Annotated in this window: 51 protein-coding genes, 2 tRNA genes and 3 pseudogenes (2 of these 56 only partly in view); 30 read left to right on the top strand and 26 right to left on the bottom strand. The window is 69.9% G+C overall.

The annotated features are described in order from the left end of the window. On the bottom strand, positions 1-1,006 hold the 5' portion of the coding sequence (locus tag ICW72_RS10215) for an MFS transporter (protein WP_191082609.1). The gene continues 167 nt to the left of window position 1, outside the view; 1,006 of the gene's 1,173 nt are visible here — the first part of the coding sequence; its start codon is at positions 1,004-1,006; the stop codon falls past the left edge of the window. Positions 1,007-1,073: 67 nt separating this feature from the next. Then, positions 1,074-1,217, bottom strand: a complete 144-nt coding sequence (locus ICW72_RS10210) for a hypothetical protein (protein WP_191082608.1) — start codon at positions 1,215-1,217, stop codon at positions 1,074-1,076. Positions 1,218-1,300: 83 nt separating this feature from the next. Here ICW72_RS10210 and ICW72_RS10205 point away from each other — a divergent pair, with 83 nt between their 5' ends. Further along, the gene (locus ICW72_RS10205; protein WP_191082607.1) at positions 1,301-2,122 is read left to right on the top strand and encodes a universal stress protein; all 822 of its coding nucleotides are present in this window, start codon (positions 1,301-1,303) and stop codon (positions 2,120-2,122) included. A gap of 17 nt (positions 2,123-2,139) precedes the next feature. On the opposite strand, the gene ICW72_RS10200 is transcribed toward ICW72_RS10205, so the two are convergent. Continuing rightward, positions 2,140-2,895 (bottom strand): class I SAM-dependent methyltransferase, encoded by a 756-nt coding sequence (locus tag ICW72_RS10200; protein ID WP_191082606.1) that lies wholly within the window; start codon positions 2,893-2,895, stop codon positions 2,140-2,142. Between the two features lie 94 nt (positions 2,896-2,989). On the opposite strand from ICW72_RS10200, the gene ICW72_RS10195 reads away from it, so the two are divergent. The 3 genes from ICW72_RS10195 to trmB all read left to right on the top strand — a co-directional run bounded on the left by ICW72_RS10195 (position 2,990) and on the right by trmB (position 6,481). After that, positions 2,990-4,252: a D-amino acid dehydrogenase gene (locus ICW72_RS10195; protein WP_191082605.1), complete on the top strand. Its 1,263-nt coding sequence runs from the start codon at positions 2,990-2,992 to the stop codon at positions 4,250-4,252. Between the two features lie 131 nt (positions 4,253-4,383). Beyond that, positions 4,384-5,571: a methionine adenosyltransferase gene (gene metK / locus ICW72_RS10190; RefSeq protein ID WP_191082604.1), complete on the top strand. Its 1,188-nt coding sequence runs from the start codon at positions 4,384-4,386 to the stop codon at positions 5,569-5,571. A 223-nt stretch (positions 5,572-5,794) separates the two neighbouring features. Then, positions 5,795-6,481, top strand: a complete 687-nt coding sequence (gene trmB / locus ICW72_RS10185; protein WP_191082603.1) for a tRNA (guanine(46)-N(7))-methyltransferase TrmB — start codon at positions 5,795-5,797, stop codon at positions 6,479-6,481. Positions 6,482-6,488: 7 nt separating this feature from the next. Here the strand turns inward: trmB and ICW72_RS10180 are convergent, their stop codons facing one another. From ICW72_RS10180 to ICW72_RS10170, 3 genes and pseudogenes are all read right to left on the bottom strand, one after another. Then, entirely contained in the window at positions 6,489-6,788 is a 300-nt protein-coding gene (locus ICW72_RS10180) for a hypothetical protein (protein WP_191082602.1), read from the bottom strand. After that, positions 6,785-9,921 (bottom strand): annotated as a pseudogene (locus ICW72_RS10175) (efflux RND transporter permease subunit). Before ICW72_RS10175 ends, ICW72_RS10180 begins: the two are co-directional and overlap by 4 nt. Before the next feature lie 6 nt (positions 9,922-9,927). Beyond that, positions 9,928-11,055, bottom strand: a complete 1,128-nt coding sequence (locus tag ICW72_RS10170) for an efflux RND transporter periplasmic adaptor subunit (protein ID WP_191082601.1) — start codon at positions 11,053-11,055, stop codon at positions 9,928-9,930. A gap of 300 nt (positions 11,056-11,355) precedes the next feature. Between ICW72_RS10170 and ICW72_RS10165 the strand changes: the two genes are divergently transcribed. Together ICW72_RS10165 and ICW72_RS10160 are read left to right on the top strand one after the other, a co-directional pair. Continuing rightward, entirely contained in the window at positions 11,356-13,674 is a 2,319-nt protein-coding gene (locus ICW72_RS10165; protein ID WP_191082600.1) for a xanthine dehydrogenase family protein molybdopterin-binding subunit, read from the top strand. Positions 13,675-13,728: 54 nt separating this feature from the next. Then, positions 13,729-14,154, top strand: a complete 426-nt coding sequence (locus tag ICW72_RS10160) for a DUF6524 family protein (protein ID WP_191086054.1) — start codon at positions 13,729-13,731, stop codon at positions 14,152-14,154. Here the strand turns inward: ICW72_RS10160 and ICW72_RS10155 are convergent. The 3 genes from ICW72_RS10155 to ICW72_RS10145 are packed head-to-tail and all read right to left on the bottom strand — an operon-like array spanning position 14,151 to position 17,802. Continuing rightward, positions 14,151-14,633, bottom strand: coding sequence for a (2Fe-2S)-binding protein (locus ICW72_RS10155; protein ID WP_191086053.1), 483 nt, complete (start codon positions 14,631-14,633; stop codon positions 14,151-14,153). The genes ICW72_RS10160 and ICW72_RS10155 overlap by 4 nt on opposite strands. Then, the gene (locus ICW72_RS10150) at positions 14,630-16,948 is read right to left on the bottom strand and encodes a xanthine dehydrogenase family protein molybdopterin-binding subunit (RefSeq protein ID WP_191086052.1); all 2,319 of its coding nucleotides are present in this window, start codon (positions 16,946-16,948) and stop codon (positions 14,630-14,632) included. The genes ICW72_RS10155 and ICW72_RS10150 overlap by 4 nt, the downstream gene beginning before the upstream one ends. Next, entirely contained in the window at positions 16,945-17,802 is an 858-nt protein-coding gene (locus ICW72_RS10145; protein ID WP_191086051.1) for an FAD binding domain-containing protein, read from the bottom strand. Before ICW72_RS10145 ends, ICW72_RS10150 begins: the two co-directional genes overlap by 4 nt. Before the next feature lie 221 nt (positions 17,803-18,023). Here ICW72_RS10145 and ICW72_RS20670 point away from each other — a divergent pair, with 221 nt between their 5' ends. Genes ICW72_RS20670 through ICW72_RS10135 form a run of 3 tightly spaced genes read left to right on the top strand, consistent with a single transcriptional unit; the run spans position 18,024 to position 20,846 of the window. Beyond that, positions 18,024-18,488: an OmpA family protein gene (locus ICW72_RS20670; RefSeq protein ID WP_223880955.1), complete on the top strand. Its 465-nt coding sequence runs from the start codon at positions 18,024-18,026 to the stop codon at positions 18,486-18,488. Further along, positions 18,470-18,670 carry an OmpA family protein gene (locus tag ICW72_RS20665; protein WP_232370774.1) on the top strand — a complete coding sequence of 67 codons (201 nt, stop codon included), beginning with the start codon at positions 18,470-18,472 and terminating at the stop codon, positions 18,668-18,670. Before ICW72_RS20670 ends, ICW72_RS20665 begins: the two co-directional genes overlap by 19 nt. A 13-nt stretch (positions 18,671-18,683) precedes the next feature. Beyond that, positions 18,684-20,846: a serine/threonine-protein kinase gene (locus ICW72_RS10135; protein WP_191086050.1), complete on the top strand. Its 2,163-nt coding sequence runs from the start codon at positions 18,684-18,686 to the stop codon at positions 20,844-20,846. A 54-nt stretch (positions 20,847-20,900) separates the two neighbouring features. Here ICW72_RS10135 and ICW72_RS10130 read toward each other — a convergent pair whose 3' ends face one another. The 8 genes from ICW72_RS10130 to ICW72_RS10095 form a co-directional block, all read right to left on the bottom strand. Continuing rightward, positions 20,901-22,136 (bottom strand): argininosuccinate synthase, encoded by a 1,236-nt coding sequence (locus tag ICW72_RS10130; RefSeq protein ID WP_191086049.1) that lies wholly within the window; start codon positions 22,134-22,136, stop codon positions 20,901-20,903. Positions 22,137-22,223: 87 nt separating this feature from the next. Beyond that, on the bottom strand, positions 22,224-22,805 hold the full coding sequence (locus ICW72_RS10125) for a Swt1 family HEPN domain-containing protein (protein WP_191086048.1): 582 nt from the start codon (positions 22,803-22,805) through the stop codon (positions 22,224-22,226). Next, the gene (locus ICW72_RS10120) at positions 22,802-23,401 is read right to left on the bottom strand and encodes a DUF5343 domain-containing protein (protein ID WP_232370773.1); all 600 of its coding nucleotides are present in this window, start codon (positions 23,399-23,401) and stop codon (positions 22,802-22,804) included. Before ICW72_RS10120 ends, ICW72_RS10125 begins: the two co-directional genes overlap by 4 nt. Then, entirely contained in the window at positions 23,302-24,702 is a 1,401-nt protein-coding gene (locus ICW72_RS10115; RefSeq protein WP_191086047.1) for an MFS transporter, read from the bottom strand. Before ICW72_RS10115 ends, ICW72_RS10120 begins: the two co-directional genes overlap by 100 nt. Further along, the gene (locus ICW72_RS10110; protein ID WP_223880954.1) at positions 24,699-24,995 is read right to left on the bottom strand and encodes a hypothetical protein; all 297 of its coding nucleotides are present in this window, start codon (positions 24,993-24,995) and stop codon (positions 24,699-24,701) included. The genes ICW72_RS10115 and ICW72_RS10110 overlap by 4 nt, the downstream gene beginning before the upstream one ends. Continuing rightward, positions 24,992-26,191, bottom strand: coding sequence for a 23S rRNA (adenine(2503)-C(2))-methyltransferase RlmN (gene rlmN, locus ICW72_RS10105; RefSeq protein ID WP_191086046.1), 1,200 nt, complete (start codon positions 26,189-26,191; stop codon positions 24,992-24,994). The genes ICW72_RS10110 and rlmN overlap by 4 nt, the downstream gene beginning before the upstream one ends. After that, positions 26,188-26,703: an invasion associated locus B family protein gene (locus tag ICW72_RS10100; protein WP_191086217.1), complete on the bottom strand. Its 516-nt coding sequence runs from the start codon at positions 26,701-26,703 to the stop codon at positions 26,188-26,190. Before ICW72_RS10100 ends, rlmN begins: the two co-directional genes overlap by 4 nt. A gap of 40 nt (positions 26,704-26,743) precedes the next feature. Then, positions 26,744-27,067, bottom strand: a complete 324-nt coding sequence (locus tag ICW72_RS10095; protein WP_191086045.1) for a TIGR02300 family protein — start codon at positions 27,065-27,067, stop codon at positions 26,744-26,746. Between the two features lie 81 nt (positions 27,068-27,148). Between ICW72_RS10095 and aroA the strand changes: the two genes are divergently transcribed. The 12 genes from aroA to ICW72_RS10035 all read left to right on the top strand — a co-directional run bounded on the left by aroA (position 27,149) and on the right by ICW72_RS10035 (position 39,596). Then, positions 27,149-28,498, top strand: a complete 1,350-nt coding sequence (gene aroA, locus ICW72_RS10090) for a 3-phosphoshikimate 1-carboxyvinyltransferase (RefSeq protein ID WP_191086044.1) — start codon at positions 27,149-27,151, stop codon at positions 28,496-28,498. After that, positions 28,495-29,133 carry a (d)CMP kinase gene (locus tag ICW72_RS10085; RefSeq protein WP_191086043.1) on the top strand — a complete coding sequence of 213 codons (639 nt, stop codon included), beginning with the start codon at positions 28,495-28,497 and terminating at the stop codon, positions 29,131-29,133. The genes aroA and ICW72_RS10085 overlap by 4 nt, the downstream gene beginning before the upstream one ends. Positions 29,134-29,375: 242 nt before the next feature. Further along, the gene (gene rpsA / locus ICW72_RS10080) at positions 29,376-31,094 is read left to right on the top strand and encodes a 30S ribosomal protein S1 (protein ID WP_184381575.1); all 1,719 of its coding nucleotides are present in this window, start codon (positions 29,376-29,378) and stop codon (positions 31,092-31,094) included. Between the two features lie 344 nt (positions 31,095-31,438). Beyond that, positions 31,439-32,173, top strand: coding sequence for a response regulator transcription factor (locus ICW72_RS10075; protein WP_184381574.1), 735 nt, complete (start codon positions 31,439-31,441; stop codon positions 32,171-32,173). A 202-nt stretch (positions 32,174-32,375) separates the two neighbouring features. Further along, positions 32,376-32,810 (top strand): CBS domain-containing protein, encoded by a 435-nt coding sequence (locus tag ICW72_RS10070; protein WP_184381573.1) that lies wholly within the window; start codon positions 32,376-32,378, stop codon positions 32,808-32,810. A 76-nt stretch (positions 32,811-32,886) separates the two neighbouring features. After that, entirely contained in the window at positions 32,887-33,153 is a 267-nt protein-coding gene (locus ICW72_RS10065; RefSeq protein WP_191086042.1) for a hypothetical protein, read from the top strand. Positions 33,154-33,323: 170 nt separating this feature from the next. Further along, entirely contained in the window at positions 33,324-34,313 is a 990-nt protein-coding gene (locus tag ICW72_RS10060) for a TRAP transporter substrate-binding protein (protein ID WP_191086041.1), read from the top strand. A 6-nt stretch (positions 34,314-34,319) separates the two neighbouring features. Then, positions 34,320-34,847 (top strand): TRAP transporter small permease, encoded by a 528-nt coding sequence (locus ICW72_RS10055; protein ID WP_191086040.1) that lies wholly within the window; start codon positions 34,320-34,322, stop codon positions 34,845-34,847. A 5-nt stretch (positions 34,848-34,852) separates the two neighbouring features. Further along, positions 34,853-36,154 (top strand): TRAP transporter large permease, encoded by a 1,302-nt coding sequence (locus ICW72_RS10050; RefSeq protein WP_191086039.1) that lies wholly within the window; start codon positions 34,853-34,855, stop codon positions 36,152-36,154. A 42-nt stretch (positions 36,155-36,196) separates the two neighbouring features. Beyond that, the gene (locus tag ICW72_RS10045) at positions 36,197-37,123 is read left to right on the top strand and encodes a hydroxymethylglutaryl-CoA lyase (RefSeq protein ID WP_191086038.1); all 927 of its coding nucleotides are present in this window, start codon (positions 36,197-36,199) and stop codon (positions 37,121-37,123) included. Further along, positions 37,120-38,298 carry a CaiB/BaiF CoA transferase family protein gene (locus ICW72_RS10040; RefSeq protein WP_191086037.1) on the top strand — a complete coding sequence of 393 codons (1,179 nt, stop codon included), beginning with the start codon at positions 37,120-37,122 and terminating at the stop codon, positions 38,296-38,298. Before ICW72_RS10045 ends, ICW72_RS10040 begins: the two co-directional genes overlap by 4 nt. An 89-nt stretch (positions 38,299-38,387) precedes the next feature. Beyond that, positions 38,388-39,596, top strand: a complete 1,209-nt coding sequence (locus ICW72_RS10035; RefSeq protein ID WP_191086036.1) for an MFS transporter — start codon at positions 38,388-38,390, stop codon at positions 39,594-39,596. Between the two features lie 46 nt (positions 39,597-39,642). On the opposite strand, the gene ICW72_RS10030 is transcribed toward ICW72_RS10035, so the two are convergent. Both ICW72_RS10030 and ICW72_RS10025 read right to left on the bottom strand, forming a co-directional pair. Beyond that, positions 39,643-40,062 (bottom strand): tellurite resistance TerB family protein, encoded by a 420-nt coding sequence (locus ICW72_RS10030; protein ID WP_191086035.1) that lies wholly within the window; start codon positions 40,060-40,062, stop codon positions 39,643-39,645. A 4-nt stretch (positions 40,063-40,066) separates the two neighbouring features. Further along, positions 40,067-42,830 (bottom strand): annotated as a pseudogene (locus tag ICW72_RS10025) (ATP-dependent DNA helicase). An 87-nt stretch (positions 42,831-42,917) separates the two neighbouring features. Here ICW72_RS10025 and ICW72_RS10020 point away from each other — a divergent pair. Then, positions 42,918-42,991 (top strand) — tRNA-Arg (locus tag ICW72_RS10020). Between the two features lie 82 nt (positions 42,992-43,073). Here the strand turns inward: ICW72_RS10020 and ICW72_RS10015 are convergent. Further along, positions 43,074-43,149, bottom strand: a tRNA-Ala gene (locus ICW72_RS10015). A gap of 115 nt (positions 43,150-43,264) precedes the next feature. On the opposite strand from ICW72_RS10015, the gene ICW72_RS10010 reads away from it, so the two are divergent. Together ICW72_RS10010 and ICW72_RS10005 are read left to right on the top strand one after the other, a co-directional pair. Then, positions 43,265-43,975 (top strand): CoA transferase subunit A, encoded by a 711-nt coding sequence (locus ICW72_RS10010; protein ID WP_191086034.1) that lies wholly within the window; start codon positions 43,265-43,267, stop codon positions 43,973-43,975. 15 nt (positions 43,976-43,990) lie between these two features. Further along, entirely contained in the window at positions 43,991-44,641 is a 651-nt protein-coding gene (locus ICW72_RS10005; protein ID WP_191086033.1) for a CoA transferase subunit B, read from the top strand. A 42-nt stretch (positions 44,642-44,683) separates the two neighbouring features. On the opposite strand, the gene phbB is transcribed toward ICW72_RS10005, so the two are convergent. The 4 genes from phbB to metX all read right to left on the bottom strand — a co-directional run bounded on the left by phbB (position 44,684) and on the right by metX (position 47,890). Then, on the bottom strand, positions 44,684-45,406 hold the full coding sequence (gene phbB, locus ICW72_RS10000; RefSeq protein ID WP_191086032.1) for an acetoacetyl-CoA reductase: 723 nt from the start codon (positions 45,404-45,406) through the stop codon (positions 44,684-44,686). 137 nt (positions 45,407-45,543) lie between these two features. After that, the gene (metW, locus tag ICW72_RS09995; RefSeq protein ID WP_191086216.1) at positions 45,544-46,143 is read right to left on the bottom strand and encodes a methionine biosynthesis protein MetW; all 600 of its coding nucleotides are present in this window, start codon (positions 46,141-46,143) and stop codon (positions 45,544-45,546) included. A gap of 38 nt (positions 46,144-46,181) precedes the next feature. Next, complete coding sequence (locus ICW72_RS09990) at positions 46,182-46,745, bottom strand: DinB family protein (RefSeq protein ID WP_223880953.1); 564 nt, start codon at positions 46,743-46,745, stop codon at positions 46,182-46,184. Further along, complete coding sequence (gene metX, locus ICW72_RS09985; RefSeq protein WP_191086031.1) at positions 46,742-47,890, bottom strand: homoserine O-acetyltransferase MetX; 1,149 nt, start codon at positions 47,888-47,890, stop codon at positions 46,742-46,744. Before metX ends, ICW72_RS09990 begins: the two co-directional genes overlap by 4 nt. Before the next feature lie 19 nt (positions 47,891-47,909). Here metX and ICW72_RS09980 point away from each other — a divergent pair, with 19 nt between their 5' ends. The 5 genes and pseudogenes from ICW72_RS09980 (at position 47,910) to ICW72_RS09960 (ending at position 52,102) form a co-directional block, all read left to right on the top strand. Further along, positions 47,910-48,782 (top strand): chorismate mutase, encoded by an 873-nt coding sequence (locus ICW72_RS09980; RefSeq protein ID WP_332308996.1) that lies wholly within the window; start codon positions 47,910-47,912, stop codon positions 48,780-48,782. Further along, positions 48,779-49,869 (top strand): annotated as a pseudogene (gene hisC / locus ICW72_RS09975) (histidinol-phosphate transaminase). The gene ICW72_RS09980 and the pseudogene hisC overlap by 4 nt, the downstream one beginning before the upstream one ends. Beyond that, on the top strand, positions 49,859-50,749 hold the full coding sequence (locus tag ICW72_RS09970; RefSeq protein WP_191086030.1) for a prephenate/arogenate dehydrogenase family protein: 891 nt from the start codon (positions 49,859-49,861) through the stop codon (positions 50,747-50,749). Before hisC ends, ICW72_RS09970 begins: the two are co-directional and overlap by 11 nt. Before the next feature lies 1 nt (position 50,750). Next, the gene (locus ICW72_RS09965) at positions 50,751-51,539 is read left to right on the top strand and encodes a 3'-5' exonuclease (protein WP_191086213.1); all 789 of its coding nucleotides are present in this window, start codon (positions 50,751-50,753) and stop codon (positions 51,537-51,539) included. Between the two features lie 68 nt (positions 51,540-51,607). Then, the gene (locus ICW72_RS09960; protein WP_191086029.1) at positions 51,608-52,102 is read left to right on the top strand and encodes a DUF1003 domain-containing protein; all 495 of its coding nucleotides are present in this window, start codon (positions 51,608-51,610) and stop codon (positions 52,100-52,102) included. 10 nt (positions 52,103-52,112) lie between these two features. On the opposite strand, the gene ICW72_RS09955 is transcribed toward ICW72_RS09960, so the two are convergent. Both ICW72_RS09955 and ICW72_RS09950 read right to left on the bottom strand, forming a co-directional pair. After that, positions 52,113-52,733 (bottom strand): DUF1194 domain-containing protein, encoded by a 621-nt coding sequence (locus ICW72_RS09955; protein WP_191086028.1) that lies wholly within the window; start codon positions 52,731-52,733, stop codon positions 52,113-52,115. After that, positions 52,658-53,524: an MOSC domain-containing protein gene (locus tag ICW72_RS09950; RefSeq protein ID WP_223880952.1), complete on the bottom strand. Its 867-nt coding sequence runs from the start codon at positions 53,522-53,524 to the stop codon at positions 52,658-52,660. The genes ICW72_RS09955 and ICW72_RS09950 overlap by 76 nt, the downstream gene beginning before the upstream one ends. Positions 53,525-53,636: 112 nt before the next feature. On the opposite strand from ICW72_RS09950, the gene clpB reads away from it, so the two are divergent. Next, positions 53,637-55,364, top strand: partial view of an ATP-dependent chaperone ClpB gene (gene clpB, locus ICW72_RS09945; RefSeq protein ID WP_191086027.1) — the 5' portion only. Its footprint extends 858 nt past the window's final position; 1,728 of the gene's 2,586 nt are visible here — the first part of the coding sequence; it begins with the start codon at positions 53,637-53,639; the stop codon falls past the right edge of the window.

The raw sequence follows: 55,364 nt of genomic DNA, 5'->3' as shown, positions 1-55,364 counted from the left end.
TGCCCAGCGCCCGCGTCGGGCCCGCGAAGCGCTGCACGGCGCGCACCATGCCCAGCGTGTAGATGGCGCCGGCCGCACCGCCCCAGATGGCCAGCACCGGCCAGATGCCCCAGCCCGGCGCCAGCAGCGGCCAGAGCAGCGAGGCCAGCGCCACCGCCACGCCGCAGCCCAGCAGCGCGCGGTGCGGCCCCAGCCGGTCTGACACCCAGCCCACCGGGTATTGCGCCAGCACATTGCCGAAGCCGGACGCGATGACGATCGCCGCCGCCGCCCCCGCCGTCAGGCCCAGCGCCAGGCCCTGCACCGGGAACACCGCGCCCGCCGCCGCCTCCAGCGCGCCGCAGAGTGCCGCGGCACCCGCGGGCGCCGCCAGCACCCACAGCACCGGCCGCAGCCGGTCGAAGGTCAAGCGCATGCGGCGCGGCATGGTGCCCGGCGGGTCCCGCAGGGCCGCGCCCAGCGCGAGGCCCAGGGCCAGGATGCCGGCAGAGACGAAAAAGGCCCAGGAGGTGACGCCCGTCACCAGCAGCACCGCCGGCCCGCCGCCGATCGCGGCCGAGACGAAGGTCTGGTAGAGGCCGAGCGAGCGCCCCTCCTGCCCCTCCGGCGCCAGCGCCGCCGCGATGGCGTCGGCCGTCGTCCAGGTCAGGCAGGAGCCCACGCCCAGCATCGCGCCGAAGACGAACCACAGCCAGAGCGGCGGGTTGAAGCCCAGGCCGATCAGCCCAAGGATGGCCAGGCCGCCCGCGATGCGGTGCAGCGCGAAGGCGCCGCCCACCAGCCCCGCGATCCAGGGCGTGGCCGGCGCCGTGGCCAGGGCCGAGCCCCAGACCATGGCGGCATAGAGGCCGACCAGCGCGGGCGAGACTCCGGCCTCGGTCAGCAGGATGGCGGCGAGCGGCGTGCTCATCCACACGCCGGCGAAGGCGCAGGTGGCCGCGCCCACGAACAGGGCGAAGGGGTTGCGCGGCGCGTGCGGCGCCGCATTCAGGGTGGTGGCGGACATGATGTATCGGGCGCGCAAGGGCGCCCCCTCGGGATCCAGTGGTGGCGGTTCGGGAATGGGCGCGGGTTCAGCCGCGTTTGCCGCCCTGTGGATCAGGCATCAGCAGCACCGGCAGCAGGCCGAGCAGCGCCGGGCGCTTCAGACGGCCGGAGCCGTGACGCGCGCAGGGGCCATTGAAGGCGCGGCCACTGAATGTGCCGAGGTGAGCCATGCCGCCAAGCTGACGGCGGCATTCATGAAAGTCAAACCAAGCCTGTATTGCGTGCCGCGCATGGCAGGCGCAATTTGCGGGGCATGATCGCCTCCATCCTGCTCGTCCTCGACGACACCCCGGGCGCCGCCGCGGCGCGCGACCTGGCCTTCGCCCTTGCCCGGCGGACGGGCGCCGCCATCACCGGCGTCTTCGTCATGGACCGCCCGCACACCAGCGACGTGCACGAGCCCGTGCCGGTGGGCGGCGGGGCCTTCGCGGCCCAGCGCAACAAGCGCCTGGCCGAGGCCCTGCGCGAGGAGGCGCGGGAGGTCGTCGCCGCGGCCCGCGCCGCCGCCGGAGACCTGCCCTTCGAGGTGCATCTGCGCGAGGAGGCGCCCGAGCCCGCCATCCTGGCCGAAGGCGCCCAGCATGACCTCATCGTCATCGGCCGCGACTGCACCTTGGGGCGCGAGGCCTGCGAGGACGGGCTCTCCCCCACCGTCGAGGCGCTGATCCGCGACGGGGTGCGTCCGCTGTTGGTGGTGCCGCCCGGCGCGCCCGCCGAGGCGGAAGGCCCGGCGCTCATCGGCTATCACGGGTCGCTCGCCGGGATGCGCTCGGTGCAGCTCTTCGCTTTGCTCGGGCTGGGCCGCGAGGGCGAGGTGCGGCTGCTGGGTTTCAGCCCCGGCGGCGCCGGGCTGGCGGGCATGGAGGCCTATCTGCGCCATCATGGCTGCAAGGTGTCCGCCACGGCCGTAACCGGCGACGAGCACGACACCCTGCTGGCCGAGGCGCGGCGCCTGCCCGCGCGCATGCTGGTGCTGGGCGCGGATGAGGAGGGCGGGCTGTCCCGCCTCGTCTTCGGCAGTGCCACGGCGCGGCTGCTGCGCGCCGCGCCGTGCCCCGTCTTCATCCACGGCTGATCCGCGGGCGGCCCATCTCAGCGTGGGTGGGTCATGCCAATCCAGGGCGCGTCGAAAGGGCCGCCAAGGCGCTCATAGGCTCCGGGCAGGAAAGCGGCGTAGATTCCGCGGCTCGGCCCCATCACTGGGTGGTTGCGGTATTCGATGCGCTCGAAGCCCAATTCCAATAATAGGTACAGCATCAGTGGCGGATTGGGGCCCCACCAATTGGTCGGGTCGCGCTCCAGGGTAGAACCGGGGTAGAATACCATCATAGGCCGGGGCTGTTCGAGGGCGTCCTGGTGAGTTTCGATCAACAGGACCCCGCTCGTGATGGCGCGCATGCGCTTCATCACGTCAATCGGGTCGAAAAGATGGTAGAATACGCCAAGGAACATCACGACGTCGAAGCGGCCGAGCTTGGCCGTCATGGCCGTAGGGTCCACATCCAGCAAGGAGATGTCGGCACCGAGTACCTGGCGGGCAAGTTCGATGGTCTCCCGGCCCCTGTAGTCTGGGTGCTTCCAGATGAAATGATCCGTGGCGAGTACACTTGCCGCCCCGCGACGTTTTGCGGCGAAGCTGAAATATCCGTTCCACGCTCCGACATCCACGACCGAGGCTCCCTTGATCCGCACAGCGGAGAACAAGGCATCCTCCTCAGCGGCCAGAGTCTCGACCGTCTTTTTCCCGGGCGTTACGATGCCGGGGCGGAGAGTCATACTGTGGAACCAAGTGTAGGATGCGATCCGCGCCCGGAGTTCGTCATCGGAGAAAGAGGCCGCATCACTCATTGCTCCGAGATAACATGCCAATCCAGGCGCATCCACCGGCCTATCCGTCCTGTCCCCGTTGACCGCGGCGCGGCCTGGCCGCAGTGAAGCAGTCATGCATGTCCTGATCCTGGGGGCGGGGGTGGTCGGCCTCAGCACCGCCTACACCCTGGCGCGCGAGGGCCATGAGGTCACGCTGCTGGACGCCGAGCCGGCGGTGGCGCGCGGCGCGAGTGCCGCCAATGGCGGGCAGCTTTCCTACTCCTACGTGGCGCCCTTCGCGGGGCCGGGCGTGCCGCTGAAGGTGCCCGGCTGGCTGATGGACCCCGACGGGCCTTTGCGCTTCCGCCCGGAGCTGGACCCCCACCAATGGGGCTGGATCTGGCGCTTCCTGCGCGCCTGCAACGCCACCACGGCGGCCGAGACCACGGCGCGGCTGCTGCGCCTCGCCTACCTCTCGCGCGACCTGACGCAGGAGGTCGCGGCGCGGGGCGTGGCGGAGTTCGGCTTCGCCCATGCCGGCAAGCTGGTGCTGCAGCCCGACGCCGCCGCCATGGAGGGGGCGAAGCGCCAGATGGAGCTGCAGGCGAAGCTCGGCTCGGTGCAGGTGGCGCTGGACCGCGACGCCTGCGTGGCGCTGGAACCCTCGCTGGCGCGCATCGCGCACCGGATCGTGGGCGGCATCCACACGCCCGGTGAGGATGCGGGCGATTGCGCCCTGTTCTGCGAGGGGCTGGCCGCCTGGCTCGCGCGCTCGAACCACAAGGTCGCCATCCGGCTGGGGCTGCGGGCGCGGCAGATCATCCGCGCCGAGGGACGCATCCGCGGCGTGCGCACCGATGCGGGCGTGATCGAGGCCGATGCGGTGGTGGTGTGCCTGGGCCTGGGCGCCCGCGAATTGCTGCGGCCGCTGGGCCAGAAGGTGCCGATCTACCCGCTGAAGGGCTATTCCTTGACCCTGCCCGTGACGCGCGATGACGCCGCGCCGCATGTCAGCGTGACCGACAGCGCCTCCAAGGTGGTCTATGCGCGCCTCGGCGGCGACCTCCGCGTGGCGGGCATGGCGGACCTGGTGGGCGTGGACCCCCGCCTGCACGAAAAGCGCCTCTCCACCCTGATCCGCCAGGCACGCGAGGCCTTTCCGGAGGCGGGCGACTGGGACGGGCCACTCCGGCCCTGGACGGGCATGCGCCCCTACACCCCCACCGGCCTGCCGCTGATCGGCCGCAGCCCGGCGGCGCCCAACCTCTACCTCAACACGGGCCACGGGGGCCTGGGCTGGACGCTGGCCATGGGCAGCGCCGCCGTGCTTGCCGCGCAGCTTGGCGGGCGCCCGCCGCCCATCGCAACCGATGGTTTCGACCCCGCGCTGGCTTGACCGCGCCCCGCCACCCTGCCACAGACCGCGCGCCCGCGCGACGCGGGCCAGCCTGACCGGGGTGTCCGGTCGCCCGAGGCTGATCTCAACCCGAGAATCACATCCTCAGCGACAAGAGGCCGAACCAAGCCATGCGCGACAAGGGCGAGTACCTTTTCACCTCGGAGAGCGTCTCCGAAGGCCACCCGGACAAGGTCGCGGATCGCATCAGCGACACCGTGCTGGACACCTTCCTGGAACAGGACCCCTACGCGCGCGTGGCGTGCGAGACCCTGGTCACCACCAACCGCATCGTCATCGCGGGCGAGACCCGCGGGCCCTCCTCGATCACGCCCGAGCTGCTGATCCACAAGGCGCGCATGGCGGTGCATGACATCGGCTATGAGCAGGACGGCTTCCACTGGCAGAACGCCCATGTGGAATGCCACCTGCACGCGCAGTCCGCGCATATCGCGCAGGGCGTGGACGCCGCCGGCAACAAGGACGAGGGCGCCGGCGACCAGGGCATCATGTTCGGCTATGCCTGCACCGAGACGCCCGAGCTCATGCCCGCGCCGCTCTACTACGCGCACCTGATCCTGCGCCGCATCAGCGAGATGCGCCGCAATGGCGACGTGGCCGTGAAGGGCCTGCTGCCGGACGCGAAGAGCCAGGTCACGCTGCGCTATGTGGACGGCAAGCCCGTCGGCGCCACCTCCATCGTGCTGTCCACCCAGCACGAGGAAGGCATGGACCAGGCGCAGATCAAGGCGATGGTGAAGCCCATCATCGAGAGCAGCCTGCCCAAGGGCTGGATGTGCCCCGAGGGCGAGCTTTACGTGAACCCGACCGGCACCTTCGTCATCGGCGGGCCGGACGGCGATTGCGGCCTGACGGGCCGCAAGATCATCGTGGACACCTATGGCGGTGCCGCGCCCCATGGCGGCGGCGCCTTCTCGGGCAAGGACCCCACGAAGGTGGACCGTTCGGCCGCCTATGCCGCGCGCTATGTGGCGAAGAACGTGGTGGCCGCGGGCCTCGCCGAGAAGTGCACCATCCAGGTCTCCTACGCCATCGGCGTGGCCAAGCCGCTGTCGGTCTATTTCGACCTGCACGGCACGGGCAAGGATGTGGACGAGGAGAAGCTGGCGAAGGTGGTCCAGGACCTGGTGAACCTCTCGCCCCGCGGCATCCGGGAGCACCTGCACCTGAACCGCGCCATCTACGTCCCCACCAGCGCCTATGGCCATTTCGGCCGCACGCCGGATGAGGAGAAGGGCACCTTCACCTGGGAGCGCACGGACCTGGTTCCCGCGCTGAAGTCGGCCTTCTCCCGCTGACGCGCTCCCCACGAAATCGCCTTTGGCGCTTTCGTGGGGGCCCTGCTTCTCCCCACAACGTCGCTTCGCGCCGTTGCGGGGGCCCCGGATTGGTGCTGGTCCTGTGCGGGTGGGCCGCGTTGCCGTGGCGAAGCCACGGCGCCGCCCGACAGGGGCCAGCTCGACTGTTGCATTGATTTCCCCCGCGTGGTCTGCCGCGCGGGGTTTTTTGTGAGGCGTGGCGATGACCACCGAAGATGACTGGCCTGAGGGCATTCCCCACCGCCTCTATGGCCGCCGGCGCGGCAAGAAGCTGCGGCCCCGGCAGGAGCGGCTGCTGGAACAGGCCCTGCCGCGCATCCGCTTCGAAGGCCTGGACTTCGCGGCCGGCGCCGAGGCGCTGTGGCTCGAAGTCGGCTTCGGCGGCGGTGAACACACGCTGGCGCAGATGCGCGCCAACCCCCGCACCGCCATCATCGCGAGCGAGGTCTATGAGCAGGGAATCTGCTCCCTGCTGACCGAGATCATCCCCGAGGGCCAGGAAGCCACCGCGCCCCCGCCGCCTTTGCTGCGCCTCTGGCCGGCCGATGCGCGGGAATTGCTGCTGGCGCTGCCGGAGGCCAGCCTCGACCGCCTCTTCCTGATGTTCCCCGACCCCTGGCCCAAATCGCGCCACGCCAAGCGCCGCTTCGTCCATCCGGAGATGCTGCCCATCGTCGCCCGCGCGCTGAAGCCCGGCGGCATCTGGCGCGTGGCATCCGATGACCCGACCTATCAGGACTGGGTGCGGGAGGTTTTCGCGGAACAATCCCTCTTCGCACCCCACGCCTTCCACGAGGCGCGGCCCGAGGGCTGGCCGCCCACGCGCTATGAGGCCAAGGCGCTGGAAGCGGGCCGCCAGCCCCTCTACTGGGAGTGGCGGCGGGCCTGAACCGGCGCTACCCGCAGTCGGGCGTGCCGGCCACCGCCTCGAAGGCGGGCAGGGGCAGCGCGCCGGGGCGCGCTGGGCGGTCGGATCCCACCCGGATCTGCACCATCACGGTGCAGCCGCCGCCGCGCACGCGGTAGAGGCCGGGTTCCACATGCTCGACCAGGGTGATGGGGCGCATGCCCAGCGCGTCCGCGGCCGCCCGCACCACCTGCACGATCTCGGCCGCGCGGCGCCGCTGCGGCGGTTCGCTGGGGGAAGCGGGTGCCGCCGCCAGAAGGGCTGCCAGCAGGGCCGCCGCGCGGATCAATGCGCGGCCGCCTTCGCCCCGCCCACGAAGCGCGCCTTCACCCGCTCGCGCAGGGTCTGGAACACGACGTAGAGCATCGGGATCATGAAGATGCCGAGCAGCGAGGCCGCCAGCATGCCCCCGAAGACGGGCAGGCCGACCGCTTGGCGCGACAGGGCCGCGGCGCCGCTGGCCGTCACCAGCGGCACCAGGCCCAGGATGAAGGCGAAGCTCGTCATCATCACGGCGCGGAAGCGCATGCGCGCGCCCACCACCGCGGCCTCGCGGATGGGCAGGCCGCGTTCGCGCTGCTCCTTCGCGAATTCGACGATGAGGATGCCATTCTTCGCCGCCAGCGCGATCAGCACCACCAGGCCGATCTGCGCGTAGACCGTGAGTGGCAGCTGCGCGATGAACAGCGCGGCGAAGGACCCCAGCCCCCCACCGCCACCGAGAGCAGCACCGGCATCGGGATGGTCCAGCTCTCATACAGCGCCACGAGGAAGAGGTAGGCGAAGAGCAGCGCCAGCGCCACCAGCACCCCCGTCTGCCCCGCGGCGCGTTTCTCCTGGAAGGCGGTGCCGGTCCATTCGAAGCCATAGCCCGACGGCAGCACCCGCGCCGAGATCTGCTCCATGGCCAGCAGCGCGTCACCGGAGGAGACGCCCGGCCGCCCCTGGCCGTTGAGCGTGACGGAACGCAGGTTGTTGTAGCGCTGGATGGTCTGCGGCCCCAGCACCACCCGCACATCGGCGAAGGCGCGCAGCGGCACCATCTCGCCCCGGCTGTTGCGGACCTGTAGGCGCCAGATGTCGGGGATGTCGTCCCGGTCCTCGGCCACGGCCTGGATGTTCACCTGCCAGGTGCGGCCGAACAGGTTGAAGTCATTCACGTAGAACCCGCCCAGCGAGGCCTGGAGCGTGGTGAACACGTCCGAGATGCGCACGCCCAGCGCCTGCGCGCGGTCACGGTCCACGTCGAGGAAGAGCGAGGGCGTGGTGGGCGAGAAGGTGGAGAAGACGCCCACCAGCCGCGGGTCCTGGTTCGCCGCCACCATCATGCCGAGCATGGCGGAGGCGAGTTCGGCGGGCTCCCGCCCCTCGAAGTCCTGCAGCTGGTACTCGAAGCCGCCACCGGTGCCGAGGCCGATGATGGGCGGGATGTTGAAGGCGAAGACATCGGCCGCGCGGATGGCCTGCGCCTCGCCGAAGACGCGGCCGATGCCGGCGAAGACGCTGTCCTGCGCGGCCTTCCGGTCCTCGAAGGGCCGCATCCGCGCCACCAGGAAGGCGGCGTTGGACTGCGCGCCGCCATCAATGAGCGAGAAGCCCACGATGGCCAGCCGGTCCTGGATGGCGGGGTTGCGGGCGAGGATCGCCTCCACCTGTTCCACCACCTCGCGCGTGCGGGCGACGGAGGAACCCTGGGGCAGCTGGAGCTGGATGAAGAAGGCGCCCTGGTCCTCGCTCGGCAGGAAGCCCGAGGGGGTGCGCTTGCCGACCTCGAAGATGCCCCAGCCGATGGCGGCCGTGAGCAGCAGCGAGACGACCGCCACCCGCACCAGCCGCGTCACGATGGCGGCGTAGCCGTCGCGCAGCTTGTCGATGGCACGCAGCACGTACTTTATGGGCCCGCGCTTCGGCCCCGTGTGCCGCAGCATGATGGCGCAGAGGGCGGGTGAGAGCGTCAGCGCGTTGATGGCCGAGATCACCATGGCCACGCTGATGGTCACCGCGAATTGCTGGAACAGCACACCCGCCACGCCGCCGATGAGGCCTATGGGCACGAAGACCGACAGCAGCACCAGCGTGATGGCGATGATGGGCCCCGTGATCTCGCCCATGGCGACGCGCGTGGCCTCGGCGGGCGTGAATTCGGGGTTCTCCTCCATCACGCGCTCGACATTCTCGACCACCACGATCGCGTCATCCACCACGATGCCGATGGCCAGCACCATGGCCAGCAGCGAGATGGTGTTGGCCGAGAAGCCGATGGCCAGCATCACCGCGAAGGTGCCGATCAGGCTGACCGGCACGGCGATGATGGGAATGACCGTGGCGCGGAAGGAGCCCAGGAAGAGATAGACCACCACCACCACCAGCACGAAGGCTTCCAGCAAGGTGATGATGACCTCGCGCATCGTCTCCAGCACGAAGGAGGAGGTGTCGTAGACCACCACCGTCTCCATCCCCTCGGGGAAGCGCTGCTGCAGCCGCGCCAGCTCCGCCCGCACGGCCGAGGCCACCGCCACCGCATTGGCGCCGGGCGAGAGATAGACGCCCATGGTGATGGTGGGCCGGCCGTTCAGCCGCGCCTCCACATCCATGTTGGCCGCGCCCAGGGCCACATTCGCCACGTCGCGCACGCGCAGCGTGGAGCCGTCGGGGTTGGCGCGGATGACGATCTCGCCGAACTGCTCGGGCGTGGTCAGGCGGCCGGAGGTCTGGATGTTGAACTGGAATTGCTGGTCGTCGCCGATCGGCCGCGCGCCGATGCGCCCCGCCGCCGCCTGCACGTTCTGCGCCTGGATGGCGGAGATGATCTCGGTGGGCGTGACGTTGAGGTTGTTCAGCCGGTCCGTCTCGAACCAGACGCGCATGGAATAGTCCTGCGCGCCGAACATCTGCACATCGCCCACGCCTGGCAGGCGGCGCAGCGTGTCCAGCATGTTGATGGTGGCGAAGTTGGACAGGAACAGCGTGTCATGCGCCGGGTTCGTGGAGGTGACGCCGATGAACTGCAGCACCGCCGAGGATTGCTTGCGGACGGTGACGCCGCTGCGCTGCACTTCCTGCGGCAGCCGCGCCAGGATGCCCTGCACGCGGTTGTTCACGTTCACCGTGTTGATGTCGGGGTTGGTGCCCAGCGCGAAGGTGACGCTGAGCGTATAGGTCCCGTCATTGGCGCTGTTGGACCGCATGTAGAGCATGCCGTCCGCGCCGTTCACGGCGCCCTCGATGGGCTGCGCCACCGTGGCCTCCACCACCGCGGCGGACGCACCCGGGTAGCGCGCCGTCACCTGCACCACGGGGGGCACGATGTTGGGGAACTGCGCCACGGGGATCTGCGTCATGGACAGCAGGCCCGCGAGGGTGATGACGATGGAGATGACGATCGCGAAGCGCGGCCGCCGGATGAACAGGTTGGAGATCATGGCGCGTCAGCCGCCCTGGCCGGGCGCCAAGGCGGGCCGGGGCGGGGCGCCGGCGGGGGCGGCATTGACCGGCTGTCCGGGGCGGACGCGTTGCACGCCCTCGCTGATGACGCGGTCGCCCTCCTGCAGCCCGTCCTCGACCACCGCGGTCTCGGCCGTGCTGCGGCCCAGGCGCAGGTTGCGGCGCTGCGCGCGGCCCTCGGCGTCCACCACGAAGACGAAGAAGCCCATCTGATCCTGCGCCACGGCGGCGCGCGGGATGGTGATGGCGTTCACCGGCTGGGCGCCTTCCAGCAGCACGGTCACGAACTGGCCGTCCAGCAGCTCGCGCGCGCCGGGCTCACCCGCGGTCGCGCCCTGGCGGACGGGGTTGGGGATGGAGGCGCGCACCAACAGCGAATCCGTATCGCGGTTCACCGCGGCGTCAATGAAGTCCACCCGTCCCACCTGCTCATAGGTGGTGCCGCCGGCGAAGCGGATGCGGACCACGACGGCCGAGGTGCCGCCGCGCCCCTCATAGCGGTTGCGCAGCTCGGTCGCGGTGCGGGAGGGGATGGTGAAGGCCACCCGCATCGGGTCCTGGCTGTAGATGGTGGCCAGCGCCTCGCTTTGCGGCGTGACCACGTTGCCTGGCGTGAAGGTGGCCCGGCCGATGGCGCCCGCGATGGGCGCGCGGATCTCGGTGTAGGCCAGGTTGATCTCGGCCACGCGCACCTGCGCCTGGGCGCCCAGCACGCCCGCGGCCGCGGTGCGTTCCTGCGCCTGGGCATTGTCCAGCGCGGCCTGGGTGCCGGCGCCGGTGGAGCGCAGTTCCCGCGCGCGGTTCAGCGCCACGCGGGCATTGAGCTGCGTGGCCTCGGCCGAGGCCAGGCTGGCGCGGGCCTCCTCCAGCTGCGCCTCGAAGGGCGCGCGCTCGATGCGGAAGAGGGGCGCGCCCTGCTCCACCTCGCTGCCCTCCTGGAAGAGACGCTCCTCCAGGAATCCGGTGACGCGGGCGCGGATGTCCACCCGCGCGATGGCCTCCACGCGCCCGATGAACTCGGACAATTCCGTGACGGGCGTGCGCCGGGCCTCGACAAAACCCACCGAGGGTGGGCCGGCGGGGCCGAATTGCGCCTGGGCCGCAGGGGCCACGGCAAGGAGGGAAATCAGGACAGGAAGCCATCGCAGCATGATAAATGCACCTCTGGCTGTACCCTTGGCATGGAAGCTTTCCATTCGGTCAAGTTGAATCCCGGAAAGGCGGACCCGAGGTTGCGGGGCGGCACGGGCAGCCATGCGATGGGGGCGGGACATGGCCGGGCGCTCTTTCATCTCCTGATTGAGGGCCTGCCGCCCGCGCAAGCGGCCGAATCCTGGCTTGCGGCACCGGACCCCTTCCCCTTTCCCCTCCCATCGTCAGATGATGCTGGGGAAGAGATCGGGAGAGACACCATGCCCAAATTTGGTCTGAGCCAATCCGTCCGCCGCGTGGAGGACCCCCGGCTGCTGCTGGGGCAGGGGCGCTATACCGACGACATCTCCCTGCCGGGCGAGGTGGCGGGCCATGTGCTCCGCAGCCCGCACGCCCATGCCGAGATCAAGGGCGTGGACGTCTCGGCCGCCCAGGCCATGCCGGGCGTGCTGGCCGTGATCACGGGCGCGGACCTGGCCGCCGCCGGCATCGGCGAGGTGCCCTGCGCCATTCCGCTGAAGAACAAGGACGGCACGGACCGCGCCAATACGCCGCGCCTGCCGCTGGCCACCGACCGGGTGCGCCATGTGGGTGACCCGGTGGCCTTCATCGTGGCCGAGACGCCGCAGCAGGCGCGCGACGCGGCCGAGCATGTGATGGTGGACTACGAGATCCTGCCCTCCGCCACCGACCTCGCCACCGCCCATCTCGCGGACCAGCCGCAGATCTGGGAGGGCGCGTCGAACAACATCTGCTTCGACTGGGAAACCGGCGAGAAGGACATCGTCGAGGAGATCATGGGCCAGGCCGCCCATGTCACGCGGCTGACGGTGGTGAACAACCGCGTGGTCGTGGCCTCCATGGAGGCGCGGGCCTGCGCGGCGGAATATGACGCCACCACCGGCCGCTACACGCTGCACACGGGCACCCAGGGCTCCTGGCTGGTGAAGAACCTGCTGGCGAGCGCCGTGCTCAAGACCGACCCCGAGAACATCCGCGTGCTGACGCCCGATGTGGGCGGCGGCTTCGGCATGAAGCTCTATCTCTATGCCGAATACGCGCTCTGCGCGATCGCGGCGAAGCAGGTGGGGCGACCGGTGAAATGGGCGGCGGACCGTTCGGAGGCCTTCCAGTCCGACACGCATGGGCGCGACAACATCACGCTGGGCGAGCTGGCGCTGGACAAGGACGGCAAGTTCCTGGCCCTGCGCACGAAGAACTACGCGAATATGGGCGCCTATCTCTCCACCTTCGCGCCCTTCATCCCGACCGGCGCGGGCACCAAGGTGCTGGCCAGCGTCTATGACTTCCAGGCCATCCACGCGAACGTCATCGGCGTGCTGACCAACACCGTGCCGGTGGACGCCTATCGCGGCGCCGGCCGGCCGGAGAGCAACTACCTGGTCGAGCGCCTCATTGATCAGGCGGCGCGCGACCTGGGCATGGACCGGGTGGAGCTGCGCCGGCGCAACATGGTGGGCCAGGCCTCCATGCCCTACACCACCGCCATGAAGCAGCGCTATGACAGCGGTGATTTCTCGCGCGTCATGGACGCCGCGCTGGAGAAGATCGACTGGGCCGGCTTCCCCGCCCGCCGCGCGGAGGCCGCGAAGCGCGGGCAGAAGCGCGGCATCGGCCTCGCCTACTACCTGGAGGCCACGGGCGGCAGCCCGACCGAGAACGCCAAGGTCGTCTTCGCCGAGGATGGCATGGTGGATGTCTATGTGGGCACGCAAAGCTCCGGCCAGGGCCATGAGACCGCCTACACCATGATGACCAGCCATGAGCTGGGCATTCCCATGGACAAGATCCGCATCAAGCAGGGCGATTCGGACAGCCTGCCCTCGGGCGGCGGCACGGGCGGCGCGCGCAGCCTCTATTCCGAAGGTCAGGCCATCCTCGTCACCACCGCGAGCGTGATCGAGAAGGGCAAGCAGGCAGCCTCCGAAATGCTGGAGGCGGCCGTGGTGGATATCGAGTTCACCAAGGGCGACTTCGCCGTGGCCGGCACGGACCGTTCGGTGAATATCCTGGACCTGGCCGCCCGCCAGCGGCAGCGCGTGGCGGCGGGCGAGGACACCATCCTGCTCGACACGCTCGAGACCGCGAACATCGACGCCCACACCTTCCCCAATGGCTGCCACGTGGCGGAGGTGGAGGTGGACCCGGACACCGGCCACATCACCGTCGCGCGCTACATCGTGGTGGATGATGTGGGGCATGCGCTGAACCCGCTGATCGTGCGCGGGCAGGTGCATGGCGGCGTGGCGCAGGGCATCGGCCAGGCCTTCCTGGAGCGCACGGCCTATGACAACCACAGCGGCCAGCTGCTCTCGGCCAGCTTCATGGATTACTGCCTGCCGCGCGCCGAGGATTTGCCGGACATCGAGGTGGATTTGATCGAGGTGCCCTGCGAGAGCAACCCGCTCGGCGTGAAGGGCGCGGGTGAGGCCGGCGCGGTGGGCTCGCCGCCCGCCGTGGTCAATGCGCTGATTGACGCCCTGCGCGAGGATGGCGTCTCGGCCATCGACATGCCGGCCACGCCGGAAGTGGTGTGGAAGGCGCTGCATGCGGCGTGATGCCGGGCGCGTCGGCCTCTGCTATGCAGGGGCCGACGCGTCTGGAGACCCCGCATGACACGATTTCTGCGGAACATCCCCATCTGGGGCTGGTTCCTGCTGATCCTGCTGAACGTCTATGTGCTGTACAACCCGGCCGGGCTTTCGATCTTCCACCTTTGGGCCGCGCCCAACGAGGTGGCGCTGCCCGTCAAGCTGCTGCTGACGGCCTTCGCGCTGCTGGGCTTCGGACTTTACGTCTATGGGGCGTGGCGTGCGCTGGGGCCGATCGGGCTTGGCATCATCACGCTCATCATCGTGCTCTGCATCTGGGCCGCGGATTTCTACGGGCTGATGGATGCGCGCGATGCCAGCGTCTGGTCATGGCTGATCCAGCCGCTGCTGGCCATCGTGCTGACGCTGGGCTTCCAATGGCCCAAGCTGTGGAAGGCGGCCACGGGGCGTGTGGAGGTCGAGGACCCGGATACGCCGGCGGCCTAACCCTCGCGCCAGACCCCCATCTCCTGCGCCGCCACCCGCACGGCGGCCAGGATGTTCTGGTAGCCCGTGCAGCGGCAGAGGTTGGAGGCCAGCACCTCCCGCAGCCGCGCCTCGTCCACGCCCTCCTTCTGTTCCAGCAGCCAGGTGGCGAGCATGAGGAAGCCCGGCGTGCAGAACCCGCATTGCAGCCCGTGCTGCGCCTGGAAGGCGTGCTGCAACACGTTCAGCGTGCCATCCGCCGCCGCCAGCCCTTCCACGGTGCGGATGTCGGCACCCTCAGCCTGCACGCCGAAGACGAGGCAGGCGCGCACCGGCAGCCCATCCATCAGCACGGTGCAGGCGCCGCAGACGCCGTGCTCGCAGCCCAGATGCGTGCCGGTCAGGCCGCATTCCTCGCGCAGCATGTCGGCCAGCGTCAGGCGCGGCTCCACCGCCACGCATTGCGCCGTGCCGTTCACGGTGAAGCGCACCTCCGTCATGCGCGCGGCGCCCGCCCGCGGATCAGCGCGCGGATGCGGGGCGGTGTGGCCGGGAATTCCGCCACATCCACGCCGAAGGGCGAAAGCGCATCGCTGATGGCGTTCACGATGGCCGCCGGCGCGCCGATGGAGCCGCCTTCGCCCAGCCCCTTGGCGCCGGTGATGGTGGCCTCGCTGATGGTCTCCAGGTGGTGGATTTCGATCTCGGGAATCTCCGCGCAGGTGGGGGGCGTGTAGTCGGCCAGCGTGCCGGTGAGCGGCGTGCCGTCGGGGGCGTAGATCACCTCCTCGAACAGCGCATTGGCGATGCCCTGGGCCACGCCGCCCTGCACCTGCCCGTCGGCGATCATGGGGTTGATGATGCGCCCGGCATCCTCCACCACGAGGTAGCGTTCGACGCGGACATGCCCCGTCTCGGCCTCCACCTCCACGATGGCGGCGTGGCAGGCGTTGGAGAAGGTGCCGCCGGGGTCGTATTGGCCGGTCTCGGCCAGGTTGAAGCCGATGGCGTCGGAGAGCAGCTCGCTGCGCTGGTGCGCGAGGCGGGCCAGTTCCGCGATGGGCATCGAGGCGGCGCCGGCCACGGCCTGCCAATCGCGCAGCGTCACCTCGGCCGGGTCGCATTGCAGCAGCCGCGCCGCCCCGCGCCTGAGCTTGTCCGCCAGCCTGTCCGCCGCGACCTGGCATGCGCCGCCACCGATCACCAGTGAACGGCTGGCGAAGCTGCCCCAGCCATAGGGCGTGCGGTCCGTGTCGCCATGGATGATGCGGATGGCGCCAGGGTCCAGCCCCAACCGATCCGCGATGATCTGGGAGAGGGTGGTCCGCAGCCCCTGGCCATGCGGGGAGGAGCCGATGCGCGCCTCCACCTCGCCCGAGGGCAGCATGGCGATGTCCACCACCTCATAGCCCGGCACCACATCCATGGAGCGCGCGGCGAAGGCGGGCGTGCCATAGCCCGTGCGTTCGTTGAAGACGGAAAGGCCGAGGCCGAGGTAGCGCCCCTCCGCCCGCGCCGCGCGCTGGCGTTCGCGGAAGGCGGGGATGTCCAGGATGTGGACGGCCTCGTCCAGCGCCTGGATGTAGCTGGCCTCATCCAGCACCATCCCCGTGGCGCTGCGGGCGGGGAAGCTGTCATGTAGGTTGCGGCGCCGGACTTCGTCGGGCGCGAGGCCGAGCGCCGCCGCCGCCCGGTCCATCAGCCGCTCGATGCCGAAGGTGATGACGGGGCGCGACACGCCGCGATAGGGCGCCATGGGGCAGGTGTGGGTCAGCACCCCGCGCGCCCGCACCGCATAGGCCGGCACCTTGTAGGGGCCGGGATATTCGGCCAGCGCCATCAAAGGCTCCACCGCGCAGGTGGTGGGGAAGACGGAGAAGGCGCCGACATCGGCCAGGATGTCCGCCTCCAGCGCCAGCAGCCGCCCCTCCGGGTCGAAGCCCGCGCGCAGCACATGCCGCTGGTCCCGCGAATGGGCCGAGGCGATGAGGTTCTCGTTGCGGTCCTCCACCCAGGCGAAGCGGCCGCGATGCTTCCGCGCCAGCCAGACCAGCACCGGATACTCCGGGAACAGCGCCATCTTCTGCCCGAAGCCGCCGCCCACATCGGGGGCGATGACCTGGAGGTCCGCCTCCGGCATCCCCAGCAATTGCGCGATGCCGGTGCGGAGTTGGTGCGGCATCTGTGCCGAGGCCGAAAGCCGGATGCGCCCCGTCGCCCGGTCATATTCCGCGACGCCGCCGCGGCCCTCCAGCGGCATGGCGCTCTGCCGTCCGGAGCGGAAGGCGAATTCCACCACATGCGCGGCGGCGGAGAGGGTTTCGGCGAAGCCCTCGGGGCGGATTTCGCCCTCCACCGCCACATTGCCGGGCGCGATGGGGTGGACCAGGGCCGCGCCGGGGGCCAGCGCCGCCTCGAAGCCGATCACGGGATCGTCCACGGCGATGTCGAGTTCGCACTCCTCCAGCAGATCCTCCGCCAGGGCCGCGCTGGGGGCCACGATGGCGGCGATGGCCTGGCCCACGAAATGCACGCGCTCAACGGGCAGCACGGGCTGTTCCACCGCGCGGTAGTTGAAGCGGCGCAGCCCGGGCTTGATGGCGCCGACACCGGCCAAATCCGCCCCGGTCACGAAGAGGCAGCCGGGCGGCATCGCGGGCGGCGGGCGCAGTGCCACGATGCGGCCCGAGGCCACCGGGCTGCGCAGGAAACGCACCGCCCGCGCGCCGATGGCGATGTCGGGCACATAGCGGCCCTCGCCACGCAGCAGCGGCGGGTCCTCGCTGCGGGGCAGGCGGCGGCCGACCCAGTTCATGCCACCACCGCCTGGCGCAGCGCGCGTTTCACCATGACGGCGACCAGTTCGCGGCGGTATTCGGCGGGGGCGTGCATATCGTCCTGCGGCTCGCAGTGGCGGGCGGCGGTGGCCGCGGTTTCCTCCACCAGGGCGGAGGAGGGCGCCTGGCCTTCCAGCAGGGCCATGGCCTCGCGCGCCAGCACGGGCTGTCCGCCGATGCCGCCGAGGGCGATGCGCGCCCCGCGCACCACGCCGCCTTCCAGTCGCAGCCCGACAACCGCCATGGCCAGCGCGAAATCCCCCGCGCGGCGGGCAAATTCCGCAAAGCCGCCGCGCCAGGAGGGGGCGGGGATGGGCAGCACCACCTCGCGCAGCATCTCGCCGGGTGCGATGGCGGTGGAGAAGACGCCCTGGAACCAGTCCTCGGCCGCCACCTCGCGCAGGCCATCGGCGCGGGCCAGGACCATGCGCGCCTGCAGCGCCAGCGCCGTGGCGCACCATTCGGAAGCCGGGTCGGCATGGGCCAGGCTTCCGCAGAAGGTGCCGCGCAGCCGCAGCGGCGGGTGGGCGATGTGGTGCGCCACCTGCGCCAGCAGGGCGCCCAGCGGGCCCGCCACCACCGGTGTCTCGAAGCGGGCATGGCGGGCCAGGGCGCCGATCCGCAACACGGACCCTTCGACGGTGGCGTGATCGAGGGCGGCGATGCGGTTGATGTCCACCAGCACGGCGGGCCTTGCCATGCGGAAGGCCATGGTGGGAACGAGGCTCTGGCCTCCGGCCAGGACCCGCGCCTCCTCCCCATGTTCGGCCAGCAACGCCAGCGCTTCCTCAAGGGCGAGGGGGGCGTGGTGCGCGAAGCGGGCAGGTTTCATGCGGGGCGTGCGGCCTCGTGGGGTTGGAAGCGATCAAATCAGCGAGGGGCGCGCGTCGCAAGCCGGTTCTCCAGGGCGGTGATGGGTGCGGCCTCGGGTTTCTCTCTGGTCGTTGGCGGTCCGTCTCCTATAATGATGGCCAAACATCCGGCCACGATCGGCGGGACAGTATTTGTGTCCCACCGTCACTTGTGCGCCGTGCAGCGTCTAGGGGGCGTTCCATGCGAACCATTCATCTCCTGCCTGTGTCCCTTCTGGCCTTCGGCCTTCTGCTCCCTGCCGCTCCCGTCCAGGCGCAGATGGACCCCGCCACCCAGCGGCTGATCGAACAGCTTCGTCCGCAGAGCCAGGATGCGCTGAACGCCACCCGCGGCCTGCGCCGCCCGCCCTCCACGCCGAGCGAGGCCCCGGCTACCCCGGCCGTGACACTGACGCCCGCCGCCCCGGCGCCCCAGCCGCCATCGCGCCCCGCGCCGGCGGCCCAGGCCGCGCGCCCGAGCACGACCGCGCCCGCCGGCATGCCCGCCGCCAGCCTGACGGTGAACTTCGCCACCGGCTCGGACGAGCTGACGCCCTCGGCCATGCGCGAACTCGACCGGCTGGGCCGGGCGCTGACCTCGGCCGACCTGGCCCCTATCGCTTCCGCATCGAGGGCCACACCGACACGGTGGGGGCCGCCAGCCTGAACCAGGCGCTGTCGGAGCGCCGGGCCGCCGCGGTGGGCCGCTACCTCACCCAGCGCTTCGGCGTGGATGCCGGGCGGCTCGAGACCATCGGCCTGGGGCAGACTCAGCTCCTGGTGCCCACCCCGGACAACACCCCCAGCGCCGAGAACCGAAGGGTGCAGGTGATCAACCTCGGGCGCTGAGGGAAGCCGCGGCATGAGCGAGTCCGAACCGCTCCCGAGCGGCCTGCCCAAGCGCTACCAGTGGCAGGAATTGCTCGGCCGGGGCGGCATGGGCCGCGTCTTCGCCGCCTTCGACACCACCATCCGCCGCCGCGTCGCCATCAAGCTGGCCGACCCGCCCATCCCCGGCGACCCCGAGAGCATGGCCGCTTTCCAGCGCTTCCGGCGCGAGGCGCAGGTGGCGGGCGGGCTGAAGCACGAGCACATCGTCGGCGTCTATGATTTCGGCGAGGAGCAAGGCACCGGCTGGATGGTGATGGAGCTGGTGGAAGGCGGCTCCCTGCGCGACCTGATCCGTGGCGGCACCCGCCTGACCCTGCCCGAAATCGTCCGCCTGGTGGTGCAGGTGCTCGATGCGCTGGCGCATTGCCACGATCAGGGCGTGATCCATTGCGACATCAAGCCCGCCAACATCATGCTGACGGTCGCCACCTCCTCCGGCGAGGTGAAGCTGACCGATTTCGGCATCGCCCGCTCCCGCCCCGAATTCGCCGATGACGTGACGGTGGTGGCCGGCGCCCGGCCTGCGGCCGAGAGCTTCATCGGCACGCCGGCCTATATGGCGCCCGAACAGGCCAAGAGCCTGCCCTTCGACCACCGCGTGGACATCTGGGCCGCCGGCGTCCTTCTCTACGAGCTGCTGACGGAGAAGAAGCCCTTCACCGGCGACCACCCCGACGCCGTCACCCAGGCCATCCTGACCACCGAGCCGGAGCCGCCCTCGCGCATCTCCTTCCTGGCGACGCCCGCCTTCGACGCGGTGCTGGCGCGGGCGCTCGCGAAAGACCCGGCGAAGCGCTACCCCGACGCCCGCGCCTTCGCGGCCGGGCTGCTGGAGGCCGCGCGCGCCCGGCGGGGAGATGAGACCCGGGCGACCGCCATGGCGCCTCCGCCCGCCGCGCCGCCGCCGCCCGCGAAGAAGGGTGGGGTGTCGCCGGCCCTCCTGGCCGGGGCGGGATTGGCCGTCGCGGCGGTGGTGGGCGCCGTGGTCTTCCTGCTGCCGCGTGGCGAGGCGCCGCCCGCGCCGACGCCGCAGCAGCAACAGGCGCTGGTTTTGACGCCGCCCTCGCCCCAGCCGGAGGCACCGGCCGCCTTGCAGGCGCCGCCTGTGGCCGAGCCACGCCCTGAGCCTGCCTCTCCGCCCGCGCCGCCGGTGGCGCAGCCCCAGCCGCCATCCGAACCTCCCCCGGCCCCGCCGGTCGCGCAGCCACGGCCCGAGCCGCCGCCTGCGCCGCCCGTGACGCCGCCGCCTGTGGCCCAGCCGCGTCCGGAGCCGCCCGCGCCGCCGGTGGTGCAGCCCCGGCCTGAGCCGGAGCCACCCGTGGCGCAACCGCGTCCAGAGCCGCCCGCGCCCCCGGTTGCGCAACCCCGGCCGGAGCCGCCCGCGCCACCGGTGGCACAGCCACGCCCCGAACCGCCAGCGCCGCCCGTGGCGCAACCCCGTCCGGAGCCAACGCCACCGGTGGCGCAGCCGCGCCCCGAACCGCCGCCGCCCGTGCTGGTGCAGCCGCAGGCGCCTGTTCTCGTGCCGGCCCCGGCACCCGCCGCCATCCTGGCCGACATCCTGGGCCGCGTGCGCTGCGGCGTGGTGTCACAGGCGCCGGAGGGTTCGGGCTTCGTCGTCAACGGCTTCCTGCACCAGGAGGACGCCGCGGCCCTCCGCCGCGCCGCCGCCGAGGCGAACCTGACCCTGCGCCTCGCCGCCGATGTCTTCGACGCCCCCTATTGCGAGGTGCTGGCCGCCATCCGCCCCATCACCGCGGCACCCGGCACGGGGCTGGAGGTGGAGCCGCGTGCCCGCCTGTTGCGCCGCAACGACCAGATGGAACTGGCCCTGCAGATGCCGCAATGGGCCGCGCACCTGAACATCTGGTTCGTGATGCATGACGGGAACGCGCTGCAGCTGATCCGCGAACGCCCCATGGCGCCCGGCGCCCGCGTGAACATGCGCGAGACCAGCCCGGACTTCCCCTGGATCATTGACGAGCCCTTCGGGCTGGAACTCGTGCTGGTGGTGGCGTCGGAGCGGCCGCTCTTCGCCACCCCCGCCCCGACGAGGAAACGGTCCCCGCCCTGGCCGCAGCACTCGACCAGGCGCGCCGCGGCGCGGGCGGGCAGGTCGCGGCCCGCGCCGTGATGGTGGAGACGCGGGCCCGGTAGAACTTGCTTGGCGATCGGACGCCGGCGGGGCCTACAGCGCCCCGCCGCGCCGCCCCGCCATGGCGCCCAGCCGCAGCCGCAGCGCGTTCAGCTTGATGAAGCCCTGGGCGTCGAACTGGTCATAGGCGCCCTGGTCTTCCTCGAAGGTCACGTGCTTCATCGAGTACAGGCTGTGCGGCGAGCGGCGGCCCGTCACGATGGTGTTGCCCTTGTAGAGCTTGAGGCGAACCTCGCCCTCCACGCTGGCCTGGCTGGCATCGATCAGCGCCTGGAGCATCCGGCGCTCCGGCGCGAACCAGAAGCCGTTGTAGATGATCTCCGCATAGCGCGGCATCAGGCTGTCCTTGAGGTGCGCGGCCTCACGGTCCAGCGTGATGCTCTCCATGGCGCGGTGCGCGACGGAGAGGATGGTGCCGCCCGGCGTCTCATAGCAGCCGCGGGACTTCATGCCGACGAAGCGGTTTTCCACCAGGTCCAGCCGGCCGATGCCGTTGGCCTTGCCCAGCGCGTTCAGCTTCGTCAGCAGCGTGGCGGGGGACAGGGCCTCGCCATTGATGCCGACCGCGTCGCCGTTCTTGAACTGGATGGTGATCTCGGTGGGGGTGTCGGGCGCGTCCATGGGGCTGATGGTGCGCTGCCACACCATCTCATCCGGCGCGTCCCAGGGCTCTTCCAGGATCTTGCCCTCGCTGCTGCTGTGCAGGAGGTTGGCGTCCACGGAGAAGGGCGCCTCACCGCGCTTGTCCTTCGCGATGGGGATCTGGTGTTCCTCGGCGAACTGGATGAGGCGGGTGCGGCTGGTGAGGTCCCATTCGCGCCAGGGCGCGATGATCTTGATGTCGGGCTTCAGCGCGTAATAGCTCAGCTCGAACCGGACCTGGTCATTGCCCTTGCCGGTGGCGCCGTGGGAGACGGCGTCGGCGCCCACCTGCTCCGCGATCTCGATCTGCCGCTGGGCGATGAGGGGGCGGGCGATGGAGGTGCCGAGCAGGTACATCCCCTCATACAGCGCGTTGGCGCGGAACATGGGGAAGACGAAGTCCTTCACGAAGGTTTCGCGCAGGTCGTCCATGTAGACGTTCTCGGGCTTGATGCCGAGCATCAGCGCCTTGTCCCGCGCCGGCCCCAGCTCCTCACCCTGGCCGAGATCGGCGGTGAAGGTCACCACCTCGCAGCCATAGGTGGTCTGGAGCCATTTGAGGATGACGGAGGTGTCGAGCCCGCCGGAGTAGGCGAGGACGACCTTTTTGATGTTGGCGACGCGCATTTATCTCTGTCGCTTTCGGCTATGTGGAGCCGGCTGGATGCCAGTGCCGGCCATCGTGAGCAAGCCACCTTCAACGAAAGAGTGCGATCAACTCATCTGGCGAAACCAGTCACGCAAACTCAACCTAAGGCGCAGCACCTCATCCTCGGCCAGCAATTTGCAGTGAGCAATTGGCGCTCTCAGTAGGTTCAAATTATAAAGTATACGTTGAACAGCTCCGAGATCTCGAAAGCTCTCTCCAAATAGATCCCAATTAGATTTTATAATCTCGCCAAGCTCTCCAAATGTTGTATAGTCAATGAGGTCCGAAGATCTAAGTGTCATACCACTCGATAGTTCTTTTTTATGATTTATCTGGGCGTTATTGCGAACATTCTCTGGAACGGCCTTGACCCACCAATCTGGTCCATGAGTTTCCTTAAGCCGCTCCACAACTAGCTTACGTATAAAATTCTCCAGGCAGTAGAAAATTTGATAATGTGCGGCCATTTCGGCCGCTTCTTTGCGAATGTCGTAATCGAACTGCGGAAAATAGCTACTTTCATCCTCTTTTTTAACTATATTGTGATGGCCAAGGTTAATGCTGAGTTCGCGCTCAAGGCGACGAATCTCGCTTTCGATGGCTAAGTTATTTAGCCCAAACAGCTTGATTGCATGAAGGTCTTTCATTTTTCCTGCAATAAATGCTCCCTTAGGGCCTTGAAAATTGCATTGAACACGTCGGGGTTTGTAGTCTCTGGCAAATTCAAATTGATTGTATATCCTACGCTCAGCCTGACGTTCTGGCTCTGGCGGTCCGAAGATGCCGCCGACGTCGGCTGATGGGTGTCTGGCGCATGTCGCGGAACAATATTGAGGGGTTCAGTATCAACACCGGGACTGGCACCCGCCAAATTCACCTCAAAATCCGCAAGTTCCTTAAGCTGCCAAAAGGTCGCGACTGTACATTTTATAACTGTTGAATCTTTTTCAAGTCCTGTCATTTCTGTAATTAGGGAAGTCAGTTTCTCTCGAGACAGACTGTAGGCAAAGTCATTTCGATCAAATAAGTCCTTATATGCGGTCCTTGCTCCTTCAGCCACCGCTGCTTTTCTTGTTTCTTCGTTACGAAACTGATCATATAATTTTGTCGGGCTACCGTCTGAGTTAAGGAATCCCATCCGCTTTAGTAGAGGTATGATTGCCCTGGCGCTTCCGCCGCTTTGTCCAAGCTTCGTTTCCAGAAAATCCGTTGTGAAGCGTTCTGGCCGGCGCGCTTCCTGCATCTTTTCAAAAATACGTCGGATGACACCGGGAGAAGCCAGATAGGGAAGTTGCATTGATGACTCCACAACCGTCGAAAGTTTATGGTCGGGCGTTGTAGATGTCTACGCAAGATTGACCGGCAAAGGGTTGTCATTTCTAGGCACGGGTTTCGACAGCTAGGCTTACCGCCGCGCCCACCACGCCAACCCCCAACCCCCACCCCCGCCATCGCAAACGCCAGCCGGTAATCCGCCCCCGCGATCACCGCCGCGAACACCAGCGTCCCCAGCGTCTGCCCCAGGAACAGTGCCATGGCGAAGGCGCTGACGGCCGTGCCCCGCGCCTCCGGCAGCGCCTCGGTCGCGCGCGCCTGCAGCACCCCGTGGAACATGAAGAAGGCGAGGCCGATGCAAAGCTGCGCTACCAGCACCACCCACCAGGCCCAGGCCACCGAAATCAGCAGCAGCAGCCCCATCAGCGACGCCCCGCCCAGCCCCAGCAGCCCCCGCTCCCCGAAGCGCCGCACCAGACGCTTGGCGATGCGCGTGTAGACGAAGGCGCCGATCCCGAAGCCCGCCATCACCAGCCCCGCCTCGCCGGCCGAAAGCCCGAAGCGCTCGATCAAAAAACTCGCCACGAAGGGGAAGGCGCCGCCGAACAGCAGCGCGCCGTTCAGCCCCGCCAGCATCAGCAGCTTGCGCCCCGCCCGCGCCCGCAGCAGCTTGCCGAAGCCGGAGAACATCCCCGCCGCCGGCCGTGCATGCGGGGGCGCGCCGCGCAGCAGCTTCCAGGCCATCAGCCCGCCCGCCGTCACCGCCAGGCCGCCGGCCGCCAGGAAACTCGCCTGCCAGCCGAAATTCTCGCCCAGCACGCCGGAGAGCGGGCCCGCCAGCATCTGCGCGAAGACCATCCCCGTCAGGAAGCGGCCGATGGCCGCCTGGCGCTCCTCATAGGGCACGCTGTCGCCGATATGCGCCATCATCAGCGGAATCACGGCGCCGGCGAACAGCCCGGCCAGCGCGCGCATCACCGTCAGCTCCGTCAGTCCCTGCGCGAGGGCCGAGGCCATGCTGACCAGCCCATAGGCCAGCAGCGCGAAGCTCGCCACGCGCACCTTGCCCAGCCGGTCGCCCAGCGGCCCGGTGGCCAGCTGCCCCGCGCCATAGGGCAGGGCGAAGGCCGCGATCAGGATGGCGGCACCGGCCACGGTGGTGCCGAACCCCACCGCGATCATGGGCAGAAGCGGGTCCAGCAGGCGCATGCCCGCGCCGATGGCGAAGCCGCCGAAGGCCATGAGGCCGAGCGGCAGGGGCGCGCTCACCGGAAGCGCCGCCACAGGGCGCGGGCGCCGAGCCCCACCCAGGCCAGCGCCGTGCCGATGGCGAAGGGGAAGGTCAGCAGGCCGAACCAGCCCATGACGAACATGGCGTAGAGCGTGCCGCCGATGTCCCGCCCGGCCAGGAGGCAGGGGTGGGGCGAGCCCTCATTCAGCCGGCAGCCCAGCACATCGGCCAGGGCCGCGGCCGTCAGCACCGACAGGATCGGGCTCCAGGCCAACAGCGTGACGATCGCCAGCGCCCAGCGCCACAGGCCGGGCCCCGGCGCCCAGCTCACGCCGCGCCGCCCCGCTTCGCCCGTTCGCTCTCGGTCTTGAGCTGGCCGCAGGCGGCCAGGATGTCGCGGCCGCGGGGGCGGCGAATGGGGCTGGAATAGCCGGCGTCGTTCAGGATGGCGGCGAAGCGGTTCACCGCCTCCGGCGTCGAGGTCTTGTAGGGCGAACCAGGCCAGGGGTTGAACGGGATCAGGTTCACCTTGGCCGGGATGCCGCGCAGCAGCCGCACCAGCTCATGCGCCTCGGCCTCGCTGTCGTTCACCCCGCGCAGCATGACGTATTCGAAGGTGATGCGCCGGGCGTTGGAGGCGCCGGGATAGCGCCGGCAGGCGGCCAGCAGTTCCGCGATGGGGTATTTGCGGTTCAGCGGCACGATCTCGTCGCGCAACTCGTCCGTGACGGCGTGCAGCGAGACGGCCAGGTTCACCCCCAGCTCCGCTCCGCACTTGTCCATCATGGGCACGACGCCGGAAGTGCTGAGGGTGATGCGCCGGCGCGACAGGCCGATGCCCTCATGGTCCATGAGGATGGTCAGCGCCTTGGCGATGTTCTCGTAATTGTAGAGCGGCTCGCCCATGCCCATGACGACGATGTTGGACAGCAGGCGACCTTCCTCGCCGGTGGGCGTGGGCCATTCGCCGTAGGAATCGCGCGCGGCCATGAACTGCCCCACGATCTCGGCGGCACCCAGGTTCCGCACCAGGCGCTGCGTGCCCGTGTGGCAGAAGGTGCAGGAGAGGGTGCAGCCCACCTGGCTGGAGATGCAGACCGCGCCGCGATCCTCGTCCGGGATGTAGACCGTTTCCACCTGCTGCCCGTCGCGGAAGGCGAAGAGCCATTTGCGGGTGCCGTCGGTGCTGGTCTGCTCGGTGGCCACGCCGGGGCGGCCGATGGTGAAGCGCTCGGCCAGCCGGGCCTGGAGGGGCCTGGCGATGCTGCTCATCGCCGCGAAGTCGCGCGCGCCCTGGTGGTAGATCCAGTGCCAGAGCTGCTTGGCGCGGAAGGGCTTCTCGCCCATCGCGACCATCTCGGCCGCCAGCTCCTCGCGCGAAAGGCCCACGAGTTCCCGCCGCCCCTCGGCGTCCTGCATGGGCGGTGGCGCGAAGGCCGCGGCCTTGGCCAGGATGCGCGCGCGCTCGGCCTCGGTCAGCCCGTCGCTGGGCGGCAGGGTGCGGTTGTGGGGCGGGAAGGCGTTCATCGGCGGGCCGGCGCCTGCGCCGGGCAGGCGCGGGTGATGGCGTTGTAGGCCGCGGTGAAGCCCTGCAGGGGAAACACATCGGCCGAGACGCCGCGGTTGTTCGGCCCCGGCCCGCGCGACAGTGCCTCGCGGCCCCCGCGCAGGGCCGCCACCACGGCCGCGCCGTCACGCGCGAAGGCGGTGTCGCCCGCGGTGAAGAAGGGCAGGGTGGCATTGCCCACCACCAGGGCGCTCTCGGCGCCGCGGGCGAAGGTGTAGCCGGGGCGGATGGCCACCTGGTCGCGCTGGTTGCTGCGGTGCGTCACCAGCAGCATGACATTGGGGGCGAGGCGGCCGGGCACGCCGTCCACCGAGCGCGCGCGGGCAAAGGCGTAGCAGACGCGCTGGCCGCCTTCCGTATGGGTGACGGCGGTCCATGCGTCGAAATCACCGAGCTTGGAGGGCCGGTTGGCCTGCTGGGCGGCGGCGGGTGCCGCGGCCAGCAGCGCCGCGACGAGAAAGGTCCGGAACATGGACGCTGAATAGGCGCAGCCGCGCCCAGCGTCCATGGACTCAGGTCTCCTCGTCGCGATCGGCCTCGACCTCGATCTCATCGCCGATCGCCTCTTCCTCATCCTCGAGGTCGGCGTCGTCGTCGAGGGCGGGGTCCGCCTCCACGTCTTCCAGCTCCACATCCTCGGCGTCCGCCTCGGCGGGGACGCCGGCGCGCTTCTTCACCTTGTCCTCCGGCAGGGCGGAGGAGCGGCGGGCGCGCGGCTGCTCGGCCGGCTGTTCCGTCCCGCATTTGGGGCAGACCGCGGGCACGCGCGTCAGGTCGTAGAATTTCGCGCCGCAGGCCACGCAGACGCGCTTCAGGCCAAGTTCCGGCTTTGCCATGGAGCCCTCTATACAATGCCGCCCGTCCGGGCGGGCGGGGCGCATTGCCACGGGCAGCGCGTCGGTGTCAAACCGCCTTCCATGTCGAGCGAATCCGCCCCCCAGCCCCTGCGCGCCCGCGCGGCCCCCGCACCGCTCTCCGGAAGGCTGCGTGTGCCGGGCGACAAGTCCATCAGCCACCGCGCCTTGATGTTCGGCGCGCTGGCCATCGGCACCACCGAAATCCAGGGGCTGCTGGAGGGCGAGGACGTGCTGCGCACCGCCGCCGCCATGCGCCTGCTGGGCGCCACGGTGGACCGGCTGGGCGATGGCGCCTGGCGCGTGGCCGGGCGCGGCATCGGCGGCCTCACGGAACCCGCGGATGTCCTGGACATGGGCAATTCCGGCACCGCCGCGCGGCTGATCTGCGGGCTGCTGGCGGGCCACCCCCTGTTTGCCGTGATGACGGGCGATGCCAGCCTGCGCCGCCGCCCCATGAAGCGCGTGACGGACCCGCTGGCCGCCACCGGCGCCCGTTTCCTGACGCGCGAGGGCGGGCGGCTGCCGCTGGCGGTGGAGGGCGCGCGCAACCCGCTGCCGCTCGACTATAGCCTTCCTGTGGCCTCGGCCCAGGTGAAGAGCGCATGCCTGCTGGCCGGTCTTTGCGCCCCTGGCGTGACCCGCGTGGTGGAGCCCGAAGCCACCCGCGACCACAGCGAGAACATGCTGCGGCATTTCGGGGCCACCGTGCGGGTGACGCCAGAGGGCCATGGCCGCGTCATCGAGCTGGATGGCCAGCCCGAGCTGCGCGCCGCCCCGGTGCTGGTGCCGGGCGACCCCTCCTCGGCCGCCTTCTTCGCGGTGGCGGCGCTGATCGTGCCCGGCAGCCGTCTGGTGGTGGAGAATGTGGGGCTGAACCCGCTCCGCACTGGCCTGTTCGAGACGCTGCGCGAGATGGGCGCCTCCCTCACCGTGGCCAATGCCCGCACCGAGGGCGGTGAGCCGGTGGGCGACCTCGTGCTGCGCCAGGGCGAGCTGCGCGCCGTGGACGTGCCCGCCGCCCGCGCGCCGGCCATGATCGACGAATACCCCATCCTGGCCGTGGCCGCGGCCCATGCTCGCGGCGCCAGCCGCTTCCGTGGCCTGGGCGAACTGCGGGTGAAGGAGAGCGACCGCCTCTCCGGCACCGCAGCCCTGCTGGAGGCCGCCGGCGTGAAGGTCGAGGTGGAGGGTGATGACATGATCGTCCATGGCATGGGCGGCCCCGCCCCCGGCGGCGGCCTGGTCGCCACCCAGATGGACCACCGCCTGGCGATGAGCGCCCTGGTGCTGGGCCTCGCCACCCGCGCCCCCATGACCATTGATGATGGTGGCTTCATCGCCACCAGCTTCCCCGATTTCGTCGGGCTGATGAACCGCGCCGCGGGCGGCGCGGCCATCGAGGCGGCATGAGCACGCCCTTCGTCATCGCCGTGGACGGGCCGGCGGCGGCGGGCAAGGGGACGCTGGCGCGGCGCCTCGCCCGGGAACTGGGCCTGCCCTATCTGGACACCGGCTTGCTCTACCGCGCCACGGGACGAAGGGCGCTGGACATGGGCGCCGACCCCGCCGACCCCGTGGCCGCCGAGGCCGCCGCCCGCGCCCTGGTCCCCGCCGATTTCGAACGCCCCGATCTGCGCGGCCCCGCCGCCGATGCCGCCGCCAGCAAGGTCGCGGCCATTCCGGGCGTGCGGGCGGCGCTGCTGGAGTTCCAGCGCGGCTTCGGCGCGCGGCACGGCGCGGTGCTGGATGGGCGGGACATCGGCACCGTCGTCTTCCCCGACGCGCGGCTGAAGCTCTTCGTCACGGCCAGCCCCGAGGTGCGCGCCCAGCGTCGCCATGCGGAACTGCTGGCCAAGGGCCCGGCGCCGAGCCTCGATCAGGTGGCGCGGGACATGGCCGACCGCGACGCGCGGGATGCCAATCGCGGCGTGGCCCCGCTGCGCCCGGCCGAGGACGCCAAGCTGCTCGACACCAGCGAACTCGATGCCGAAACCGTGTTCCAGATCGCCCTTTCCTGGGCTGTTGCGGCGCAAAAAGCGACATGATGTCCGTGCGGGACGCGGTTTTGGCTTGACCCTGGGGACGACTCCGTCGAAGACAGGCGCGTGTCGGCGATGCCGGGACCGGCCTTCGGGGCGCGCCGCAAGCGACCCACCCATCGGCCCCCAGACCCCTCCGTGGCTGGCGGCAAGCCGTGATGGCATGGCGGGGCATGGCCCCTGGCCGTCGCGCAGGACCGGACTTCGGAACATCTCGTTCCGAACCTGACCCAGGACACAAGCTCTACATGGCCAACGCCAACGCCCCCGGCTCGACCGCGGGCACCGAAGATTTCGCCGCCCTCCTCGATGAAATGCTGGGCGCCAACACCGGCTTCGCCGGCTCCGTCGTCACGGGTAAGGTCGTTCGCCTGGACGACGACTTTGCCGTGGTGGATGTGGGCCTCAAGAGCGAAGGCCGCGTGCCCCTCAAGGAATTCGCCCCCGCCGGCATGAAGCCGGAAGTGCAGGTCGGCGACGTGTTCGACCTCTTCGTCGAGCGCTACGAGGACCGCGACGGCTCCATCGTGCTGAGCCGCGAGAAGGCCCGCCGCGAGGAGGCCTGGACCAACCTCGAGAAGGCCTTCGCCGCCAACCAGCGCGTGAACGGCATCCTGTTCGGCCGCGTGAAGGGTGGCTTCACGGTGGACCTGGGCGGCGCGGTGGCGTTCCTGCCGGGCAGCCAGGTGGACATCCGTCCCGTCCGTGACGTGGGCCCGCTGATGGGCCAGGCCCAGCCCTTCCAGATCCTGAAGATGGACCGCGCCCGCGGCAACATCGTCGTCTCCCGCCGCGCCGTGCTGGAAGAGACCCGCGCCGAGCAGCGCGCGGAGCTGGTCCAGGGCCTGAAGGAAGGCATGGTGCTCGATGGCGTGGTGAAGAACATCACCGACTACGGCGCCTTCGTGGACCTGGGCGGCGTGGACGGGCTGCTGCACGTCACCGACATCGCCTGGCGCCGCATCAACCACCCGAGCGAGGCCCTGACGATCGGCCAGCAGGTGAAGGTGCAGGTCATCCGCTTCAACCAGGACACGCAGCGCATCAGCCTCGGCATGAAGCAGCTGATGAGCGACCCCTGGGACGGCGTGGCGCTCAAGTACCCGGTCAACGCCCGCTTCTCGGGCCGCGTGACCAACATCACCGACTACGGCGCTTTCGTGGAGCTGGAGCCGGGCGTCGAGGGCCTCGTGCACGTCAGCGAGATGTCCTGGACCAAGAAGAACGTGCACCCGGGCAAGATCGTCGCCACCTCCGAGCAGGTGGACGTGATGATCCTGGACGTGGACGAGCCGAAGCGCCGCATTTCGCTGGGCCTCAAGCAGGCGCAGGGCAACCCGTGGGAGCTGTTCGTCCAGAACAACCCGCTGGGCAGCGTGATCGAGGGCGAGATCCGCAACATCACCGAGTTCGGGCTGTTCGTGGGCGTTGGCCCCGACATCGACGGGATGGTGCACCTCTCCGACCTGTCCTGGGATGTCCCTGGCGAACAGGCCCTGGCCGCCTACAAGAAGGGCGACATGGTCAAGGCCAAGGTCCTTGACGTGGACATCGAGAAGGAGCGCATCTCGCTGGGCGTCAAGCAGCTGGAGGCCGACCCGGCCGCCGAGGTGCTGGACCGCGTCCGCAAGGGCGACATCGTCACCTGCACCGTCACCAAGGTCGAGGCCAATGGCATCGAGGTGCGTGTGGACGATGTGCTGACGGGCTTCATCCGCCGCGCCGAACTGGCCCGTGACCGCCAGGACCAGCGCCCGGAGAAGTTCGCCATCGGCGAGAAGGTGGACGCCAAGGTGACCGCCGTGGACCGCGCCGCCCGTCGCCTCTCCCTGACCGTGAAGGGCAAGGAGATCGAGGAGGAGCGCGAGGCCGTGAAGGAGTTCGGCACGGCCGACAGCGGTGCTTCGCTGGGCGACATCCTGGGCGCGGCCATCCGCCGTCGCCGCGAGATGGCCGGCGAGGAGTGAGACACGGCGCCCCACCCGCAAGGGAGGGGCGCGCGGGAATGCAGGGGGCGGGCCGCGAGGCTCGCCCCTTTTTTCATGGTCGCACAATGCCGAGTCAGTGCTTAATTTCGGTGGGGGAATCCCGCGATTTGATACCACCGTAGCTTGTGCCCAATTTATGATACGAAATGAGGGTTCAGGCGCCGCGGGGCCTGCCGGGAAGGCGTTAAGGCTTTCGAATTGAGCCAAAAAATCTCTAAATGTGAAAAATTTTCTTTTAAATACACGAAAAATGTCGATTCACCCTAGCCGCCTACACCTTCCGGTGGTAAATCTCTGCACGCAAAACGTGTGGAGATGGACGGATGCGAATTCTCCTGGTGGAAGATGACCGGTCGGCGGCACGCGGCATCGCGTTTCAGCTCCAGCAGCATCGGATGGTCGTGGATGTGGCGGATTGCGGGGCCGAGGCCCTGGAACTGGCCCGCCTCTATGACTACGACGCCGCCATCGTGGACCTGATGCTGCCCGACATGGAGGGCTATGACGTGGTGGCGAAGTTCCGCGCCGCCCGTATCGAGGCCCCGGTGCTCATGCTTTCCGCGAATGGCCGGACCCAGGCGAAGATCCGTGGGCTGTCGGTCGGCGCGGATGACTACCTGTCCAAGCCTTTCGAGCCCGATGAGCTGGTGGCACGGCTGCAGGCGATGATCCGCCGATCCAAGGGCTTCAGCCAGCCGCGCATCCAGCTTGGCGCCCTCTCGCTGGACCTCAGCGCGAAGGAAGTGGCGATAAATGGACGGTCGGTCCACCTGACCACCAAGGAATACGCCATCCTGGAACTGCTGCTCATGCGCCGCGGCACGGTGCTGTCCAAGGAGAACTTCCTGGACCACCTCTATGGCGGCATGGACGAGCCGGACGCCAAGATCATCGACGTCTTCGTCTGCAAGCTCCGCAAGAAGCTCCAGCAGGCCGGCGCGCCCAATGTGATCGGCACGGTCTGGGGGCGCGGCTATATCATCCGCGAGAGCAGCCCGCTCCCCGCCATGCCGGGGCTGCGTGCGGGGCTGGGAGATGGCCGCCTCAGCGCGGCCTGACCTTTGGCATGATCAATCCTGGTTGATCGTGCCTCCCGTTCGCTGCGCGGTTGATCGGCGGCGTTGGCCACTTCACAAAAGCCGACCAACGCCAGCGCGCGCTGCATCGCACGCCTTCGCTGCGGTGCAGCACACCAAAAGATTGCATCCTGGCCATGCGCGGCCGCACTCTTCTCCCCTAAAGCCGGGAGGAGATCTCCACATGATCGTCGCGCAGGTTCTAAAGACCAAGGGCAGCCAGGTGGTGTCCGTCCGTCCAGGGGACTCGATCGCCTCCATCACCCGCACATTGGCGCAGCACCGGATCGGCGCGGTGCTGGTGCTGGAAGGGGAGCAGGTGCTGGGCATCGTCAGCGAACGCGACATCGTCCGCGCGCTGGCTGCCCTTGGCGAAGCCGTGATGCGAATGACGGCGGGCCAGCTGATGACGCGGGTGCTCTTCACCGCGGGGCCGGCCAGCACCATCCAGGATGCCCTCCAGCTCATGACCGACCGCCGGGTCCGTCACCTGCCGGTCCTGCACGCCGACGGGACGCTGGCCGGCATGGTCTCCATCGGCGACCTGGTGAAGGCGCGCATCGCGGAGGCCGAGGACGAGGCCGAGGCGCTCAAGAGCTACGTCGCCACCGCGGGCTGAGGGTTTTGACCTGCCGCAAGGACGGCGGGCGGGTGGCGTGGTGATCTCGGCGGGCGATCTTGAAAGGAGCGTCCGCATGAACCACCGCCACCGCAAGGTGCTGCATGGCATTTTCGCCCACCCGCTGAACCACAACCTCGACCCGCGCGCGGTCGAGCATGTCCTCGAAGAATTGGGCGCAGAGCTTAGCCACACCGGACATGGCGCCCTGGCCGTAAAGCTGGGCGAGGAGCGTGGCAGCTTCCACCTCGGCTCCGGCTCTGTCGGAGGTGACGAGGTCATGCGCCTGCGCAAGCTGATCACCGCCGCCGGCGTCGAACCGGAGCGCGACTACCCCCTGTGAATGGAAGGCGGGGTGCACGGATTCGCGTGCATCCCGCAAGGTTTCTGCCGCCTGGGCGGGCAGGGATGTGAGAAGCCCCGCGGGACGGGCCCAAGGCGGGCTTGCGCGCCGCCCGCCCGCCGCGTGATGATCCGCCCCATCAAAAGCCCGAATGGGAGAGGCTCATCGTCATGCTCACCACCCGCCGCGCCCTTCTGGCGGCCGGGGCCGCCGCGCCCCTGCTGCCTGCCCTCGATGCCGCCGCCCAGGCGCGCTGGCAGATGGCCACCCCCTATCCGGACGGCAACTTCCACACGCGCAACGTGCGGACCTTCCTGGAGGAACTCTCCACCGCCACGGGCGGGCGCGTGAACGTCCAGCTCCATTCCAATGCCTCGCTGCTGCCCATGGCGCAGATCAAGCGCGGCACGCAGAGCGGCCAGGTCCAGCTCGGCGAGATCCTGCTCTCGGCCTATGGCAACGAGGACCCGTTCTTCGAGGTGGACAGCATCCCGCAGCTGGTGCCCACCTATGCCGATGCCCGCCGCCTGAACGAGGTGACACGGCCCTTCATCGAGGCGCGCCTGCAGCGCCAGGGCCTCTCGCTGCTCTACATGGTGCCCTGGCCCTCCTCGGGCTTCTACACCAACACGCCCATCGAGACGCTGGAGAATTTGCGCGGCACCCGCATGCGCACCTTCAACGTCATGACCAACCGCTTCGCGACGCTGGTGGGCGCCAGCCCGGTTCTGGTGCAGGCGGCGGAAGTGCCGCAGGCCTTCGCCACCGGCGTGGTGAACGCGATGGTGACGAGTGCCGCAACGGGTGTGGACAGCAGCGCCTGGGATTTCGCGCGCTACTTCACCCATGTGGGCTTCACCTTCACGCGCAACGCGGTCTTCGTGAATCGCCGCGCGCTGGAAGCCCTTTCCGCCGCCGACCAGGCCGCGGTCCGTGCCGCCGCCGCCGCCGCCGAGACGCGGGGCTGGCGGATGAGCGAGGAGGCCCGTGACGCCGCCGCCGCCACGCTGGCGCAGCGCGGCATGAATGTCAGCCAGGCCTCGCCCGCCATGCTGGAGGCGATGGCGCGCATCTCCGACACGATGGTGCAGGAGTGGCTGACGCGCTCGGGCCCCGACGGGCAGGCCGCCATCCAGGCCTACCGCGCCGGCCGGAGCTGAGGGGGCGTGCGCCGCGCGCTGGATGCCCTCTATGGCTTGTGTGGCGTGCTCGCGGCGCTGGCCCTGCTGGGCATCTTCCTGGTGATGATGGCGCAGATGATCCTGCGCCAGTTCGCCATCCAGTTCCCGGGTGCCACGGACCTCACCGGCTATCTCTGCGTGATGGTGGGGTTCCTGGGCCTGGCCTGGACCTTCCGCAAGGGCGAGCTGATCCGGGTGGGACTGCTGGTGGAAAACCTGCCGCCCCCCAAGCGACGGGCGATGGAGATCTTCGCCCTCACCATCGCCGCCATCATGGTCGCCTACATCGTCTGGTGGAGCTGGCACGACGCCATGTTCAGCCTCGAGATCGAGGAGGTCGCGCAGGGCAGCGTGGCCTATCCCCTCTGGATTCCCAAGCTCACCATTCCCATCGGCGCGGGGGTGCTGCTGGTGGCCATCCTCGATGAATGGGTGGCCGTGCTCCGCGGCCAGAAGCCCGGCTACGCCCGCGCCGCCGAGGCGCGTGCGGCCGCCCACGACTACACGGCCTGACCGCGATGGGGCTTCTCGAACTCGCGCTCCTGCTGCTGGTGCTGCTCATCTTCCTGCTGGCTTCGGGCGTCTGGGTGGCGCTCGGGCTCGCGGCCACGGGCTATGTGGCCATGGCGCTGGTGCACCCCTCGCCGGGGCTGTTCCTGGCCGGCGCCTATTGGGAAAGCGCGGCCAGCTGGACCCTGGCCGCCCTGCCCATGTTCATCTGGATGGGCGAGATCCTGTTCCGCACGCGGCTGAGCAATGAGCTGTTCAACGGCATCGCCCCCTGGGTGCGGCGCCTGCCCGGACGGCTGATGCATGTGAACATCTTCGCCTGCGGCCTGTTCGGCTGCGTGAGCGGATCGAGCGCCGCCACCTGCGCCACCGTCAGCAAGATCGCCCTGCCGGAACTGGCCAAGCGCGGCTATGACCAGCGCACCGCCATCGGCAGCCTGGCCACGGCGGGCACGCTGGGGCTGCTGCTGCCGCCCTCCATCATCATGGTGGTCTATGCGGTGGCGGCCGAGGTCTCCATCGTGCGTGTCTTCATCGCGGGCTTCATCCCCGGGCTGATGGTGGTGGTGCTGTTCAGCGCCTACATCGCCATCTGGGCGCTGCTGAACCCGCAGAAGCAGCCGGCGGCCGAGCCTTCGACCAGTTTCGGCCACAAGCTGCGGCAATCGGCGCAGCTCATCCCCTGCGTGCTGCTGATCCTGTCTGTCATCGGCTCCATGCTGGGCGGCATCGCCACCGCGACCGAGGCCGCGGCCTTCGGCGTGGCGGGCAGCCTGGTGCTGGCGGCGGTGACCGGCTCGCTCAGCTGGCAGGGCTTCAAGGACAGCCTGGCCGGGGCCACGCGGCTCTCCTGCATGATCCTGTTCATCCTGGCCGGCGCCGCCTTCCTGACCAAGGCGATGGCGCTGACTGGCATCCCGGCCGCGCTGGCGGCGGCGGTGGCGAGTGCGGGGCTCGGCCCCTATGCCATCATCGCCATCCTGACCGTGGTCTATATCCTGCTCGGCACCTCGCTGGATGGCGTCTCCATGATCGTGCTGACCACCAGCGTGGTGGTGCCGATGGTGCAGCAGGCGGGGTTCGACCTGATCTGGTTTGGCATCTTCATCATCCTGCTGGTCGAGATCGGGCAGATCACGCCGCCGCTCGGCTTCAACCTCTTCGTGATGCAGAGCATGACAGGGAAGGAACAGACCGAGATCGCGCTCGCCGCGCTGCCCTTCTTCGCCATGCTGGTGCTGGCGGTGGCGCTGATCACGGTCTTTCCCTGGTTGGTGACCGCTTTGCCGGATTACCTCCTGGCGCGGTAGAAGCGGGGCCGGCGCCACGCAACGAGCACAGGAGGAGACAACATGCAGCGCGACGTGACGGTCAGCGAGGTCGGCCCGCGTGACGGGCTGCAGATGGTCTCCCAGGTGATGCCCACCGAGGTGAAGTGCCGCTGGATTGCGGCCCTGCACGCCGCGGGCCTGCCCGAGATCGAGGTCGCCTCCTTCGTGCCGCCCGCCTTGGTGCCGCAGATGGCGGATGCGGAGGCCGTGACGCGCTTCGCAAAGTCCCTGCCCGGACTGCATGTGGCCGTGCTGGTGCCCAACAAGCGCGGCGCCGAGGCCGCGGTGGCGGCGGGGGCCGACAAGATCACGCTGACGCTCTCGGCCAGCGAGAAGCACAGCCAGGCCAATCTCCGCCGCTCGCGCGAGCGGCAGATGGAGGAGGCGCGGGCGCTGGCCGCGCACGTCACCGCCCTCGACTCCGCCACGCGCCCGAGCCTGGAGGCCGGGCTCTCCACCGCCTTCGGCTGCTCCCTCCAGGGCGAGGTGCCGGAACGCGACGTGGTGGACATGGCCGTGGCGCTGGCCGAGGCCGGCTTCGACAGCGTGGGCCTCTCGGACACGGCGGGCTATGCACAGCCGGCCCAGGTGCGGCGCCTGCTGCGCGCCGTCCGCGCCGAGATCGGCAAACGCTGCGACAGCCTGCACATGCACGACACCATGGGGCTGGGGCTGGCCAACGTCACGGTGGGCGTGGAGGAAGGCATCCGCATCTTCGACGGCGCGCTGGCGGGGCTGGGCGGCTGCCCCTTCGCGCCGGGCGCCTCGGGCAACATCGTGACGGAAGACCTGGTGTTCCTGCTGGAATCCCTGGGCCTGCGGACGGGCGTGGACCTTGACGCGCTGCTCGCCGCCCGCGCCATCCTGGCCGAGGCGCTGCCCCGCGAACCGCTGCATGGCGCCTATGCCCGCGCCGGCCGCCCGACCGGCTGGAAGGCCGCGGCATGACCACGCCCACCCCGCTGAAGGGCCTGCGCGTCGTCGAATTCACCCACATGGTCATGGGCCCGACCGCGGGCATGGTCCTGGCCGATCTGGGCGCCGAGGTCATCAAGGTGGAGCCCGCGCCGGAAGGCGACACCACCCGCCGCCTGACCGGCTCCGGCATCGGCTTCTACGCCGCCTTCGGCCGGGGGCGCCGTAGCCTGTGCGTGAACATGAAGGACCCGCGCGGCCGCGCCCTGGTGCATCGCCTCACCGACCGCGCCGATGTGCTGCTGGAGAATTTCCGACCCGGCGCCATGGCCAAGCTGGGCTTCGGCCCGGAGGAGCTGGCCGCGCGGAACCCACGCCTGATCTACTGCTCCGGCAAGGGCTTCCTCCCCGGCCCCTACGAACATCGCACCGCGCTGGACGAGGTGGTGCAGATGATGGGCGGCCTCGCCCACATGACGGGGCCGGAGGGGCGGCCGCTGCGCGCGGGCTCCAGCGTCATTGACATCATGGGCGGGCTTTCGGCGGTCATCGGCATCCTGGCCGCGCTGCGCGAACGCGAAAGCACGGGCCTGGGCGGCCAGGTGCAGGCGGGGCTGTTCGAGACGGTGGCGCTGCTGATGGCGCAGCACATGGCGCAGACCGCCATCACCGGCCAGGCGCCGCCGCCCATGTCCACCCGCCTGCCGGCCTGGCCCGTCTACGACATCTTCGACACGGCCGATGGCGGGAAGGTCTTCGTGGGGGTGGTGACGGACACCTCCTGGCCCGCCTTCTGCGTGGCCTTTGGTCTGGACGACCTGGCCGCCGACCCCACGCTGCGCACCAAGCAGCAGCGCGTGGCCGAGCGCGCGCGCACCATCCCGCGCATCGCCGCCGTGCTGCGCACCTATGACAAGGCCGCGCTGATGGCGAAGTGCGAGGCGCTGGGCCTGCCCTACGCCCCGATCGGCAGGCCCGAGGATTTGTTCGAGGACCCGCATCTGAACGGCTCGGACGGACTGGTGCCCATGACGCTGCCCGACGGGCGGCCGGTGAAGCTGCCCGCCCTGCCCATCACGCTCGACGGCGCGCGGCCCGGTGGCGCCGGCAACCTGCGCGCCCCGGGCGCCGATGGCGCGGACATCGCCACCGAACTCGGCTTCACCGCCGAGGAGGTGGCCGAGATGCGCGCGGCGGGCGTTCTGTAGCGCGTCCCGGTTTTGCCGCGCGGCGGGGGCGTGCCTATGCTGCCTCCGCCGTCGCGCCGCCATCCGGGCCGCGCCGGATGGATGATGGGATGTCCCGTTCCCCGCAGATGAACCTGTTGCTGCTGGCGCTCGGCGCCATGTTCTTCCAGCAGACCTTCGCGGCCCTGGGGCGCAACCTGCCGCCGATCATCGCACCGGCCATCCTCGCGGACCTCCAGCTCGATCCCGCCTGGATCGGCGTCTATGTCGGGCTGACCGCGGCGGCGGCGCTCCTGGCGCAGCTCAGCTGCGGCAGCTTCATCGTGCGCTATGGGGCGCTGCGGGCCAGCCAGGCGGCGCTGGTCATGCTGGCGGTGGGGCTGGCGGCCGCCACGGTGGGGCCCATGGCCCTGTTCGCGCTCTCGGCCATCATCGGCGGGGGCGGTTCGGCCATCTCCACACCCGCCAGCTCGCACCTGTTGGGGCGGTATTCGCCGCCGCGCTACGCGCCGCTGGTGTTTTCGCTGAAGCAGACGGCGGTGCCGGCGGGGCTGCTGCTGGCCGGGCTGCTGGGGCCGGCGCTGGTCGGGCTCTGGGGCTGGCGGGCGGCGATGCTGGCGGCGGCGGCGTCCTGCCTCGCCTTCGCCTTCATGCTGCAGCCGATGCGGCGCGAATTCGACTCGGACCGCGTTCCCAGCCGCAGCTTCCACCTCTCGGACCTTGGCACCACGCTGAAGGTGGTGACGAAGCGGACGGAGCTGCGGAACCTCTCCTTCGCCTGCTTCGCCTTCAACGGGTTGCAGATGGTCTTCGTGGCCTATTTCGTGACCTACCTCGTCGTGCTCGGCCATGGGCTGGCGGTGGCCGGGATGGTGTTCTCCATCGCGACGCTGGTGGCGGTGCCGGGCCGTGTCTTCTGGGGCTGGTTCAGCAGCGCCTTCGCCGCGCCGCGGGTGGTGCTGGCCTGGCTATCCATCGGCATGGCGGCCAGCACGACAATGATCGGGCTGGCAGGGGGGCTGGCGGGCCTCATCCTGCTCGGGATGGCGGCTGTGGTGCTCAGCGCCACGGTCCTGTCCTGGCACGGGGTCCTGCTGGCCGAGGCCGCGCGCCTCGCCCCCGAGGGCATGCGCGGGGCGGCCACTGGCGGTGTGCTTTCCTTCGGGCAATTGGGCGCGCTGACCATGCCGCTGTTCTATGCGGCGGTGCTGAGCCTCTCGGGCAGCCACGCGCTGGGCTTCATCCTGTGCGGGCTGCCCTGCCTGGTCGTCGGCGTGGTCATGCTGCTGAAGGGCGGCGAACCCCCAGTGGCTTTGTGAGCGACTGATTCATCGCTCCGGCGATTCAGCCTCCGCGGATCAGGCGCTATAGCACCTGATACCGCGCGCGGGCCGCGCGCTCGATGGCGCCGGCCACCAGCCGGTCCAGCTCCAGCCCGATGCGCAAATGCTGCAGCATCTGCAACTCATCCTGCGTCGCATCGCCATCGGCGGCCGCCACGTCGCAGGCCAGCAGATAGGCGGTTTCGCGCAGGCGGGGCGGCAGGGCCTCGCGGATCAGGTCGAAGGCGCGGTCCAGCCCGTCGGCGCGCTGCAACAGGGGCAGGCAGGCCTCGGTGCTGCGCGCGACCTCGTCCGGGGCGAGTTCGGCGAAGGCCGGCAGGTCCTGGATGAGCCGCGTCATCTGCGCCAGTTCCTGGTCGTCCACCTGGCCGCCGGCCGCGGCCATGAGCAGCATGGAACAGATCAGCGCCTGCTGGGGGGAAAGCTGTTCGGGGATGTTCATGCCCTCACCCTTGCAACAGATCGCGGGTTTGCGCCACCGCTTCCGAGAGTGTCACGCGCCGGGCCACCACCCCTCCGGCAGGGCGGCCAGGATGCGCGAGGGGCAGGCGCGGTCCAGCAGCACGAAAACGCCGCGATCATCGGCGCGGCGGATCAGCCGGCCGAAGGCCTGGCGCAGCTTGTGGCGGGCATGGGCGTCGTCATGGCCCTGCGGGTCGCCCTCGCTCAGGTGCAGGCGGCGTTCGCGGTGCAGGATGGTGCGGCGCGGCCAGGGCACGCGGTCGAACACCAGCAGGCGCAGCGCGCGGCCGGGCACGTCCACCCCATCGCGCATGGCATCGGTGCCGAGCAGGCAGGCATCCTCCTCGGCGCGGAAGATGTCCACCAGGGTCGCGTTGTCCATCGCGTCCACATGCTGGGCGTAGAGCGGAATGCCGCGCGCCTCCAGCGCCGGGGCGATGCGTGCGGCCACCTCGCGCAGGCGGCGGATGGCGGTGAAGAGGCCGAGCGCGCCGCCGCCGGCCGCCGTGAACAGCTGCTGCATGGCGCCGGCGACAGGCCCGGCGTTGCGGCTGTCCACATCGGTGATGACGAAGGCGCGGGTGTTCGCCGCATAGTCGAAGGGCGAGGGCACGGCGGCGCGCAGCGCGGGCAGGGGCAGATGGACGGCGCCGCTGCGGGCTTCCGCCACGCGCCAGGCGGATTCGGGGTCGTCGCGCTTCGCGGCGTCGGTGAGGGTGGCGGATGTGATGAGCAGCCCATGCGCCGGCGCCGCCACCGCCTGGGCAAATGGGATGGAGGGGTCCAGCCAGTGTCGGTGCAGTCCCGCATCCACGTCGCGCCCATCGCGACGGTCGAGTTGCAGCCATTCGACCATGACGGGGCGCTGACCAGGCTCGCGCGCGGGCTCGGCGAGGCTGGCCAGCATGGCGCGCCAGGCGGCCAGCGGCATCAGGGCGCGGCGCTCGATGCCGCGCTGCGCGGTTTCGAGACGAATGCGCTCGCCCGCCTCGGTATCGGGGTCTTCCTCACCGGCCGCGAGGCGTTCCGCGAGGCGATCTCGCAGCGTGGTCAGTGGCTCCTCCAGCCGGGCCAGGGCGCGGGCCAGGGTGGCGCCGGCCTCGGCGAGGGCTTCGCCCACCGGGTGCAGGTCCACCTCCAGCGTGTAGCCTTCGTCGCGCTCGGCGCGGGCCAGGACCTGGGCGCGGACCTCACGCAGGAAGGTCTCGCTCACATTCTCGGTGGGGGTTTCGTCGGTCAGGCGGCCGAACCACCCGGCGGGGGGCAGGGCGCGGGCGGCCTGGAGCGTGGCCTCCAGCGGGGCCAGCAGGTCGGGGAGGTCGCCCGCCAATTCCTCGATGCGGCGCTGCAAGCCCTTGGCGCGGGAACGGCCGCCCTCGGCGCCCAGCAGCCAGCGGCGCAGCTCCGACGCCTCCATGCCCGAGAACTCGGCCGAGAAGGCGCCATCGGCCGCGTCGAAGAGGTGGTGGCCCTCGTCGAAGACATAGCGGGTGGGGCGGCTGTCCTCGCCGCCGCCCAGGGCCGCCTGCACCATGACCAGCGCGTGGTTGGCGACGACCAGACGCGCTTGCCGCGCGCGGCGGATGGAATGCTCCACGAAGCATTTGCGGTAATGGGCGCAGGCCGAGCGGATGCACTCGCCGCGCCGATCGGCCAGGTTGGCGAAGCTGCCGGGCGGAAACAGCTCGGCCAGCCAGCCGGGGAAGTCGCCGCCCTGTATGTCGCCATCGCGCGTGGCGCCGGCCCAGCGGGCCACCAGCGCAAGCGGCAGCGTGAGGCTGCGGATGTTCAGTTGCCCCAGTGCCTCGTCGAAGTTCAGCAGGCAGAGGTAGTTCTCCCGCCCCTTGCGGACGGCCACGCGCTGACGCCGTTCCTCGGGGTCCGGAAAGAGGCGCACCAGCTCCTGGTCGATCTGCCGCTGGAGGTTGCGGGTGTAGGTGCTGAGCCAGACGGGCGCCCCATTGCGCTCGGCCCAGAGGCTGGCGGGCGCGATATAGCCCAGCGTCTTGCCCGTGCCGGTGCCGGCCTCGGCGAGAACAATGTGGGGCGAGCCCTCCACCTCGCGCGGGGCGAAGGCGCCGGCGGCGGCCGAGGCGAAGTCACCTTGCTGCGGGCGCTGCTCGGCGCCGGGACCCAGCATCTCGGCCAGGCGGCGGCGGGCGTCGTTGGGTGGCACCGGGTGGCTGGAGGGCGGGGGTAGGGGGCCGTCTCCTCCCATTCCGTCAGGCGGCGCCAAGCCTTGAAGGCGTCGCGCGAGGGGCGCGGATCCGCCTGGCCCAGCGCGGCCAGCACGCCCGGCGCCCAGGACCAGCCTGCCTGGTCGAGCTGGGCGGCCATGCCGGCCGCGTCGCGGGCGGAGGGGTGGGGCGATTCGTCCGCGAGGTACCGCAACAGGCGGGCCGCGATGTCGGGCAGCAGGGCGGCGGCCGCCGCGTCATCGGCCGGTGGGGGAAGGTCCAGCGCCAGGGCCAGGCCGCGCGCGGTGGGCGGTGCGTTCTGCGCGGGGCGCGCGAAGGCGAAAAGCTCCAGCAGATCGAAGGCGTCGAGGAATCTGGGCAGTTCGAGCCTGCGCGCGGTGGCCGGCGCGTGGACGAGGATGGGCGGCGGCATCTCGGCCAGCGTCTCGGCGATGCGCGGGCCAGTCAGGACCATCAGCTCGCCATCCGGCGTCAGCAGCGTGGCGCGGCCATGCGCCGCGACCAGGGTGGGGGCATCGGGCAGCAGCAGGCGGGGGGTGGGGCGGGCCATGGGTCAGCCCGTTATGCGCCGCGGGGCGGGCGCCGCCAACGTGGCGGGTTTTGCGGGGGCGCGGGAGGTGCTATTTCCTGCGGCGGCGTCTCCGTAGCTCAGCCGGATAGAGCACCAGATTCCTAATCTGGGGGCCGTGGGTTCGAATCCCGCCGGGGACATGCCTTCCCCAACACGTCATGCCGACCAACGCCAAGCGGCGCCGATCTCAACTGATCAAAATGTCCGGTGAAGGAAGGGGAGTGGTGGAGCCAGGCGGAATCGAACCGCCGACCTCTTGAATGCCATTCAAGCGCTCTCCCAACTGAGCTATGGCCCCCCTTGGGTGGACGCGGCTATAGCCCCCTCGAAACGCCCCGCAAGCCCACCCCCGGCCTTTCCTGCATTGGGCCGTGCGGGTAGCTTGCGCCCCACCGAATGGAGGATGAGGCTCGATGCGCAAGGTCTACCCCGACGCGACGGCGGCACTGGCCGGCCTGTTGCGCGACGACATGGTGATCCATTCCGGCGGCTTCGGCCTCTGCGGCATCCCGGACATCCTGATCGACGCGGTGCGCGATTCGGGCGTGAAGGGCCTGACCGTCGTCTCCAACAATGCCGGCATTGATGATGTGGGCCTGGGCCGCCTGCTCCGCACCCGCCAGATCAAGAAGATGATCGCGAGCTATGTGGGCGAGAACGCCGAATTCGCCCGGCAATTCCTGGCCGGTGAGCTCGAGATCGAGTTCAACCCCCAGGGCACCCTGGCCGAGCGCATCCGCGCCGGCGGCGCCGGCATCCCCGCCTTCTACACCAAGACCGGCGTCGGCACCGCGGTGGCCGAGGGCAAGCCCACCGCCGAATTCGACGGCGAGACCTATGTGATGGAGCGCGGCATCATGGCCGACCTCGCCCTGGTCCATGCCTGGATGGGCGACCATGAGGGCAACCTCGTCTACCGCCGCACCGCGCGGAACTTCAACCCGATGATGGCCACCGCCGCCCGCATGACGGTGGCCCAGGTCGAGCACCTGGTGCATCCCGGCGAGATCGACCCCGATCACATCGTGACGCCCGGCATCTTCGTGAAGCGCCTGATCCAGGTGCCGCCCGGCTACGAGAAGCGCATCGAGAACCGCACCGTCCGCCCCCGCGAAGCGGCCTGAGGAAAGGAGACGACCATGCCCTGGACCCGTGACCAGATGGCCGCCCGCGCCGCGCGCGAGCTGGAGGACGGCTTCTACGTCAATCTCGGCATCGGCATCCCGACGCTGGTGGCCAACCACATCCCCTCCGGCATCTCCGTCCAGCTGCAAAGCGAGAACGGGATGCTGGGCATCGGCCCCTTCCCCGAGGAAGGCTCCGAAGACCCGGATGTGATCAACGCCGGCAAGCAGACGGTCTCGATGCTGCCCACCACCAGCATCTTCAGCAGCGCCGACAGCTTCGCCATGATCCGCGGCGGCCACATTGACCTGTCCATCCTGGGTGCCTTGCAGGTGGCCGCGAATGGCGACCTCGCCAACTGGATGATCCCGGGGAAGATGGTGAAGGGCATGGGCGGCGCCATGGACCTTGTCGCCGGGGTCAAGCGCGTGATCGTGCTGATGGAGCACACCGCCGGTGGCAAGCCCAAGCTGCTGAAGGAATGCGCCCTGCCGCTGACCGGCCAGCGCGTGGTGGACATGGTGGTGACGGACATGGCGGTGTTCTCCATCGCTCGCCGCGGCCCCACCGACCTGAGGCTGGTGGAGCTGGCCCCCGGCGTCAGCCTCGATGAGCTGCGCGCCGCCACCGAGGCCGAGTTCACCGTGGCGCTCGAACACGCCTGACCAGACAAGGCCCCTGGCGGTGATGCCAGGGGCCATGCGGCCTCAATACATGTGCTGTCCGCCATTGATGGACAGCGTGCTGCCCGTGATGAAGTCGGCATCATCGGCCGTCAGGAAGACCACGCCACGGGCGATGTCGTCGGCGGTGCCGAGCCGCCCGCGCGGGATGCGCGCCACGATCTTCTCCAGCACATCCGCCGGCACGGCGCGCACCATCTCCGTGTCCACATAGCCGGGTGCGATGGCGTTCACGGTGACCTGCGCGCGGGCGCCTTCCTGCGCCAGCGCCTTGGTGAAGCCATGGATGCCGGATTTCGCGGCGGCGTAGTTCACTTGGCCCAGCTGCCCCGCCTGGCCGTTGATGGAGCCGATGTTGACGATGCGCCCGAACTTGCGCCCCGTCATGCCGTCCCACACCGCCTTGCACATGTTGAAGCAGGAGCCGAGGTTGGTATCTATCACCGCGTCCCACATCTCGCGCGTCTGCTTGCGCAGCATGGCGTCGCGCGTGATGCCGGCATTGTTCACCAGAATCTCGACGGGGCCGTGCTCGGCCTCGATGCGCTTCACCGCCTCCACGCAGGCGTCGAAGTCGCTCACGTCGAACTTGACCACGGGAATGCCCGTCTCGGCGGAGAAGGCCTGCGCCGCCTCGTCATTCCCGCCATAGGTCGCCACCACCTTTCGCCCGGCGGCCATGAGCCCCTTGCTGATCGCGGCGCCGATGCCGCGCGTGCCCCCCGTTACCACCGCCAGACGTGCCATGCTTCTTGTCCTTCCTGCCCTGTCGTGCCCTGCCCGCCGCTTCCCTTGCAGGGCCGCAGCCGGGCAGGCCGCCAGATGCTAGACGATCAAGGGCTGGCAGGACCACGATTTCCGCCGCCGGGCGGCGACCGGCGCGGCTATTTGCGTCGCAACAGGAACAGCGCCTGCTGCCCGAACATGTTGGCCAGGCGCACCGAACGCCGCCAGGGCGCCTTCAACCCGCGCTCATCCACCGCCAGCCAGCGTTCGATGACATGGCCATCCATCTCGGCCAGCGCGACGAAGTCCAGGATGGTGCAGGGGTGGATGTTGGGCGTCTCGTACCAGGGGCGGCTCCAGGTCTCGGTGTCCGGCATGCGGCCGCCGAGCAGCAGCTTCAGCCGCACCTCCCAATGGCCAAAATTCGGGAAGCTCACGATCGCGTGGCGGCCGATGCGCAGCATCTGGTTCAGCACCTCGCGCGGGCGTTCCACGGCCTGGAGCGTGCGGCTCAGCACCACGTAGTCGAAGGCGTCATCCGGGTAGAAGGCCAGGTCCGTATCGGCGTCGCCATGGATGACGGCCAGCCCATTGGCCACCGCCTCGGTGGCCTCCTTCATGTCGATCTCCATGCCGCGCGCATCCACCGACTTCTCGGTGACGAGATGCGCCATCAGCGTGCCGTCGCCGCAGCCGATGTCGAGCACCCGCGCGCGCTCCGGGATCATCTCCGCGATGAGTCGCAGGTCGAGGCGCATGTTCTTCGCGACATACTGGACGGGGGCGGGCGGCCGCATCATGCGCCCTCCTGCCAGAGGTCGGCCTCGGTGAAGCCCAGGGCGGCGAATTCGGGGGCGCGCAGATCGGCCTCGCCCCGGCTGTAGAATTCATCGAGCTGCGGGGGCCGCACCGAGGTGCCCGACAGCATCGCATGGGCCTGGCCGCGATGATGCACCTGGTGCTGAAAGATGTGCAGCAGCAAGCGGTCCGCGCGCTCCGTCTGCACGCGCTGGCCGCGATGCACATGGATGATGCGGCCCATGTCGTCATCCGTCAGCGCGTCGCACCAGGCCATCAGCCGCCGGTCCACCGCGGCCTGGGCGGCGTGCAGTTCCGCCAGCGTGCGGCAGGGCTCGGGGTCCGCCCAGGCGGCGGGGCCCAGCGTGCCGCCCTCCAGCGCGTCCACATAGAACAGGTCAATCACCAGGATGTGGTTGAGCGTGGCGCGGAGCGAGGGGAAGAACCCCGTGCGCGACGCCTCGAACTCGGCCTGGGACAGGGCGGCGCAGGCCGTCAGCAGGCGGTGGTTCGCCCAGGCATTGTTGCGCGCCTGGGCGCGCATCAGCAGCGCCGCGCTCACAGCCCCAGATCCCGCGCGGCACCCGCGACGAAGCCGCCCAGCGCCCGGTGGAAATCGGGTTCGTCCAGCAGGAAGGCGTCGTGGCCCTTGTCGGTCGTGATCTCGATGAAGCTGACGCGTGCCGCGGCGGCGTTCAGCGCCCGCACCAGCGCCCGGCTTTCCGAGGTGGGAAACAGCCAGTCGGAGGAGAAGGAGGCCACCAGGAAGCGCGTCGGCGTGCCGCTGAAGGCCTTGGCCAGCCCGCCATGCTCCGTCGCCAGGTCGAAATAATCCATGGCGCGGGTGATGGTGAGGTAGCTGTTGGCGTCGAAGCGCCGAACGAAGGTGCTGCCCTGGTGGCGCAGATAGCTCTGCACCTGGAACACATCCTCCAGGAAGGTCAGCGCCGAGCCGCCCTGGAGTTCGCGCCCGAACTTCCGGGTCAGCGCCGCCTCGCTCAGATAGGTGATGTGGGCGACCATGCGCGCGACGGACAGGCCGCGCTCGGGGATGCGCCCCGTCTCCCAGTAGCGCCCGCCCATCCAGTCGGGGTCGGACTGGATGGCGGCGCGGCCGACCTCATGGAAGGCGATGTTCTGCGCGGAGTGGTGCGTGGCGCAGGCGATGGGGGCGGCGGCGAAGACGCTCTGCGGGAAGGTGGCGGCCCATTCCAGCACCTGCATCCCGCCCATGGAGCCGCCGATCACGGCCAGCAGCCGGTCAATGCCCAGATGGTCCACCAGCATCTTCTGGGCGCGGACCATGTCGCGGATGGTGATGGAGGGGAAATCCGTGCCCCAGGGCCGGCCAAGGCCGTTGCCGTCCGCGTCGGTCATCTCCTCGCGCGGGCCGCTCGACCCCATGCAGCCGCCCAGGACATTGGCGCAAATGACGAAGAAGCGGTCCGTGTCCACCGGCAGGCCCGGACCCACCAGGTTGGCCCACCAGCCGGGCTTGCCCGTGCTGGGGTGGCGTTCGGCCACGTATTGGTCGCCGGTCAGGGCATGGCAGATCAGGATGGCGTTGCTGCGGTCCGCGTTCAGCGTGCCATAGCTGCGCCAGGCCACGTGCAGCGGGCGGATCAACTGCCCGGAGTCCAGCCGCAGCCCGTCCCGCAGCACGGTGCGCTGGTGCTCGATGGGCGGCGGGGCGGCGGTCTGGTTCATTCACGCACAGAGATAGGGCCTGCCCCGCGACCGGGCAACTTGGCGCCGCGCGCCCCCCCGCTATGCGTGCAAGAGACATGTCCGACGCGCCCCCCCTGAGACCGCCCCGCCCGAGACCGCGCCCTCCGAGGCCGCGCTGGCCGCCCTGCGCGCCGAGATTGACGCCGCCGATGATGCCCTGCACGCCCTGCTGATGCGCCGGGCCGAGGTGGTGCAGCGCCTGGCCCGCAGCGCCGCCAAGCCGCAGGGCACCGTGCTGCGCCCGGGGCGCGAGGCCCGTATCCTCCGCCGCCTGCTGGCCGGCCACCGCGGCGCCATGCCGCGCGCCACGCTGGTGCAGGTCTGGCGGGAGATCTTCGCCGGCTCCATCGCGCAGCAGGCCAGCTTCTCGGTGTCCCTGCCGGCGGACCCGGCGCTGGCCCGGCTGGCCGCCTCGCATTTCGGCGCGGCCACGCCGCTGCGCCAGCACCCCTCGGCCGGCGCCGCCCTCTCCGCGCTCGGCCAGCGCGAGGCCGCGGTGGCCGTGCTGCCCTGGCCGCGCGAGAGCGACAACGAGGCCGAAAGCTGGTGGATGCGCCTCGACGCCCAGCACCTCTCCATCATCGCGCGCCTGCCCTTCCTGAGCGAGCGTGAGCCGCCGCTGGAAGCCGCGGTCGTCGCCCTCTACCCGGCCGACCCCTCGGGCGAGGACGCAAGGCTGGTGCGGGTGGAACTGCCCGGCACGCCGGACCGCGCCTCGGTGGCCGCCATGTTCCCCGGCGGCCGGGTCGTGGTGCTGCGCCGCGAGGGCACCCACACCCTGGCCCTGATCGAGACCGACGGCCCCGTGCCGGCCGATGCGGCCGTGCTCGGCCGCTACGCCATCCCCGAACGAGGAGCGCCCTCCGCGTGAACGCCCTGCTCCCCCGCCCCTCCATCCTGACGATCGAGCCCTATGTGGGCGGCGAGTCGAAGCTGCCGGGCGTGAACCGGATCATCAAGCTGTCCTCCAACGAGGGCGCCTTCGGTCCGCCCCCTCCGCGCAGGAGGCCATCATCGCCGCGGCGCGCGAGGCGCACCGCTACCCCGATGGCGGGGCGACCAGGCTGCGCGAGGCCATCGGCGCGCGCTTCGGCCTGGACCCCGCGCGGATCGTCTGCGGCAACGGTTCGGACGAGCTGATCGCCTATCTCATCCTCGCCTATGGCGGGGAGGGGACGGAGCTGGTCATGCCCGCCCATGGCTTCGTCATGTATGACCTGACCGGCCGCTACGCCGGCTGCCGCGTCATCAAGGTGCCCGAACGCAACCTGATGGCCGATGTGGACGCGATGCTGGCGGCGGTCGGCCCGCGCACCAAGCTGGTCTGCCTCGTGAACCCCAACAACCCAACGGGCGCGCTGCTGCCGCGTTCGGAGGTGCAGCGCCTGCGCGCCGGGCTGCGCGACGACATCCTGCTGATCCTGGACGCGGCCTATGCCGAATACGTGACCGACCCGGATTACGACCCCGGCAACGCCCTGGTGGATGCCTCCGGCAACACGGTCATGACGCGCACCTTCAGCAAGATCTATGGTCTCGGCGGGCTGCGGCTGGGCTGGGCCTACATGCCGCCGCAGGTGGCCGATGTGCTGGCGCGTATCCGCGGGCCCTTCAACGTGAACTCGGCCGCCATGGCGGCGGGCATCGCGGCGGTGTCCGAACCCGGCTGGATCGAGCGCAGTGTCGCCCACAATGAGGAATGGCGGGGGAAGCTGTCCGAGGGCCTGCGCGCGCTCGGCATCAAGGTCTGGCCCAGCGCCTGCAACTTCATCCTGGCCGATTTCGGTGATGCGGAGCGTGCCAAGGCCGCCGATGCCTCCCTGCGCGCGCGCGGCATCATCGTCCGCGCGGTCGGCGGCTATGCCCTGCCCAGCTGCCTGCGCATCACCATCGGCACGGCCGAGGAATGCACCCTGGTGCAGGAGGGCCTCGCCGCCTTTGTCCAGAATGGCGGTTGAACCCCTCTTCCAGCGTCTCTGTCTGATCGGTGCGGGGCTGATTGGCGGCTCCATCGCCCGCCGCAACCAGGAGACCCGCGCGCTGGCGGGCGAGGTGGTGGTCACCGCCCGCAGCGCGGCCACGCGCGCGCGGGTGCGGGAACTGGGCTTCGCCGACCGCGTGGTGGACAGCGCGGCCGAGGCGGTCCAGGGCGCCGATGCCGTCATCCTCTGCGTGCCGGTGGGCGCCTATGCCTCGGTCATGCGCGAGATCGCGCCGCATCTGGCGCCGGGCACCATCCTCTCCGATGTGGGGTCCACCAAGGGCTCGGTCGTCCGAGACCTGACGCCGCTGCTGCCGCCCGGCGTGCATCTCGTGCCGGCGCACCCCATGGCAGGCACGGAGTATTCCGGCCCCGATGCCGGTTTCGCCACGCTGTTCGACGGGCGCTACTGCATTGTCACGCCCACCGAGGCCACGGATCCGGACGCGCTGGAGAAGGTGCGGGAGTTCTGGCGCCGCTGCGGCTCCACCGTGGAAGCCATGGACCCGGTGACGCATGACAAGGTGGTGGCGATCGTCTCGCATCTGCCGCACCTCATCGCCTTCACCATCTGCGGCACGGCCGATGACCTGTCCGAGGAAACGCGCGAAAGCGTGCTGAAATTCGCGGCCTCGGGCTTCCGGGACTTCACCCGCATCGCGGCCAGTGACGTGGCCATGTGGCGCGACGTCTTCCTCAACAACCGCGAGGCCGTGCTGGAAATGCTGGCGCGCTTCACGGAAGATGCCCAGGCTTTCGGCCGGGCCATCCGCTGGGGGCAGGAGGAGTTCATCGTGGACCGCATCCAGCGTGGGCGGAAAATCCGCAGCGGGCTGATCGAGCGCAAGCAGGCCTGAGCTGCAAAGGCTGCTCATCCTCGACATCGAGACCCTGCCCGACCTCACCGCCGGGCGGGCGCTGCTGAACCTGCCCGAGGCGCCCGACGCCGAGATCCGCGCCGCTCTCGGCGCCCACTATGCCCGGGCGGGCGAGGCAGCGGAGGCGGCCTTCCTCAAGGCCCCTCTGCACCGGCTCTGTTGCCTGGGCCTGCTGGGCGCGGAGCGCACGGACCCCGACGAGCCCTGGCGCGTGCGCTATGTCCGCGCCGCCACCCTGGCCGACCATGACGAGGCCGATTTGCTGGCCCGCTTCGACCGCGCCCTGCAGGGCGGCCCATTGCTGGTGGGTTTCAACACCTCGGGCTTCGACATTCCCGTGCTGCGCTATCGCGCCATGGCGCTGGGTGTGCCGCTGCCGCACCTGCATGGGGCGGCGGGCGCCGACTACCTGCACCGCTTCGGCCGGATGCACCTCGATTTGATGGACCGGCTTTCGGGGTTCCGCGCCTCGCCGGCGCCCAGCCTCGCGGAATGCTGCGCCCTGCTGGGCCTGCCGCTGAAGGCCGAGATGGATGGGGAGCGGGTGGAGGGCCTCTGGGCGGCCGGCGACCATGCCCGCATCGCCACCTATTGCCGCGCCGATGTGGCCGCGACCTGGCTGGTGCTGCTGCGCTGGTGGGTGGCGACGGGCAGCCTGCCACCCGATCATGCACGCGATGCCTTCCGTGCCTTCGCGGATTCGATCGAGGCAGGGGAGTTCGGCGAAGGGCTGTCGCGGCACGCCGAGGTGGCGCGTACGCTGGGCTGAGCCGCTTCTTTCGCGGCCCCGCCGACCGGCGGAGGGGGCCTATGCTGCGGCACCGCCACGGAGCCCCCATGACCGCACGCCGCATCAAGCTCTCCGCCGAGGACCAGTCGCGCCTCGACGAATTGCGACAAGAGCGCCCCGCCCACCTGACCCACCCGTCGCGGCGGCGTGCCAGCCGCGCCCAGCGAATCGCCGACGCGGTGACGGCCCTCATCGGCTCCTGGCGTTTCATCATCATCCAGAGCGTGCTGCTCGCGCTCTGGATCGCGGGAAATGTGATCGCCTATGCGAATGCCTGGGACCCCTACCCCTTCATCCTGCTGAACCTGTTGCTCTCCTTCCAGGCGGCCTACACCGCGCCCATCATCATGATGAGCCAGAACCGCCAGGCCGAACTGGACCGCCGGCACGCCGAGCACGACTACCGCGTGAACGTGAAGGCGGAGCTGGAGATCGAGGCGCTGCACGCCAAGCTTGACGCGCTGCGCGAACAGGAAATCCTGCGGCTGCTGCAACTCGTGGAGCGCCTGTCCGGGGCGGGCGCGGCGGAGGCGCCGCGCTGAATCCAGGCGCTTACACCACCAGCAGGCCCGGCCCGCGCAGCTCCCGGATCAGCTTGCGGCGGATGGCCTCCACGAAATCGGCGTAGTCGGCGCAGGACATGGCGAAGGCGCCGGGGCCGCCGATGACCTCCGTTTCGTAGTGCTCCAGCAGGTCCGGCTCCTCGTTCACCACGGCCAGGCCGTTGATGGTGACGCCGGCCGCCACGCCCAGGTCACGCACCGGGCCCGGGGGGCGGCCGCGATTGCTTCGCCCATCGCCCGAGACGTCCATCACCGACCGCGTGGCCGGCGCCGGGCAGCGGGCGAGCAGGGCAAGGCCCGCCACCATCCCATCCCCCAGCGCCGTGGCGCCGGGGCGGGGCAGGCGAGGGGCTTCCTCCAGCAAAGTGGCGAAGCCTTCGGCGCTGGCCGCGTCCTCGATGCGGGTCCAGGGCGTGGCGGGCTCGGCGGTGTCGGACCAGAAGACGGTCGAAAGCGCCGCCGCGCCGCGCGGCCCGCCCGTGGCGGCGGCCAGCACGGATGGCTCGCGAAAGGCGGCGGAGAGCCCGCCGATCATCAGCGCGAATTCCTGGAAGTCCACGCTGGCGGAAACATCCACCGCCAGCACCAGCGCCACATCCACCGGCTCCATGCCCAAGCCTCCCTTTCAGGCGGCGAGGGGTCAGGCCGGGGTGAAGACCTCCAGCGCATCGCCCACCGCGACGCGGCCCCCTTCCAGCACCTCGGCCTGCACGCCCAGGTCGGCATGGCCGAAATTCTCGCGCAGCACGCGCGGGGGCGCGCGTCACGCTCGGCCGTGTCGGGGTTCACCTCGGTGGCGGGGCAGCGGACGATGCGCTTCCAGACGCGCAGCCTGGCCGTGCCGAGCTGGATCTCCTGGCCCATCAGGTCGAAATCCGCCCATTCGGCCCCGCCCGAGACATAGATGTTGGCGCGGAAGCGCAGGGGATCAAGCCGCATCCCATGGGCGCGCTCCAGCGCCGCCAGGCTGGCCAGGGAGATGATGGAGACGGATTTCTGCGGGATGTCGGTGAAGTTGTAGCCGGGCGCCTCCGCCAGACGCAGCCGGCCGCGCGCCTCCTCGCCCAGGTAATCGGTGATGAAGTCCTCAAGCCGGGTGCGGTCCGCGGGCTTCTTCAGGTCCAGCATCAGCGGCGCGCCCTCGGGCGGGCGGATGACCAGCTGGGAGGTCTTGGGATCATAGGCCGTGTGCAGCTTGGCGATGCGGGCATTGGCGGCCAGGCAGGCGAAATTCGTCTTCCGCATCCAGACGGGGGCGGCCGTGTCGAAGGGGGAATCCCCCTGGGCCAGGGCATAGACCCGGTCATGCGGCAGGCATTGACCGGGGGTGAGGGCGACCTCCTCCAGCGCCTCGGCCGAGAATCCCTTTACGGGGTAGCGGTAGATGTGTTCGACGCGCATGGCTTCCTCACCGATTCCTCTTGAAGTCACCGTGGCAGAGTTACCACACTCCCCTTGACCGCGTCGCCCAATCGGGGGCGCGGACATGCAGTCGCCTCATGGAGGGACAGGAATGGACATCGAGAAGTTTACCGAGCGCGCCCGCGGGTTTCTCCAGGCCGCGCAGACCATCGCGATCCGCGAATACCATCAGCGCCTGACGCCGGAGCATCTGCTCAAGGCGCTGCTCGACGACGAGCACGGCGCGGCGGCCGGGCTGATCGGCGCCGCCGGCGGCGATGCGGCCGCGGTGCGGGCGGCGGTGGAGGCGGCGCTGAAGAAGCTTCCCTCCGTACAGGGTGGAGGCGCCGGCCAGCCCAATGCCGCGCCGGAACTGGTGCGCGCGCTGGATGCCGCCCAGCAATCGGCCACCAAGGCCGGCGACGCCTATGTGGCGCAGGACCGGATGTTGCTGGGCCTGGCGCTGACGTCCGGGCCGGCGGCCGACGCGCTGAAGGCCGGCCATGTCACGGCGCCCGCGCTGGAAGAGGCCATCCAGCGCCTCCGCAAGGGACGTCGCGTGGACGCGCCCAATGCCGAGGAAAGCTTTGACGCGCTGAAGAAGTATGCGCGCGACATCACCGAGGCGGCGCGCAACGGCAAGCTCGACCCCGTCATCGGCCGCGACGAGGAAATCCGCCGCACCATCCAGGTGCTGGCCCGGCGCACCAAGAACAACCCCGTGTTGATCGGTGAGCCCGGCGTGGGCAAGACCGCGATCGTGGAGGGGCTGGCGCTGCGGGTCGCCAAGGGCGACGTGCCGGAGGCCTTGAAGGACAAGCGCGTGATGTCGCTGGACCTCGGCGCCATGGTGGCCGGGGCCAAGTATCGCGGGGAGTTCGAGGAACGCCTGAAGGGCGTGCTGAAGGAGGTGGAGGCCGCCGAAGGCAAGATCATCCTCTTCATTGACGAGCTGCACACCCTGGTGGGCGCGGGCAAGGCGGATGGGGCGATGGATGCCTCCAACCTGCTGAAGCCGGCCTTGGCGCGGGGTGAGCTGCACTGCATCGGCGCCACCACCCTGGCCGAATACCGCAAGCACATCGAGAAGGACGCGGCGTTGGCCCGGCGCTTTCAGCCGGTCTTCGTGGGCGAGCCGTCGGTGGAGGACACGATCAGCATCCTCCGCGGCATCCGCGAGAAATATGAGCTGCACCACGGGGTTCGCATCGCGGACGCCGCGCTGGTGGCGGCGGCGACCCTGTCCAACCGTTACATCACGGACCGCTTCCTGCCCGACAAGGCAATTGACCTCGTGGACGAGGCAGCGTCGCGCCTGCGGATGATGGTGGACAGCAAGCCGGAAGAGCTGGACGAGCTGGACCGCCGCCTCCTGCAATTGAAGATTGAGCGGGAGGCGCTGAAGCGGGAGGAGGACGAGGCCTCACGTGATCGCCTGGCGAAGCTCGAACGGGAATTGGCCGAGCTGGAGGAGCGTTCCAGCGCGATGACCGCCGCCTGGGAGGCCGAAAAGGGCCAGGTGGTCGAGACCCAGAAGCTCAAGGAGCAACTGGACGCCGCCCGAACGGAGCAGGAACTGGCCGAGCGCCGCGGCGACCTGAACAAGGCGGCGGAGCTGCGCTACGGCACCATCCCGCAGCTGGAGAAGAAGCTGGCCGATGCCGGCGAGGGCGGGGCCAGGCTGGTGAACGAGGCGGTGACCGAGGAGGGCATCGCCGGCGTCGTCAGCCGATGGACCGGCATTCCCGTCGAAAAGATGCTGGAGGGGGAGCGTGCCAAGCTGCTCCGGATGGAAGACGCGTTGCGCAAGCGCGTGGTCGGCCAGGAGGAGGCGCTGGAG

This window comes from Roseococcus microcysteis (genome assembly GCF_014764365.1).
Lineage (GTDB): Bacteria > Pseudomonadota > Alphaproteobacteria > Acetobacterales > Acetobacteraceae > Roseococcus > Roseococcus microcysteis.
The sequence above is the reverse complement of the archived record's forward strand: the minus strand, read 5'-3'. Positions and strand labels throughout refer to the sequence as shown.

Excerpts from the sequence above, each read along its gene's own strand:
- ICW72_RS10205 (WP_191082607.1), top strand. The coding sequence starts at position 1,301 with ATGATCGCCTCCATCCTGCTCGTCCTCGACGACACCCCGGGCGCCGCC.
- ICW72_RS10145 (WP_191086051.1), bottom strand. The coding sequence starts at position 17,802 with ATGAAACCTGCCCGCTTCGCGCACCACGCCCCCCTCGCCCTTGAGGAA.
- metX (WP_191086031.1), bottom strand. The coding sequence starts at position 47,890 with ATGAACCAGACCGCCGCCCCGCCGCCCATCGAGCACCAGCGCACCGTG.
- ICW72_RS10155 (WP_191086053.1), bottom strand. The coding sequence starts at position 14,633 with ATGACGGAGGTGCGCTTCACCGTGAACGGCACGGCGCAATGCGTGGCG.
- ICW72_RS10125 (WP_191086048.1), bottom strand. The coding sequence starts at position 22,805 with ATGAAAGACCTTCATGCAATCAAGCTGTTTGGGCTAAATAACTTAGCC.
- metK (WP_191082604.1), top strand. The coding sequence starts at position 4,384 with ATGCGCGACAAGGGCGAGTACCTTTTCACCTCGGAGAGCGTCTCCGAA.
- ICW72_RS10035 (WP_191086036.1), top strand. The coding sequence starts at position 38,388 with ATGTCCCGTTCCCCGCAGATGAACCTGTTGCTGCTGGCGCTCGGCGCC.
- ICW72_RS10070 (WP_184381573.1), top strand. The coding sequence starts at position 32,376 with ATGATCGTCGCGCAGGTTCTAAAGACCAAGGGCAGCCAGGTGGTGTCC.
- ICW72_RS10030 (WP_191086035.1), bottom strand. The coding sequence starts at position 40,062 with ATGAACATCCCCGAACAGCTTTCCCCCCAGCAGGCGCTGATCTGTTCC.
- ICW72_RS10050 (WP_191086039.1), top strand. The coding sequence starts at position 34,853 with ATGGGGCTTCTCGAACTCGCGCTCCTGCTGCTGGTGCTGCTCATCTTC.
- ICW72_RS10095 (WP_191086045.1), bottom strand. The coding sequence starts at position 27,067 with ATGGCAAAGCCGGAACTTGGCCTGAAGCGCGTCTGCGTGGCCTGCGGC.
- ICW72_RS10120 (WP_232370773.1), bottom strand. The coding sequence starts at position 23,401 with ATGCAGGAAGCGCGCCGGCCAGAACGCTTCACAACGGATTTTCTGGAA.
- ICW72_RS10040 (WP_191086037.1), top strand. The coding sequence starts at position 37,120 with ATGACCACGCCCACCCCGCTGAAGGGCCTGCGCGTCGTCGAATTCACC.
- ICW72_RS10085 (WP_191086043.1), top strand. The coding sequence starts at position 28,495 with ATGAGCACGCCCTTCGTCATCGCCGTGGACGGGCCGGCGGCGGCGGGC.
- aroA (WP_191086044.1), top strand. The coding sequence starts at position 27,149 with ATGTCGAGCGAATCCGCCCCCCAGCCCCTGCGCGCCCGCGCGGCCCCC.
- ICW72_RS10160 (WP_191086054.1), top strand. The coding sequence starts at position 13,729 with ATGACACGATTTCTGCGGAACATCCCCATCTGGGGCTGGTTCCTGCTG.
- ICW72_RS10100 (WP_191086217.1), bottom strand. The coding sequence starts at position 26,703 with ATGTTCCGGACCTTTCTCGTCGCGGCGCTGCTGGCCGCGGCACCCGCC.
- ICW72_RS10200 (WP_191082606.1), bottom strand. The coding sequence starts at position 2,895 with ATGAGTGATGCGGCCTCTTTCTCCGATGACGAACTCCGGGCGCGGATC.
- ICW72_RS10060 (WP_191086041.1), top strand. The coding sequence starts at position 33,324 with ATGCTCACCACCCGCCGCGCCCTTCTGGCGGCCGGGGCCGCCGCGCCC.
- ICW72_RS09970 (WP_191086030.1), top strand. The coding sequence starts at position 49,859 with ATGGCGGTTGAACCCCTCTTCCAGCGTCTCTGTCTGATCGGTGCGGGG.
- ICW72_RS09950 (WP_223880952.1), bottom strand. The coding sequence starts at position 53,524 with ATGCGCGTCGAACACATCTACCGCTACCCCGTAAAGGGATTCTCGGCC.
- ICW72_RS10135 (WP_191086050.1), top strand. The coding sequence starts at position 18,684 with ATGAGCGAGTCCGAACCGCTCCCGAGCGGCCTGCCCAAGCGCTACCAG.
- ICW72_RS10005 (WP_191086033.1), top strand. The coding sequence starts at position 43,991 with ATGCCCTGGACCCGTGACCAGATGGCCGCCCGCGCCGCGCGCGAGCTG.
- ICW72_RS10075 (WP_184381574.1), top strand. The coding sequence starts at position 31,439 with ATGCGAATTCTCCTGGTGGAAGATGACCGGTCGGCGGCACGCGGCATC.
- ICW72_RS10045 (WP_191086038.1), top strand. The coding sequence starts at position 36,197 with ATGCAGCGCGACGTGACGGTCAGCGAGGTCGGCCCGCGTGACGGGCTG.
- phbB (WP_191086032.1), bottom strand. The coding sequence starts at position 45,406 with ATGGCACGTCTGGCGGTGGTAACGGGGGGCACGCGCGGCATCGGCGCC.
- ICW72_RS10210 (WP_191082608.1), bottom strand. The coding sequence starts at position 1,217 with ATGGCTCACCTCGGCACATTCAGTGGCCGCGCCTTCAATGGCCCCTGC.
- metW (WP_191086216.1), bottom strand. The coding sequence starts at position 46,143 with ATGCGCCTCGACCTGCGACTCATCGCGGAGATGATCCCGGAGCGCGCG.
- ICW72_RS10010 (WP_191086034.1), top strand. The coding sequence starts at position 43,265 with ATGCGCAAGGTCTACCCCGACGCGACGGCGGCACTGGCCGGCCTGTTG.
- ICW72_RS10065 (WP_191086042.1), top strand. The coding sequence starts at position 32,887 with ATGAACCACCGCCACCGCAAGGTGCTGCATGGCATTTTCGCCCACCCG.
- ICW72_RS09960 (WP_191086029.1), top strand. The coding sequence starts at position 51,608 with ATGACCGCACGCCGCATCAAGCTCTCCGCCGAGGACCAGTCGCGCCTC.
- trmB (WP_191082603.1), top strand. The coding sequence starts at position 5,795 with ATGACCACCGAAGATGACTGGCCTGAGGGCATTCCCCACCGCCTCTAT.
- ICW72_RS09955 (WP_191086028.1), bottom strand. The coding sequence starts at position 52,733 with ATGGAGCCGGTGGATGTGGCGCTGGTGCTGGCGGTGGATGTTTCCGCC.
- ICW72_RS10195 (WP_191082605.1), top strand. The coding sequence starts at position 2,990 with ATGCATGTCCTGATCCTGGGGGCGGGGGTGGTCGGCCTCAGCACCGCC.
- rlmN (WP_191086046.1), bottom strand. The coding sequence starts at position 26,191 with ATGAACGCCTTCCCGCCCCACAACCGCACCCTGCCGCCCAGCGACGGG.
- ICW72_RS10150 (WP_191086052.1), bottom strand. The coding sequence starts at position 16,948 with ATGAACTGGGTCGGCCGCCGCCTGCCCCGCAGCGAGGACCCGCCGCTG.
- ICW72_RS10165 (WP_191082600.1), top strand. The coding sequence starts at position 11,356 with ATGCCCAAATTTGGTCTGAGCCAATCCGTCCGCCGCGTGGAGGACCCC.
- ICW72_RS10130 (WP_191086049.1), bottom strand. The coding sequence starts at position 22,136 with ATGCGCGTCGCCAACATCAAAAAGGTCGTCCTCGCCTACTCCGGCGGG.
- ICW72_RS20670 (WP_223880955.1), top strand. The coding sequence starts at position 18,024 with ATGCGAACCATTCATCTCCTGCCTGTGTCCCTTCTGGCCTTCGGCCTT.
- rpsA (WP_184381575.1), top strand. The coding sequence starts at position 29,376 with ATGGCCAACGCCAACGCCCCCGGCTCGACCGCGGGCACCGAAGATTTC.